Source organism: Streptomyces avidinii (assembly GCF_014650695.1).
Lineage (GTDB): Bacteria > Actinomycetota > Actinomycetes > Streptomycetales > Streptomycetaceae > Streptomyces > Streptomyces avidinii.
In genome coordinates, this window is record NZ_BMVL01000005.1 from 1 (window position 1) to 57,671 (window position 57,671).

The window sequence follows — 57,671 nt, forward strand, 5'->3', positions numbered from 1 at the left end:
CGACAACGCCCGCGTCCTGCGCTACATCGCCAAGCTGACCATCAACCCGGCGATCGCCCACGGCCTCGCCCACGAGATCGGCTCCATCGAGGTCGGCAAACTCGCCGACATCGTGCTCTGGCGCCCGCAGTTCTTCGGCGCAAAGCCCCAGCTCGTGCTGAAGTCCGGCTTCCCCGCCTACGGAGTCACCGGCGACCCCAACGCCGCCACCGACACCTGCGAACCCCTGGTCCTCGGACCCCTCTTCGGTGCCCACGGCGCGGCGCCCGCCGACCTCTCGGTCGCTTTCGTCAGTCGCGCCGCCGCCGAGTCGGGCTCCTCCGGCGGCATGGCCACCCGGCGCCGCCGCGTCGCCGTACGCGGCACGCGTGGCATCGGCCCGAGGGACATGGTCGGCAACGCCCGTCTGGGCGATGTCGACGTGAACGCCCGGACCGGGCTCGTGACGCTCGACGGCGCCCCCCTGCGCTCCGAGCCGGCCCAACGGGTCTCCCTCAACCGCCTCTACTTCCTCTAGGCGCTTCCTCCAGTCCTTGTCTCTCCGTTCCTCGCTTCAGGCCCCTGCTCTTGACTGAATTTTCAGTCGAGTGGAAGATTCCACCCACGCAAGAAATGAGACACCTGATGACCGAATTCCGTATGCCCGCCGAGTGGTCGCAGCACGACGGCTGCCTGATGGCCTGGCCCACCCGCGAAGACCTGTGGGGCAGCGTGCTCGCCGAGGTGAAGGAGGAGTACGCGAACGTCGCCCGCGCCATCGCCGCGTTCGAGCCGGTGACGATGGTGGCCCCGCCCGGCTTCGGCCAGGACGCCCGCGCGCTGTGCGGCAACGGCGACACCGACGGGGACGGCGACAGCGACGGGGACGGCGACAGGGACGGGGGTCAGGGCGGCGTCACCGTCATCGAGTTGCCGCTCGACGACTCCTGGTTCCGCGACTCCGCCCCGCTCTTCGTGCTCGACGGCGACGGCAACCGCGCAGGTGTCGACTTCAGGTTCAACGCCTGGGGCCGCAAGCACCACCCGTTCGACTCCGACGACCGGATCAGCGGCCTGCTGCTGGAGCACCTCGGGGTCGACCGCATCCCCTCCGGGATGATCCTCGAAGGCGGGGCGATCACCGTGGACGGCGAGGGCACGCTGATCACCACCGAGCAGTGCCTCCTGCACCCCAACCGCAACCCCGGCATGAACCGCGACCGGATCGAGGCCGAGCTCATGTCGCGGCTCGGGGTCACCAAGGTGGTGTGGCTCCCGTACGGCGGCCTGCTCGACACCGAGACCGACGGTCACGTCGACGGCGTCTGCGCCTTCGCCGCCCCGGGCACGGTCGTCATCTCGCTGCCCTCCGACCCGGACCACCCCGACTACGCCCGTATGCGCGCCAACCGTGCGGTGCTGGAGGCCACCACCGACGCCCGCGGCCGCCGCCTGGAGATCATCGAGGTGCCGCAGACGGCCTTCGCCGACATCGCCGACGGCGAGATCGAGGTGTCCTACCTGAACTACTACGTCGCCAACGGCGGCGTGGTCGTCCCGGTGGCCGGAGTGCCGCAGGACGAGGAAGCCCTCGCCGTGATCGCCACGGCCTACCCGGGCCGCAAGGTCGTCGGGGTCCGGGCGCTCGCCATCGCCTTCGGCGGCGGCGGCGTCCACTGCATCACCCAGCAGGTTCCCGCCGTGCGGACCGCCGGCTGACCCCACCTTCCGACCCGGGAAACCGGCCGCTCCCGGCGGACCGCTCCGGCGGCCCGCCCGCTCCTCCCCCCGCAACCCTCACGGAATAGAGAGCGCGACGATGACCACCTCCCTGCCCCGCACCGGCAGACGCCTCCGCGGCCGGCGCGGCCGGCTCGGCTCCGTTGCCGCGGCCGCGACCGCAGCCCTGACGTCCGTCTCCCTGCTCGCGGCCTGCTCCGGCCCGCCGAAGAACGACGCGGGCGGTGTCACCGACGTCCGGCTGTCGGCCTCCACCCCCGAGGCCCGCGGTGAGATCGACTCGTTCACCTGGGCCGTGTACGCCGAACCGCCCACCCTCGACTACACGGTGGCCTTCGACTACCCGCAGAACACCGTGCTGTCCAACGTGTGCGAGAGCCTGATGCGCTGGACCCCGGGCCTCACCACGGAACCCGGCCTCGCCCAGAAGGCGTCCAACCCGGACCCCACCACCTGGATATACGACCTGCGCCCCGGCGTGCGCTTCCACGACGGCAAGAAGATGACCGCAGACGACGTGGTCTTCAGCCTCGGCCGCCAGATGGACCCCGACAACGCCGCCGCCTGGGCCCAGGTCTTCCAGAACGTCGCCTCGATCACGAAGAGCGGACCGCTCCAGGTCACCGTCAAACTCAACAAGCCCGACTCTCAGTTCCCCCAGTACATGGCCACCGCCGCCGGAGTCGTCGCGTCCAGGGCCGCCGTCGAGGCCGCCGGCAAGGACTACGGCACCACGGGCGGCCTCGGCTGCAGCGGCCCCTTCCGGCTCGGCACCTGGAACAAGGGTCAGTCGATCGAACTGGAGCGCTTCGACGGCTACCGGGGCACCAGGGCCAAGGCGAAGAAGGCCGTCTTCCGCGTCCTGACCGACCCCTCCGCCCGTACGAACGCCCTGCTCAGCGGCGAGGCCGACGGCGGGTACCTGATCCCCACCGAGAGCTACGCCCGCCTGCGGGGCAGCGGCGCCGGCACCCTTTACTTCGGCGAGGGCCTCAGTACCGTCAACGTCAACGTCACCAACATGCAGGGCCCGCTCGGTGACATCCGCGTCCGCCGGGCGCTGTCCCTGGCGCTGGACCGCTCCGGGTTCGTCAAGGCCGGACTCGGCGGGGCGGGAACCGTCACCAACTCCCTCACCACCCGCGCCGCCTGGGCCGCCGCCCCCGAAGGCACCCTGAAAACCGCCTTCGACAGCCTGCCGCCCACCGGCCAGGACATCGAGAAGGCCACGGCCCTGGTCAAGGAGGCCGGCGCCACCGGCAAGACACTGACCGTGGCCACCAGTTCCATAGGCCAGGACGTCTCGCTCCTCGCCACCGCGGTCCAGGCGGCCGGCACCCGGATCGGCCTGGACATCCAGCTGAAGACGATCGCCCCGAACGCCTTCACCGCACTGTTCACCGACCCCCAGGCGCGCGAGGGCATCGACATGTTCCCGCTCACCTACTACGACTCGATCACCGACCCGCTCGACCTGCTGCAGAACTTCAAGACCGGCGCGTACATGAACTTCGCGGGCCACAGCGACCCCGAGTACGACAAGCTGGTCGACCAGGCGAGCGCCGTATACCCGACCGAGCAGCGGATGGAGATCGAGGCGAAGCTCCAGCACCGGGCCTCGGAACAGCTGCTGTGGATCCCGGTCGCCGAGTGGCCCACTGCGCTGTTCCTGAACAAGCGGATCACCGGCGCCCCCACCACCATCTCGTACATGTACTACCCGTGGGCCGCCGATGTGGGGGCCGCGCAGTGAGTTTCGTCAGATTCGCGCTGCGGCGGGTGGCGGAAATGGCCGCCACCCTGCTGACCGCCTCGTTCGTGGTCTTCGCGGCCATGTACCTGGCACCGGGCAACCCGGCGAGCTTCCTGCTCGCCGGCCGCTCGGCCTCCCCGGAGGCCCTCGCCGCGATCAACGCCCAGTACCACCTGGACGACCCCTTCCTCGTACGGTACTTCCGGTGGCTGGGCGACATCCTGCAGGGCGACTTCGGTCGGTCGATCACCTACCGCACCGACGTCTCGCGGCTGCTGGCGGACCGGCTGCCCACCACCTTGACGCTCATCGTGATGTCACTCGTGGTGGTCGTCGCCGTCGGGCTGTTCCTCGGCCGGATCGCCGCCGTCCGCGGCGGGGCCACCGACTCCGCCATCCTCGTCACCACGACCCTCGCCGTCGGAACCCCGTCCTTCGTCGCTGCGGTCCTGCTCCAGGGCCTCTTCGCCGTCAACCTCGGCTGGTTCCCCAGCAGCGGTGCGGGCGACGGTGGCCTCGGCGACCTGCTGTGGCACCTCACGCTCCCCTCGATCGCCCTCGCGCTGTACCTGATCGGCATGCTCGCGCGGGTCACCCGCTCCGCCATGCTCGAAGCCCTCGACAGCGAGCACGTCACCGTCGCCCGCAGCCGGGGCGTGCCCGAACGGCAGGTCATCCGGCGCCATGTCTTCCGCAACTCGCTGAGCACCGTCCTGACCACCGGCGGCCTGATCGTCTCCACCCTGCTGGTGTGCACCATCCTGGTCGAGACGGCCTTCAGTATCGGCGGCATCGGCCAGCTCCTCGAACTGTCCACCACCACCAAGGACTTCCCGACCGTTCAGGCGATCTCCCTGATCATCGTCGCCCTCTTCATGATCGTGAATCTGGTCGTGGACCTGCTGCTGCCCCTGGTCGATCCCAGGCTCACCCTCGGATCGAGGAGCGCCGCCGTATGACCGCCGTCCTGACCCGCCGGCCCGGCCTCTCCCGGATCCGCGCCGCCGGCTCCCCGCTCCACCTCGTCTGCCTGGCCCTCGTCGCCGTCGTCGTGCTCGCAGCCCTGTTCGCACCCTGGCTCGTACCGCACGACCCCAACGCCGTCGACCTCGGCAACGCCCTCGCCGCACCTTCCGCCGCCCACCCCTTCGGCGTGGACGCGGCCGGCCGTGACACCCTCTCCCGGCTGCTGCTCGGCGCCCGCACCTCACTGCTCGGACCGCTCGGGGTCGTCGCCTTCTCCACCGCCGCCGGCATCGCCGTCGGCACGGCGGCGGCCTGGCGGGGCGGCTGGATCGACTCCGTGCTCTCCCGCAGCACCGAACTCGTCTTCGCCTTCCCCGGCATGCTGCTGGCCATCCTGATCATCTCGGTCTACGGAGAGGGGCTGCTCGCCCCGGTCATCGCCCTCGCCGTGGCCTACCTGCCCTACGTCAGCCGCCTCACCCGCTCCCTGGTCCTGGCCGAACGGGCCCGCCCGTACGTCAGCGCCTACCAGGTCCAGGGCCACTCGGCGCTGCAGATCTGCCTGCGCCACATCCTGCCCAACATCGCCCCCGTCGTCCTCGCCCAGTCCACCATCAACTTCGGCTACGCCCTGATGGACCTGGCCGGGTTGTCCTTCCTCGGGCTCGGCGTACCCGCCCTCACCCCCGACTGGGGCCGCATGGTCTTCGACGGACAGACCGCCATCCAGCACGGCTACCCGCTGTCCGCGATCCTGCCCTGCGCCTTCATCGTGCTGACCGTGGTCGCCTTCAACGTGGTCGGCGAACGCTGGGCCGACCGTGTCGCCAGGAGAGACAGATGACCACCACCACGCCACCGACGCCACCGGCGCACACCCTCGACATCCAGGGGCTGCGGATCACCCTGCCCGGTACCGCCCGGCCCGTCCTCGACGGAGTCGACCTCACCGTCTCCACCGGAGAGACCGTCGCCCTCGTCGGCGAGTCCGGTTCCGGCAAGAGCCTCACCTCGCGCAGCGCGCTGCGCCTGCTGCCGCCCGGAGCCGTCGTCGAAGGAACCGTACGGGTCGGTGGTGAGGACGTCCTCGCCATGAACGCCGCGCAGCTGCGCACCGTACGCGCCTCCGCCGCGGCCATGGTCTTCCAGGATCCGCGCGCCAGCGTCAACCCGCTGCGCCGCATCCGGGACTTCCTCACCGAGAGCGCCACACTGACCGGAGCCATGAGCCGGGCGGACGCGACCGTGCGCGCCACCGAACTCCTGCAGGCGGTGGGCCTGGACGCCGCCGTGCTGCGGAAGTACCCGGGCCAGGTCTCCGGCGGCATGCTCCAGCGCGTGGTGATCGCGGCGGCCCTCATGGGAGACCCCGCGCTCCTGTTGGCCGACGAGCCCACCACCGCCCTGGACGTCACCTCCCAGGCCGAGGTCATCGCGCTGCTCGCCGGGCTGCGCGCCCGCTTCGGCACCGGCCTGCTGTTCGTCACGCACGACCTCGACCTGGCGGCGGCCATCAGCGACCGCGTCTACGTGATGTACGCCGGCCGGATCGCCGAGAGCGGGCCCGCCGAGGCCCTCTTCGAACGGCCCCGGCACCCGTACACGGCCGCCCTGCTGGCCTCCACCCCGCGGATGGACGGCCCCCGCGGCCGGCTCGCCGCCATCGACGGTCAGCCGCCGGACCTGCGCCAGGAACTGCACGGCTGCGCCTTCGCCGCCCGCTGCCCGCTCGCCACGGAAGTCTGCGACCAGCAGGTTCCGCTGCCGGTGGCCGCCCCGGACCGGCCCGGGCACCTGGCCGCCTGCCACCACAGCGACCGGCTCGAAGGGAGCACCGTCGATGCCCGATAACGGACCCGGACCTCGCGAGACCGTCCTGGAGGTCACGGGGCTGCGCCGCTCCTACGGAGCCGTGCGCGCCGTCGACGACGTGTCCTTCGTCCTTCCCGAAGGCGGTTCGCTGGGGATCGTGGGGGAGTCCGGCTCCGGCAAGACCACCACCGCGCGGATCATCGTCGGGCTGGAACGCGCCGACGGGGGCAAGGTCCTGGTGGCCGGCCGCAACCGCACCGCGCGAGGCGAGGGCCGCGGGCGCGTCCGGCGGCTGGCCCGCGCCCGTGAGGTCCAGATGGTCTTCCAGGACCCGTACCTCTCCCTCGATCCGCGCACCGGCGTCGAGGCGGCCCTGCGCGAGACGCTGCGCCTGCACTTCCCGGGCCGCGACCACGCCAGGCGGACAAGGGAGTTGCTCGACCAGGTGGGGCTCGGCACCCGGGCCGCCGACGCCCTGCCGCGTCAGCTGTCCGGCGGCCAGCGCCAGCGCGTCGCCATCGCCCGGGCCCTGGCGGTCGAGCCGTCCGTCCTCGTCCTCGACGAGGCGGTCGCCGCGCTCGACGTCTCCGTACAGGCGCAGATCCTCAACCTGCTCGCGGACATCAGGGAGCAGACCGGCATCGCGTACCTCTTCATCACCCACGACCTGGGTGTCGTACGGTGCGTGACCGACGAGATCGTCGTGATGCGGCACGGCCGGATCGTCGAGGCGGGTGCCACGCCCGAGGTGCTGGCCGCGCCCCGGCACCCGTACACGCGGCTGCTGCTGGAGTCGGTGCCGCGCCCGGGGTGGGACCCGGAGGCGATCGCCGCGGCCCGCAGGGCGCTGTAGCGGGGCCGGCGGGATCGGGACGCGGAGCCGGATCGGGACCTGGAGCGGATCAGGCCCCGGCGGCGAGGGTACGGATCAAGGTGCGCAGGACCGGCTCCGTACCGCCGTCGGCGCCGAGGGAGTCCATGGCCGCCAGGCCGTCGACGGCGGCGGCCACGGCCAGCCCCAGCGGGCGCGGATCGAAGTCCCCGCCGCGTTCGTCGGCCAGGACCTGGAAGAGGGCGACGAAGCACGCGCGCCAGCGCCGGTATTCGATCTCCAGGCTCTCCCGGACCCGTGCGTCGTTCAACGCCTGCCAGTGCAGGGCGGAATGGAGGTGGGCGAGTTCGGCGCCCTCGGGCCGGCCGAGCAGCTCGACGACCCGCTCGGCGCGCTCGGCGAACGAGCCGGGACCGGACACCGCCGCCTCCAGCGGCGTGATCCACTCGGGGCGGATGTCCGCGATGACCGCGAGGACGAGATCGGTCCGGTCCTGGAAGTGGTAGTGGCACATCCCGTGCGAAACGCCGGACAGCGCCGCGACGTTGCGGGTGGTGAAGCCCTCGCCCATCTCGCCCGCGAGCAGGGTCCGCGCGGCGGCGATCAGCCGTGCCCGGGTCTGCTCGCCCTTCGCCGAGGTCCGTGGCCGGCCGGCCCGTGCGGAGGGAGCGGGCCGGTCTCCGGAGTCCTTCGCGACAGCTGCCATGGCGTCACTCTAACCAGCCTTTCGCACGCGACCTGGGGCTTTGCGTGATCCACCGGAATCACCTCGTCCGAACTATTGACCGAGCGCTTGGCCAGTTTTAGCTTTCCGGTCAACCCCGCTGTCCCTGCGGGGAGTTGAGCCATCGGAGGAAACCCCACATGAACGATCACGCAGTGAATCGGCCCGCAGGCGAGGGCATGGGCAGACGCAGGTTCCTGGCAGCGGCGGGACTCACCGCCGCCGCGGCCGCACTGGCGGCGGCCGAAGGGCGGGCCGGCGCCGCGGCGGCGATCCGCCCGGCGACGGCCGGCGCCTTCCGCGTGCCGATCGAGGACGTCCGGCACACCCGTACCTGGATGGCCTGGCCGGACAGCACCTCCATCTGGGGCAACACGCTCAGCGGCGTCCAGCAGGACATCGCGCTCATCGCACGGACCATCGCCAAGTACGAGCCGGTCCACATCTGTGCCAACTCCGGCAGCGCCGCCAAGGCCCGCTCGATGTGCGGCTCCACCGTCACCGTCATCAGCACCATCCCCGTCGACGACTGCTGGATGCGCGACACGGGACCCGTCTTCCGCACCAACGGATCCGGCGGTCTGGACGCCGTCGGTCTCAACTTCAACGGCTGGGGCAAGAAGCAGGCCCACTCCCGGGACAACCTGGTCGCCGGACGGATCGCCTCCTACGTCGGCGTGCCGTTCACCGCCGCCGCCCTGGTGGGCGAGGGCGGCGCGATCGAGCAGGACGGCGCCGGCACCCTGATGGCCACCCGCAGCAGCCTGGTCAACAAGAACCGCAACCCCAACAAGACGCAGGCGCAGATCGAGTCCGCGATGCTCGCCGCGTACGGCGCCTCCAAGGTCATCTGGTTCGACGGGGTGAAGGGCCAGGACATCACCGACGACCACGTCGACGCGACCTCGCGCTTCCTCGCCCCCGGCCGGGCCGCCGTCCAGATGCCCCTGGCCTCGGACAGCGACGTGTACGCCAAGGACGCGCGCCAGCAGTACCAGATCCTGTCGGCGTCCACCGCTGCCGACGGCACGCGCATGACGGTCGACCAGATCCAGGGCCCCGACTACAACAGGATCCGCTCCTCCAACCCGGACTTCCTCGCCTCCTACGCCAACTACTACCTGTGCAACGGCGCCGTCATCACCGCCCACTTCGGCGACACCCGGGCCGACACCGCGGCGAAGGCCACCCTGGCCCGGCTCTACCCGGGCCGGACCGTCGAGCAGCTCAACATCGACCGGCTCGGCACCGGCGGCGGCGGGATCCACTGCGTCACCCAGCAGCAGCCCGTCCCGTAACCCCGCACCTTCGGCCACACCCGCACCGCACCAGGACCACGGGGCCGTTCCGGAGTGATCCGGAGCGGCCCTCCGCCCGTTCCGGCGCCACGGCGATCGGGCGGGACGATCGGGGACGACATACCGCCGTTCGGGAAAATCCTTGGACCGGGCGGACGCCGTCGCGGGACACTTCGGTTCCTGCAAACCTCCCGCCACACGACAGCACAGGGTTGTAATGGGAACGCCTGGATCGGCCGAAGGTTCACCGGGCACGGGCTCGGTACTCCTCGCACTTCGCTACTACGGACGGGAGTTGGTCCGCCTTCGCCGGCTGACCGCACCCGCGATGCTGCTCCCGGCACTGGGCAACATCGGCATCAACTACATCGCGCCGCTGATCGTCGCCAAGCTCGTCGGCCGCATCTCCGGCGGCGGCAGCACCACCGTCGACGCCATGCTGCCCTACGTCCTCGGCTTCGCCGGGGTCCTGCTGCTCGCGGAAGCACTGTGGCGCGTCGGGCTGCACTGCCTCAACCGCCTCGACGCCCGCGGCATCGAGCACCTCTACGTGGTCGGCATGGACGAACTGTTCGCCAAGGACGCGGCGTTCTTCCACGACAACTTCGCCGGGTCACTGACCAAACGCGTACTGAGCTTCGCCTCCCGCTTCGAGGAGTTCGTCGACACCCTGACCTTCTCGGTCATGGGCAGTTTCGTACCGCTGCTGTTCGCCTCCGTCGTGCTGTGGCAGTACGACCCGCTGCTCGTGGCCGGGCTGCTGGTCCTGATCGCGGTGACCGCGCTGGGTGTGGCGCCGCTGATCCGGCGCCGCCAGACCCTCGTGGCCCAGCGCGAGGAGGCGATCGCCCGGGTGTCGGGCCACGTCGCGGACAGCCTGATGAACATGGACACGGTCCGGGCGTTCGCCGCCGAGGAACGCGAGGCCGCCGAACACCGGTCGCGCGTCGCCGAGTCGCGCCGGCTCACCCTGCGCTCCTGGGACTACGGCAACCTGCGCATCGACACGGTCGTCGCGCCGATGTCCGTACTGACCAATGCGCTGGGCCTGCTCCTCGCCGTCACGCTGGGCGGGGGAGAGCACGGGGTGGAGGCGGTCATCGTGGCCTTCACCTACTACGCCAGCGCCACGCGGATCATGTTCGAGTTCAACCAGATCTACCGCCGTCTGGAGAGCTCGATGACGGAGGCCGGGCAGTTCACCGAACTGCTGCTGACGCCGCCCACCGTGCTCGACCCGGCCTCGCCCGAACCGCTGCGGCCCGGAGCCTCGGACGTCCGCTTCGAGCAGGTCACCTTCGCCCACGGCGGCGGGAAGCCGCTCTTCGACGGACTCGACCTCGACGTGCCCGGCGGGACGAAGATCGGCCTGGTCGGCCGGTCCGGTGGCGGCAAGACGACGCTCACCCGGCTGCTGATGCGGATGACGGACGTCGAAGCCGGCCGGATCCTGATCGGCGGCCAGGACATCAGCCGACTGCGCCAGGCCGACCTGCGCAGCCTGATCGCCTACGTCCCGCAGGACCCGGCGATGTTCCACCGCACCCTGCGGGAGAACATCGCCTTCGCCCGCCCGGACGCCACCGAGGCCGAGATCCGCCGGGCGGCCGAGGCGGCGCACGTCACGGAGTTCACCGACGCCCTGCCGGACGGCTTCGACACCATGGTCGGCGAACGCGGCGTCAAGCTGTCCGGCGGACAGCGCCAACGCGTCGCGCTCGCCCGGGCGATCCTGCGCGACGCGCCGATCCTGCTGCTCGACGAGGCGACCAGCGCCCTGGACTCCGAGAGCGAGATCCTGGTCCAGGAGGCGCTGTGGCGGCTCATGGAGGGACGGACGGCCCTCGTGGTGGCGCACCGGCTGAGTACGGTCGCGAACATGGACCGGCTCGTCGTCCTCGACCGCGGACGCATCGTCGAGCACGGCACGCACCAGGAGCTGCTCGCCTCGGACGGCGCGTACGCGAAGCTGTGGCAGCACCAGTCGGGCGGCTTCCTCGACGACACCGCCGCACGCTCCGACGTCGGCTGAAAACGCGGACCCGGCCGGCCGCGCCCTCCGGTGGGGCGCGGCGGGGACGGGATCACGGGGCGAGGGTGAATCCGTCGACCAGCTCGACGAATTCGTCCTCCTTCTCGAAGAACGCGACGTGTCCGGCGTCGATCTCGGCGTACCGGCTGTTCCCGATCGCCGCGTACAGGGCGCGGCTGTTCTCCACGGGGACGGTGATGTCCTGGGCGTGACCGATGACGAGCGTCTCGGCCTGGATCCGCGGCAGCAGGTCGCGGATGTCGATGCGGGTGTCGAGGTCCACGTGGCGCAGGGTGCCGGGGGTGGGCGGCATGTTGGGGATCAGGAGTTCCACCTGCTCGCGGCCGATCGCGTTGAGGAATCCGCGGCTGAAGCCGGTCATGGCGACGGCGCGGCCGAAGGCGGCCGGGTCGGAGGTGCCGAGCTGCTTCCACAGGGTGAACAGGTTGCGCAGGTACTCGTCGCTCTCGGTGTGGGCCCAGCCGGCGACGAGGATCAGGCGGCGTACGAGGTCGGGGCGCAGGGCGGCGACGGCCGCGGAGACCGGCGCGCCCATCGAGAAGCCCAGCAGGTCCACCGGGCCGGCGTCCGCGTCCTCGATGACGGCGATGACCTGCGCGGCCAGGCCCTCCACCGTCAGCGGGGCCCCGTCGTCCGTGGTGCGCTCGGTGCCCGAGAGGTCCGGGGTGATCACGGTGTGGCCGGCGGTGAAACGTGGGAGCAGCCCGCCCCAGTTGACGGCAGAACCACCGGATCCGGTGCCGTGGACCAGGACGAGCGCGGGGCCCGAGCCGGTGCGGTCGTAGTGGACCCGGGCGGCGGCGACCTGCACGGTGGCAGTGGCAGTGGCAGTGGCAGTGGCAGTGGCAGTGGCAGTGGCAGTGGCGGTGGCGGTGGCGGGCATGGCGGATGTTCCTTCTGGGGCTGGGTGGGCGCCGGGGGCGTTCGCTCCGGCTCCGCCCACACTGCCGCCGGCGGGCCGTGGGCGGGAGAGACCGCCCGAACCTAGGACCGGGGATCCCGGGCTGCGGCGCGGCCCTGTCCGGCAGAATGATCAATATGACGATCGACCGCCGGGAACTCGCCGACTTCCTCCGCCGCTCACGCGACCGCGTGCGTCCCTCGGACGTGGGGCTCACCGCCGGATCCCGGCGGCGCACGCCGGGGCTGCGGCGCGAGGAGGTCGCCCAGCTCGCGGGCATGTCGGCCGACTACTACATGCGGCTGGAGCAGGCCCGCGGCCCCCAGCCGTCACCGCAGATGCTGTCCGCCCTCGCCCGCGCCCTGCGGCTCAGCGACGACGAACGCGACCACCTCCACCTGCTCGCCGGACACCGCCCGCCCGCGGGCCGGGTCGGCGGTGACCGGGTCGGCGCCGGCCTGCTGCACCTGTTGGACCAACTGCCCGGCACCGCCGCCCAGGTACTCGGCGACCTCGGCGACGTCCTGGCCCAGAACGACCTGGCGCGGTCCCTGCTCGGCGGCGTGTGCACCGTCTCCGAGCACGGCCGCAACGTGATCTGGCGCTGGTTCGCCGACCCGGCCGCGCGGGAGGCGTACCCGGCCGACGAGCACGACCACTACAGCCGGCTGCACGTCGCGGACCTGCGGGCGGCCGTCGCCCGCAGGGGCGCCGCCGATCCGGCGGCCAGCCGTCTGGTGGACCGCCTGCGGCAGGGCAGTGAGGAGTTCGCCGCCCTGTGGGAGCTGCACGAGGTCGCCGTACGCCGCCGCAGCCGGATGCGGGTCGTCCACCCGCTCGTGGGTCCCGTCGACCTCGACTGCCAGGTGCTCCTCGCCCAGGAGGAGGACCAGCGCCTCGTCCTGTTCACCCCGCCGCCCGGCTCGGACACGGCCGACCGCCTCGCCCTGCTCCGGGTCGTCGGCACCGAACGGTTCGGCTCGGGGGTGAGGTGACCGGATGTCCACGCCGCCCCTGATCCTTCTGCTGTCCGGAAGCCTGCGGACCGGTTCCTCCAACGAGTCCGTGCTGCGCACCGCGCAGGCCGTGGCGCCCGCCCACGTGCGCACCGTGCTCCACGCGGGCCCGGCCGCGCTGCCGCACTTCAACCCCGACGACGACACCGACCCCCTCCCGGCCCCGGTGGCGGAGCTGCGCGCGGCGATCGGCGCGGCGGCCGCGGTCCTGATCTGCACCCCGGAGTACGCGGGCACCCTGCCGGGCTCGTTCAAGAACCTGCTGGACTGGACGGTGGGCGGTACCGAGATCTGCGACAAGCCCGTGGCCTGGGTCAACGCGGCCGCCGCCGGCCGGGGCCGGGGCGCGGAGGCCACGTTGAGGACGGTACTGGGCTACACCGGCGCGGACATCGTGGAGTCGGCCTGTGTGAACGTCCCGGTGGACCGGGGGACGGTCGGACCGGACGGGGTGATCACCGACGAAGGGGTGCGCGAAGAGCTCCGCGCGGTGCTCGCACGGCTGCTGGCACCCCGCTGAGGGGCTCTTCCCGAGAGCGGCGCCCACCCTTCAGGACTGGATGTGCATAGTTTGTCCCGATATGAGCATGCATGCTGAAAGTCCCGTCGGTCCCGGGCGGCGCCGGCTGCTCCGGGTGGTACTGACCGGCACGGCGGCCCTGGGGGCCGGCCTGGTGGCCGGCTCCCCCCGCACCCCGGACGCCCCCGTCACCGGAGGCCCCGGAAGGGTCCGGCCCGCCACCCCCCGGACCGCGCTGGTGGAACTGGAGGCGGGGAACGCGCGCTGGCGGACCCTGCACGAGCGGCACCCCGACGAGACGCGGATCGTGCGGCAGACGCTGGTCGGCGGCCAGCACCCCTTCGCCGTCGTCCTCGGCTGCGTCGACTCGCGCGTGCCCCCGGAGCTGGTCTTCGACCAGGGCCTCGGTGACCTGCTGACCGTACGGTCGGCGGGCGAGGTGCTGGACGAGGCCGTGCTCGGGAGCATCGCGTACGGCGTCCTCGAACTGGGCATCCCGCTGGTCGTCGTCCTCGGGCACCAGTCGTGCGGGGCGGTCGGCGCGGCCGTCCGGGCCGCCGGGGGAGGGGCCCCGCTGCCGGGCCACATGCAGTACCTGGTCGATCAGATCCACCCGGCGATCGACCGCACGCTGCGCGGTGCCGCGCGGATCGACGCCGCGATCACCGCGAACGTACGGCTGGTGCGGGCGAGGCTGGCCGCGGAACCGGAGCTCGCGGCCAAGGTCGCGGCCGGGGACCTGGCCATCGTCGGAGCCCGGTACGAGCTCACCAGCCAGCAGGTGCGCCGGATCCACTGAACCGCCGCGGCCCGCACGGTCCGGCAGGGTGCGAATGCCCGTTCGTCAGCGGCGTGCGGCGCCCGCCGCACGTCCGGGTGATTGTTCCCCTCACGGGTGGCTTTGGGCGATCAAGGCGCTTTCGGGCCGCGAGAGTTGATCCATGATCATTGAACCCGCTTCCGCACCCGACCCCGCGTCCGGCACCTCGGACGAGCCGGCCCCGGCCGCCGCCCGCCGCCCCTCCCGCCGTACCGTCATCGCCGGGGCGGCCGCCGTCGCGGGAGCCGGGGCCCTGTCGGTCGCCGCGGCGTCCGCCGGGACCCCGCAGGCGCCGTCCGGCTCCGCGCGCCCCGACTGGGAGACCTGCCTCACCATCGCCCGGGCCGTCCTCGTACGGGACGAGGACGACGAGTCCCTGGTGCCCCGTTACTCCGACATCCTCCTGAAGCACGGGCTGCCCCGCTCCCGTACCCGCAAGAAGGTCCTGATCGTCGGCGCCGGACCCGCCGGACTCACCGCCGCCCACCTGCTGCGCGAGGCCGGACACCAGGTCACCGTCATCGAGGCCAACGGCAACCGGGTGGGCGGCCGGATCAAGACCTTCCGGGCCGGCGGCCACGAGAAGTCCGCGGCCCCCTTCGCCGACCCCAAGCAGTACGCCGAGGCCGGCGCGATGCGCATTCCCGACAGCCACCCCCTGGTCACCGGGCTGATCGACAGCCTGGGCCTGAAGCGCCGGCGCTTCCACCTGGTCGACGTCGACGGGTCCGGCCGCCCCGCCTACCGCACGTGGATCTTCGTCAACGGCATCCGGATCCGCCGCGCCGACTACGCGCGCAGCCCGCAGGCCCTCAACAAGTCCTTCGGGGTCCCGGCGGCCTACGAGGGCGTGCCGGCCGCGCAGATCGTCCGCAACGCCTTCGCGCCCGTACGCAAGGAGATCGAGGGCAAGAAGGACAAGCAGCTCGTCGAGGGCTGGGCGCGCGTCATCCAGCGCTACGGCCACATGTCGATGTACCGCTATCTGACCGAGGAGGCGAAGCTCGACGAGCGGACGATCGACCTGATCGGAACCGTCGAGAACCTCACCTCGCGACTGCACCTCGCCTTCGTCCACAGCTTCATCGGGGCCTCGCTGATCAGCCCGGACACCGCCTTCTTCGAACTGCCCGGCGGCACCGCCACCCTGGCCGACGCCCTCTACGCCCGTGTCGAGGACCTCGTACGGCTCGACCGCCGGGCCACGCGGATCACCCACGGAGAGGGCCGGGTCAGCGTCGAGACCGTCTCCGAGGGGCGCGGCGGCAGCGCCGTGCGGCGCGAGACGTTCACCGGCGACACCGCGATCATCACCGTGCCCTTCTCCGGGCTGCGCCACATCCCGGTCGCGCCCGCGCTGTCGTACGGCAAGCGGCGTGCGATCACCGAGCTGCACTACGACGCGGCCACCAAGGTCCTGCTGGAATTCAGCCGCCGCTGGTGGGAGTTCGACGAGGCCGACTGGAAGCGCGAGCTGGAGGCGGTGCAGCCGGGCCTCTACCGCAAGTACCAGCTCGGGCAGACCCCGGCGGACGGCACACTGCTGGGCGCGCACTCGTCCGTGTCCGACCGCGGCATCTCCAGCGGGCAGCGGGCGCACTACGCGGCCTGCCGGGCGGTCACCCGCGACCAGCCCGAGGCGGCCCACGTCATCGGCGGCGGCTCGGCCACCGACAACCCCAACCGCTTCATGTTCCAGCCCTCCTACCCCGTCGAGGGCAGCGCGGGCGGGGTCGTGCTCGCCTCCTACAGCTGGTCGGACGACGCCCTGAAGTGGGACTCCCTGGACGACGAGGAGCGCTACCCCCGCGCCCTCGCCGGGGTGCAGGAGGTGTTCGGGCAGCGGATCGAGGTGTTCTACACGGGTGTGGGGCGCACCCAGTCCTGGATGCGCGACCCGTACGCCTACGGCGAGGCCTCCGTGCTGCTGCCCGGCCAGCACACCGAGCTCTTCCCCCACGTCCGCAAGGCGGAGGGGAACCTGCACTTCGCCGGGTGCCACACCTCCATCAAGCCGGCGTGGATCGAAGGAGCCCTGGAATCCGCCGTCCGGACCGCCCTCGAGGTCCACTCGACGCTCTGAACGACCGGAAACCGGAGACCGGCGACCGACAGCCAACGGTCGACGCCTCAGCTCTCGGCGAGCACGATCAGCCAGTCGTGCTCGCCGAAGCGGACCCGCTGCCGCTTGTCCGGATTGAGTCGCACACCGTACGCGGGGCCCGCGGCGGCCTCGGCGCGCAGCCGGTAGCCGACCGCGCACTCGCGGCGGCGGCGCGCCGACTCGACGAGGGTGGCGAAGGCCACCTCGCGGTCGGTGCGCACATAGTCCGCGGCCGGCTTGAGGTGGAGCTCGTTCCCCTCCGCCCGGAACAACTCCTCGAAGACGTCCGCGAGATGGCGGTTCTCCGAGATCTGGGTCATGAGCAGACTGATCAGCCGGCCGCTGACGATGAAGTCGGCGCCCTCCCGGGCCGGGGCGAGCAGCCGGTTGCCGTCGTCGGACATCTCGGTGGTGAGCGACAGCTCCCGCCCCGCCGCCTCCCCGATCGCCCGCAGGTGCAGCAGGGTGACCAGCGTCCGGTCGTCCGTCTCCGTTCCGGTCTCCGGCGCAAGGGTGGGGTCGATCGCCCGGGCGGACGGCAGAGGGGCCGGGGAGACGGTTTCGTGGCCCGTCTCACCGATGACGATCACACTGTCGTACGAGGGCACGTCCAGCTTGGCCAGCAGCCGGGGATCGGTGATGTCCCCGCTGCGGAAGTCCACTTCGAGGCGGCTGCGCGCGCCCGAGATGCCGGAGGTGCAGCGCATCGTCGTCTCGTCGCCGAGCGAGACCACGTCGAGCGTGGTCCCGGGGCCCACGAACTGGTCGAGCTGCTCCACGATGAGCGGAGCGCGGCGGTTCCAGCCGAGGAGGAGCAGCCGTGCGGCCACGGGCTCCGCGGGGCGGGCCGTGACGATCGCGTCCTCCTCGACCCAGGAGGACGCGTCCTCCTGCACTGCCGTGTCGTCGTCCCGGGAGACGAGGACGATCCGGTCGTCCGCGCCGATCGGCGTACCGGGGTCCGGGTTGAGCGCGACCTCGCCGGCCGGGTGCAGCAGGCCCACCACCGAGGACGTGGTGAACGCCAGCAGGGCCTCGCCGAAGGTGCGTCCGGCAAGGCCCCGGGCCGGGGCGGTGTAGAACTCGTCGCCGGCGAAGTCGAGCAGGTCCTGGTAGACGAGCGACAGACCGGGCTCGCGGGCGGTCTGCACGAGGAGCCGGGCGATGATGTCGTCGACGCACAGGACGTGCCCGCCGGGCCCGGCGGCCAGCCGGGCGGTGTCGTGGTTGCGGGTGTCCCGGACGGCGGCGACGACCACCGCCGCACCGGGCTCGGGGACCGCCGCGTCGAGGGCGAGCAGGGTCTTCACCACGTGGGCGTCGCCGGTGTCCCCCTCCGGGGGCAGCACGAGCACGGCCTTCGCGGTCCGCGGACTCACCCGGGCGAGCTCCGTGGGGTCGGTGGTGCGGCCGTTGCGGCAGATGATCCGTGTCGTGCCGGTGTCTTCGACGGAGGTGGCGATCTCCTCCTCCATCTCCACCTTGTCCTTCGGCGCAAGGACGGCGACCGCCGACCGGCGCTGGTTGGAGTTGGCCGCCACCAGCTCCCCGACCACCGGGAAGATCTGGTCGGACCAGCCCAGCACGACGGTGTGCCCGGACTCCAGCACGGTGGAGTGGCCGCGGCGGAGCAGCATGATGCGCCGGTTGATGCCGGTGGTGATCAGACTGACCAGCGTGGACACGAACAGCAGGGCGACCAGGGCGAGCGCGACGGAGGCCAGGACGTAGAGGGGCGAGCCGACCGCACCGCCGATCTTGAGCGTCTGCCCGACGCTGACCCACACGGCGGTGAGCCGGCCGGCCAGGGTCGGCGGGGCGCCCCGGTCGGCCCAGACGAGCACCGTGCTCGCCGGGACCACGACGGTGAGGCAGGCCAGGGCGAACCAGCCGATGAGCGCGGTGGTCCCGCCCGCCACCAGATTGTCGAACCGGTAGCGAAGGCGCAGCCGTAGGGACGTGGTCTGCCGCTGCGCCATGAGAACTCCTCCACCTTCTCGGTGCTAACCCGCGGGCGCCCGCTCGGTTACGGGTGAACCGCGCTCGGCGTCGGTCGGGAGCCCAGGGCCGCGATGACCTCGTCCGTCGTGCTGACCTTGCCGATGCGCGGGAAGATCTTCCCGAAGGTGTGGGCGTGGGAGTCGGCGTCGATGTCGGCGGTGGCGTCCTCCGGGAAGACCAGGTCGTAGCTGAGCTCCCACGCCGTGCGGGCCGTGGACTCGACGCCGACGCTGGTGGAGATCCCACCCAGCACGATGCGGTGGATGCCGCGGCGGCGCAGCTGGAGGTCGAGCTCGGTACCGGTGAAGGCGCCCCAGTGGCGCTTGGTGACGACCACGTCCCCGAGGGCGGCGAGCTCGGCGGGGATCTCCGAGAAGGCGGCGGGCGGCGCGGCGGCCGGGCCCGGACGGTCCACGTTCGCGGTGGGCAGGTCGCCGCCGTCCGGGGACCACGCGACCTTGACCAGGACCACGGGCAGCCGGTGGGCGCGGAACGCCTCGGCGAGCGCGATCCCCTGCTCCAGGATCCCGGCGGAGGGTTTCGCGGTGGGCAGGCCGAGGATGCCCTTCTGGAGGTCGATGAGCACGAGGGCGGTGTCCTCGCCGAGGACGAGGCGGTTCGGTTCGTCGGTCATGGGTTCTCTCCTCGGAAGACGGTGGGGCGTGCGTGTCTCGGCGCCCCGCATAAGATGGGAACGTGAGTACGAATATTGCGGGATCCCGGCCCGCGCCGACGACTGCTCTGACCGGCGCCGAGCTGCTGCGCTGGTACTGGACGCTGGTCGAACTGACGACGCTCGCCCGGAAGATGGGCCTCCCGGTCGGAGGTGGGAAGGCCGCCTTGACCGTGCGGCTCGCCGCCGCCCTCGACGGACTCCCGGCCCCCGCCGCACCGGCCGGTCCTGCCCGCCCCCGCGCCGGGCGGCAGCTGGCCGCCCCCGTGACCGGAGCGAGCGTGATCCCGCCGGGCCAGCGCTGCAGCCAGGTGCTGCGCGAGTACTTCGTACGGGAGATCGGACCCGGCTTCCATTTCGACGCCTTCATGCGCGACTACGTCGCCCGGCACGCGGGCCACACCCTCGCCGAGGCCGTCGCCCACTGGCACGCCACCCGCGCGGAGGCGGCCGAACCCCGTGAGGTGGGTGCGCAGTTCGAGTTCAACCGGTTCCTGCGCGCCTGGCACGCCCGGCACCCGGACGGCGCCCGCTCCGAGGCCCTGGCCGCCTGGCGGGCGCACCGGGCCCGCCCCCGGGACTGAGCCCGGGACCGAGCCCGGACACACCCCGCCACGTCACGCGCGCTCGTAGCGCAGCAGCACGATGCCGTTGCCGAAGGCGTGGGTGTCCGTCAGCCGTCCCGGTGCCGGTCGATGTCCCGGTCCGGTCCCTCGATGAACCCGTCGAGCGACACCCCTGCCATCAGCACGATCTTCCGCATGGCAGCCCACCGTACGCCCCGGGGGCGCCCCGCGGCGGGAGCGGCACGGAGCGCGGAGATACTGGCCGGTGTGAAGACCGAAGACGCGAAGGCCGAAGACGCGAACACCGTGCTGTTCCACACCGACGGCCGGACCGGGGTGATCACCCTCAACCGCCCCCGGGCCATCAACGCCCTCACCCATCCCATGGTGCTCCGCATCGATGCGGCCCTCGCCGCCTGGGCGGCCGATCCGGCCGTCGACCAGGTCCTGATCCGCGGCGCCGGTGAGCGCGGCCTGTGCGCGGGCGGGGACATCCGGGCCATCCACGACGACGCCAAGGCCGGGGGGACGGCCTCCGCGGACTTCTGGCGCGACGAGTACCGGCTCAACGCCCGCATCGCCCGCTACCCCAAGCCGTACGTGGCCCTCATGGACGGCATCACCATGGGCGGCGGCGTCGGCGTCTCCGCCCACGGCTCGGTCCGCATCGTCACCGAACGCTCCCGCGTCGCGATGCCCGAGACCGGCATCGGCTTCGTCCCCGACGTCGGCGGCACCCACCTGCTCGGCCGCGCGCCCGGCGGACTCGGCACCCATCTCGCCCTCACCGGCGCGGCCGTCGGCGCCGCCGACGCGCTGCTGTGCGGGCTCGCCGACCACTTCGTACCGGCCGACCGGCTCCCCGAGCTGACCGCCGCACTCGCCGACGCCCCCGCCCACGAGGTGCTGCCGCGCCATGCCGCCGCCCCCGCGCCCGGTGAACTCGCCGACCGGCGCGGCTGGATCGACCACTGCTACGCGGCCGACACCGTCGAGGAGATCGTGGAACGGCTCCTCGGCCAGGGCGAAGCCGCCGCGAAGGAGGCCGCCGAGGCGATCCTCGCCAAGTCGCCGACCGCCCTCAAGGTCACCCTCGCGGCGCTGCGCCGGGCGGCCGCCCTCGGCACGCTGGAGCAGGTGCTGGGCCAGGAGTTCCGGGTCTCCTGCAACGCTCTGACGTCGCCCGACCTCGTGGAGGGCATCCGGGCGCAGGTCGTCGACAAGGACCGTGACCCGCACTGGTCCCCGGCGACCCTGGCCGAGGTGAGCGGCGCGGACGTGGAGCGGTTCTTCGCCCCGCTCGGGGAGGGCCGCGAACTGCGGCTCCCCTGACCGGCGTCCCGGCGTCCCGGCGTCCCGGCGCCCCGGCGCCCCGGAGAGCCCGGGACGCCGCCGAGCGGCCCGGCCCCGCGCTACGCGCCGACGTACTCCCGCAGGTGGCGGGCGGTGAGCGTGTCCGCCCCGGCCACCAGCTGCGTCGGCGTGCCCTCGAAGACGACCTCGCCGCCGGAGTGGCCGCCGCCGGGGCCGATGTCGACGATCCAGTCGGCGTGTGCCATCACCGCCTGGTGGTGCTCGATGACGATCACCGAGTTCCCGTCGTCGACGAGCCGGTCCAGCAGGGCCAGCAGCTTGTCCACGTCGGCCATGTGCAGGCCGGTCGTGGGCTCGTCCAGGATGTAGGTCGAGGACTTCTCGGCCATGCTGATGGCGAGCTTGAGCCGCTGCCGCTCACCGCCCGACAGGGTGTTGAGCGGCTGCCCGAGCCGCAGGTACGACAGGCCCACGTCGGCCAGGCGCCCGAGGACCGCTCGCGCCTGGCCGGTGGGGAAGAACGCGTGCGCCTCCGTGACCGGCATGTCGAGCACCTCGCTGATGTTCTTGCCGCGCAGCCGGTACGTCAGTACCTCGGGCGTGAAGCGCCTGCCCTCGCACTCCTCGCAGACCGAGGCCACCGCGGCCATCATGGCCAGGTCCGTGTAGACCAGTCCGAGGCCGTTGCACTTCGGGCAGGCGCCCTCCGAATTGGCGCTGAACAGCGCCGCCTTGACCCCGCTGGCCTTGGCGAAGGCCGTCCGGATCGGCCCCAGCAGCCCGGTGTAGGTGGCCGGATTGGAGCGCCGCGAGCCGCGGATCGGCGACTGGTCGGCGACCACCACCCCGTCCCGCCCGGCCAGGTACCCGTGGACCAGTGAGCTCTTGCCGGAGCCGGCGACCCCGGTCACCACCGTGAGCACCCCCAGCGGTACCTCCACGCCGACGTCCTTCAGGTTGTGCAGGTCGGCGCCCTTGACCGACAGGTGGCCGCGCGGGGAGCGCACCGACTCCTTCAGCCGGGCCCGGTGTTCGAGGTGGCGTCCGGTGAGGGTGCCGGACGTGCGCAGTCCGGCCACGTCCCCGGTGTAGCAGAGCCGTCCGCCGGCCGTCCCCGCGCCCGGGCCGAGGTCGACGACGTGGTCCGCGATCGCGATGACCTCGGGCTTGTGCTCGACGACGAGCACCGTGTTGCCCTTGTCGCGCAGCCGCAGCAGGAGGTCGTTCATGCGCCGGATGTCGTGCGGGTGCAGGCCGGTGGTCGGCTCGTCGAAGACGTACGTGACGTCCGTGAGGGAGGACCCGAGGTGGCGCACCATCTTGACCCGCTGGGCCTCGCCGCCCGAGAGGGTGCCGGAGGGGCGGTCCAGACTGAGGTAGCCCAGGCCGATCTCCACGAGGGAGTCGAGCAGGTCCCGCAGGTTGGCGAGCAGCGGGGCGACGGCCGGGTCGTCGATCCGGCGGACGAAGGCGGCCAGGTCGCTGATCTGCATCGCCGAGCACTCGGCGATGTTCATCCCCTCGATGCGCGAGGACAGCGCCGCCGCGGAGAGGCGGGTGCCGCCGCAGGCGGGGCAGTCGGCGAAGACCACGGCCCGGTCGACGAAGGCCCGTATGTGGGCCTGCATCGACTCGCGGTCCTTGGCCAGGTAGGTCCGCTGGATCTTCGTGACCAGGCCCTCGTAGGTGAAGTTGTTGGAGCCGACCTTCACCTTCACCTGGCTCATGTGCAGGAAGTCGGCCCACTCCCGCTCGGAGAAGTCCTTGAGCTTCGTGTCGGGGGAGTAGAAGCCGGAGTTGGCCATGATCTGCCAGTACCAGGTGTCCACGGCGAAGCCGGGGACGGTGATCGCGCCCTCGTTGAGGGAGAGTTCGCGGTCCACCAGCTGGTCCACGTCGATGTCGGAGACCTGGCCGAGGCCCTCGCAGTTCGGGCACATGCCGTCCGGGGCGTTGAAGCTGAAAGCGGTGGAGGCGCCGACGTGCGGGACGCCGAGGCGGGAGAAGATGATCCGCAGCATCGTGGAGGCGTCGGTGGCGGTGCCGACCGTGGAGCGGGAGTTCGCGCCCATCCGCTCCTGGTCGACCACGATGGCGGCGCTCAGGTTGTGCAGCCCGTCCACGTCGGGCCGGCCCAGGCTCGGCATGAAGGACTGGACGAAGGCGGTGTACGTCTCGTTGATCATCCGCTGCGACTCGGCGGCGATGGTGCCGAAGACGAGGGAGGACTTGCCGGAGCCGGACACGCCCGTGAAGACGGTGAGCCGGCGCTTGGGGATGTCGAGGGAGATGTCCGTGAGGTTGTTCTCCCGCGCTCCGCGGACCTGGATGACCTGATGACTGTCGGCGGCGATCTGCACGGAACTCCTCGCGGTGGCGGTGTCGCGGTGTCAGTGTTTCGAGCTTACTTTATACGCTGTACTCTGTACGACGTAGTGAATTATTGGGCTGCGCGGAGGGACCGGACATGGTGAAGGACCGCAGCGGCGCGGGCGACCCCGCCCGCACGCTGGAGCTGCTGTGGCGGGGGGCCGGACAGCCCGCCGCCCGGCCCGGGCGGCGCGGCCCGCGGCAGGGCCTCAGCGTGGACGCCGTGGTCCGGGCGGCGACCGAGCTCGCCGACGAGGCCGGACTGGCCGCGCTCACCATGCGCGCCCTGGCCCAGCGCCTGGGCGTGACCCCGATGACCCTGTACACCTACGTCCCCGGCAAGGCGGAACTGCTCGACCTCATGCTGGACGAGGCGTACGGGCGCATGGAACGCCCGACGCCCGGCGCGGGGGAGCCGTGGCGGACCAGGGTCGCCCGCGTGGCCGAGGACAACAGGGACCTGCTCACCCGCCACCCCTGGATCGCGGACCTGCCGGTCACCCGCCCGCCGCTGGGCCCCGGAGTGATCGGGAAGTACGAGTACGAACTGGCCGCCTTCGAGGGCATCGGCCTCACCGACATCGAGATGGACGCGGCCCTGACCCACCTCCTCGGCTTCGTCCATGCGAACGCCCTGGCCGCCGCCGACGACGCCGCGCACAACAGCCACCAGAGCCAGGACGAGTGGTGGGCCGTCAGCGCCCCGCTGCTGGAGCAGGCCCTGGACCCCGAGCGCTACCCGCTGGCCGGCCGGGTCGGCAGCGCCGTCGGCGGCTACCACCCGCAGGCGCTCTGGGCCTTCGGCCTCCAGTGCGTCCTGGACGGCCTGGCCCACCTGATCGACTCCCGCCCGGCAGGGTAATCCGCTGTCCAGGCCCCTGCCGGCCGGGGCAGTATGGCCCGCATGACCTGCGATCGCGTCCTGCTCCTCGCCCCCCGCCCCTCCGACACGGCGCGCCGCCTGACCGGGGCGGCCACCGGGCGCGGGCTGCGTGCGACGACGGCCGAGGACTGGAGCGTCCCGGAGGACGTCCGGGGCGCCGGACCGACCCACCTCTACGGAGGTCCGCTGCTCGCCGACAAGGTGGCGGGCGAGCTGGACGTCGTCGCGCTGGAGCCGCCCGCCGACTGGCTCGCGCGACTGCCCCTCGCCCTGACCGGGCGCCGGGTCGAGGCGGTCACCCTGGCCGAGGCACGGCGGCTGCGCCGGCCGGCCTTCGTCAAACCGCCGACCGACAAGTTCTTCCCGGCCCGGATCTACCCGGACGGCTCGCGGCTGCCCGGCCCGGACGCCTTCGACGACGACCTGCCGGTGCTGGTCAGCGACATCGTCCGGTTCACCCGCGAGTACCGGCTGTTCGTCCTGGACGGAGCCGTGCACGACGGCAGCCGTTACGCGGTCGGGCCCCGGCTCGACCCGGCGCCGCTCGACCTGGACCCGTACGCGGCGGAGGTCCGCGCCTTCGCCGCCGACCTGCTGGCGGCGGCCGACGGGTCACTGCCCTCGGCCGCGGTGGTCGACGTGGGCCTGCCGGACGAGGGCGGCTGGGGGGTCGTCGAGGCCAACCCGGCCTGGTGCAGCGGTGGTTACGCATGCGACCCCGAGCGGGTCCTGGACGTGGTGCTCCGGGCCGCCGGGCCCAGGAGCGAGAGCGCCCCGGCGGATCTGCCGTTCGCCCGGACCGCTCAGCGGTAGCCGGTGGTGTCCGCGGGGCGGCCCGGGTCCTGGACCTCTACCATGTAGCGCCAGCAGTCGGGGCGGCTGCCGTCCAGGTCCGTGAAGCCGTACACCTGCGCCAGCTGCCCGCTGGAGAGGGACGTACCGTTCCAGCGGGCCACCTCCGGGTCCGCGGCGAGCGCCGCGACCGCGCGGCCCACGTACGAAGGGGTCTCCGAGATGCCGAAGTGCGGGACCTTCGTCAGCGCGTCCCGCCAGTTCTCCTCCGTCACACCGAAGTTGTCCAGCATCATCTCCGAACGCAGCCAGCCCGGGGTCAGCGCCACCGCCGTCGCCCCGCGCGGTCCCAGCTCGTGGCCCAGAGCGAACGCCATGCGCAGGACCGAGGACTTGGCGATGTCGTAGAAGAAGGACACCCGGTAGTTGGCCGCGTTGTACTCGGCGGTGCCGTCCGTCATCTCCACCACCAGCCCGCCCGGTTCGCGCAGCAGCAACGGCACCGCGAAATGGCTGGTGACGGCGTGGGTCTCCACCGCCAGCCGCAGCAGCCGCAAGCCCTTGTCGAGGTCGTGCTCCCAGACCGTGCTGTCCCACTCGAAGAGCAGCTCCCCGCCCCAGACGTCGTTGACCAGGACGTCCAGCCGGCCCTGCTCGCCGTCGATCCGCCCGACCAGTGCCTCGACCTCCGCCGGCACCAGATGGTCGGCGACAACCGGGACGCCCCGGCCGCCCGCCGCCGTGACCAGCTCCGCGGTCTCCTCGATCGTCTCGGGCCGGTCGTACTCCGAGCGCCTGCCCCGGGTGCTGCGCCCCGACACGTACACGGTCGCGCCCTGCGCGCCCAGCTGGACCGCGATGCCCCGGCCCGCGCCGCGCGTCGCCCCGGCCACGAGGGCCACCCTGCCCTCGAGAGTTCGCTGTGTTTCCGGCATGCCCCGACCCTACGACGCCCGGTCCGCCCGGGCCCCGCCGAACACGGCGACCACCGTCACGGAGAGCAGCAGCCCGGCCGCCGCCAGGCTCAGCGCGGGGCCCGGCCCCCACAGCGTCCAGGCCGCCCCGAACATCACGGACCCCGCGAACCGGGCCAGCGCCTGCGCGGTCTGGAGCACCGCGAGCCCGGTCGTGCGCAGCTCGGCGGGCAGCAGCGGCCCGGCGGCGGCCATCAGCACCCCGTCGGTGGCGGCGTAGAACAGGCCGAGCAGCGCGAGCACGCCGGCGACCAGCAGCGCCCCGCCCGGAACGGTGACCGGGGCCAGGCACAGCAGACAGGCCCCGAGCAGCAGGAGGTGCCCGCCGAGGAAGACCCGGCCGCGCCCCAGCCGGTCGGCGAGCCGCCCCACGGGCAGCGCGGCCAGCAGGAACACGGCGGCCGTACCGACGGGCAGCAGCGGGAAGTACGCGGCCGACAGGTCGAGCCGGCGTTGGAGCAGCAGGTAGAGGAAGGCGTCCCCGACGGTGAACAGGCCGAGCACCGCGGCGGTCAGGCAGAGCCGCCGCAGACCGGGCAGCCGCAGCAGGGTGCGTACGGGCGGCAGTGGCGGACGGGTGGGTGCCGGAGGGGGAGCGGGAGCCTCGCGGACGAAGAGCGCGAGCAGCACCACCCCCAGGACGGCAACGCAGCAGCTGACCGTGAACACGGCCTCGTACCCGTCCACCGCCACCCACAGGATCCCGAACGCGGCCAGCGGCCCCAGCAGGGCGCCCGCCGTGTCCAGCGCGCGGTGCACCCCGAAGGCGCGGCCCTGCTCCCCGGGCGGCACCGACAGCGAGATCAACGCATCGCGCGGGGCGGTCCGCAGGCCCTTGCCCGTCCGGTCGGCGGCGAGCACCGCCGCCACCGACCAGGGGGTGGCGGCGACGAGCAGGGCCGCCTTGCAGACGGCGGACAGCGCGTAGCCGGTGCCCGCGACGAGCTTGCGGCGCCGGGTGCGGTCGGCGATCCGGCCGCCCGCGAGGCGGAGCACCGCGGTGGCGCCCTGGTGCAGACCGTCCAGGGCGCCGAAGGCCAGCGGGGACATGCCGAGTCCGGCCATCAGGTACAACGGCAGGACGGCGGTGACCATCTCCGCGGAGACGTCCGTGACCAGGCTGACCAACCCGAGCGCGAACACCGTGCCGGGGACGGCCCGCAGGGGGCCCTTCGGGACCGGGGTGTCCCCGGCGATGTCCGAGGCCCGGGTGGTCGACAGGTACACGGATGCCTCCGGGGCCGGGTCTAGAACCAGTTGACGGTGAGCGGGAACGCGGCGGTGACGGTGGTGCCCGTGGAGTCGGTGGCGGTCGCGGTGACCTGGACGGTCCCGCTGCCCCAGGGCTTGCCGCCGATCCGCCCCGAACCGGCGTCCACGCTCAGGCCCCAGGGCAGGCCGGTGGCGGCGTAGCGGACCGGAGGTCTGCCACCGGTGGCAGTGAGCTGGATGGTGCAGGACTGGTTGAACCTGCACGTCTGCGGGCCCGGGCTCGTCAGTTGCAGACCGCCCGCGGTCGGAGTCGGAGTCGGTGTGGGAGTCGGGGTCGGTGTCGGTGTGGGAGTTGGGGTCGGTGTGGGGGTCGGGGTGGGTGTCGGGTTCGAGGAGGTGTCGAACACCTCGGTGATCGGCTGGACGTTGGCCGCGTTGCCCGCGTGCGTCGCCGTGCCGAAAAGGTCCTCGAAGGTCCTCAGCAGATGGTGGTGGTTGAAGGCCGTGGCGTACCTGCCCGTCTTGACCTTCGCGCCGTGGAAGACGGTGGCGATCTGGTTGGAGCCCAGGTAGTTGTCCTCGTCCCAGGTCAGGACCAGCAGACTGTTGTTGGCCTTCGCCCACTGCGCGTAGGCGTCGATGTTGTTGCGCGTCCAGGTGTCTCCCGTGCCGACGGAGCACGAGTGCATGTCGTTGCACTGGTTGGGGACCACGAAGGAGAGGTTCGGCAGCGCCGCGAAGTTGTTCTGCGGGAACTGCGCCCAGGTCTTGCCGGTGTTCAGCGGCACGTTCCTGAAGGCGAACCACGGGTTGTGCTTCTGCGCGTACTGGCCGTTCGTGCAGGCCGTGGACCCCTCGCTCGGCAGGTCCTCGTTGTACGTCGCGAAGCTCCTGCCGGCCGCGATCAGCTCCTGACCGAGGTTGGGCGCCGTCATCGACTGCGGGGTGTAGCAGCCGTCGCCCGTGATCCCCTGCGTGGCACCGGAGAACAGGTTGAAGTAGTTCGGCTGGCTGGGGTGGGTCAGCGCCTTCATCCCGGTCAGGCTCGCGCCGCCGTTCGCCAGCTGGTTGATGTACGGGGCGTTCGCGCTGCCGATGATCTCCCCGTACTGCTTGTTCTCGTACACGACGACCACCACGTGGTCGTACGTCGGCAGCGCGACGGCCGCCGCCGCGGGAGCGGGCTCCGCGGCCTCGGAGTTGGCCACGGTGAAGGCGCCCAGTAGGCCGAGTGCGCCGAGCCCGGCCACGAGCGCGGGCCACAGGGCCCCGCGTCTCGCGCGCGCCGCCGCTGAGGGTGGTGGTGGGGTGGGCATGGGTGATCTCCTCCTGGGTGAAGTGTCGGGACGCCCGGGGCCGGCCCCCGGACGGGGTCATTCCTCGCGCCGCGCCGCACCGGCCACGGCGATGTTCAGGAACCGCGGTGCGGGCCGACCCCGGTCGCGGAAGTCCTCCGCCACCGCCGCTCGCACCGCCGCCAGCCGCCCCTCGGGCAGCAGCACCAGCACGCTCCGACCCGGCCGCTGCCCGGGCGGCCAGGCACTCAGCGCCCCGGCCCGGCGCGCGCAGGCCACTGCGCGCGCCAACTCCCGGGGCCGGTCCGCGGCCTCGCCGCGCACGGCGACCAGCACCAGCCGCGCGCCCGAGCCCGCCGGGTCGAAGGCCACGTACCGCTGCCGCCGCCGGGCCTCCGCGCTCAGCAGCAGCGCCCGCCCCGACCGCGCGAACAGCACGGCCCGCCGCAGACCGTCGTCCCCGTCCGGCAGCGCTGCGGCCAGCAGCCGGGCCAGCTGCTCGCGGTCCGGCGGCTCACCCGCCCCCGTGTGCACGTCGGCCACGGCCAGCGCCACCGCGCACTCGGCGGGCTCCGCCGTGGCCAGCCCGGCGGCCCCCGTGAGCGAGCCCTGGACGTGCAGGTCCGTCCCGCCGAGGCCGTACCCCTCCCGGGCCAGAGCCCGCAGCACGGCGTACGGCCGGACGGCCCAGGCGGGGGCGGCCGGCGGCGACCCCGACAGGGTCAGCGGCAGATCGCAGCCGTCCGCGGGATGGCCGAGGGAGCTGAGCCGCACCAGGCCGTCGGTGCGCGGGGCGGCCGCGGCGGCCGTGGGCCAGCCGGCGGCCGCGACCAGCCCGGGGGAGCCCAGGTGGAAGGCGTACGGGGCGCTCCACACGGCGGCCGGGGGCCGCCCGTGCGCCGCCTCCAGGGCGTAGGCGACGAGCCGGTACAGCGGATCGGCCGTCGCCCGCCGCGCCAGGTCGCCGCCGGCGCGGTCGGCGGTCACGGTGGCACCGGCCGTGGCGGCGGGCCCCCGGGGCGGTACAGCGGCGGCGGATGCTCCCGCCGCGTCCCGGCGGGCTGCCGCGGAAGGCGCCGGCTCCCCCGTGGGCGGTCCGACGGCGCCGGCCGTGCCCGTCACGGGACGTCCTTGCGGGCCAGCATCCGGTAGGCATTGCCGCCGTCCGTGCGCCGGGCCACCGCCGTGCGCACCGTGTCGAGCGCCGCCGCGGCGGCGAAGCACGGCAGCGAGGCCACCCGTACGGCATGACCGAGGAGCCGTGCGCGCGGCGTGGGCCCCGGGCCCCACGGCCGGTCCGGATCCGGGGCCAGCCGCGTCGCCGCGAGGGCCACCGCGCCGAAGAAGTCATTGCCCTGGTGGGCCGGACCGTGCTCCTCGGCGACGACGGTCAACCCCCGGTCCGCCAGCGCCTCGCGCAGGTTGGCGGCCGGCATCAGGTGCTGGTGCTGGGGCTGGAACCAGGGCAGCCAGACCGGGCCGAGGAGCCGGGCCATACGTGATTCCGGATCGGGCAGCTCGATGGCCAGGAACCCGCCGGGCGTGAGCACGGTGGCCGCCGCGTCCAGTTCGGCGAGCGGCTCCCGGGTGTGCTCCAGGTAGTGGTACATGCTGACCACCTCGTACTGGCCGGCCAGTTTGGAGGCGAACTCCGGGAACTGGCCCAGGTATCCGGTCTCCACCCAGCCGCGGCGCTCGGCCTCGCGCACCCCCTCGCCCATGTCGAGCCCGTCGAACCGGGTCTGCGGCCAGACGTCGCGCGCCGCGTTGCAGAAGTGGCCGTGCCCGGTGCCGACGTCCAGCCAGGACGCCGGATCGGCATGCGGGAGGAGCATCTCGGCGCGCCCCCGGTAGGCGGCGCCCAGCCTGCCGAAGACGGTGCCCGCACCCTCGCCGCCGCGCCCGTCGTAGAAGTCGCGGTAGTAGAAATCCAGCCCTTCCGGGGTCAGCCGGGGGTTCTGGAAGACGTGGCCGCAGTCCCCGCACTGCTCCAGCGTGAAACGGCCGGGCTTGCCCTGGAGCAGGTCGGGCACCCGGACCCGCACCGTGAGCCGGTCGGATCCGCACCACGGGCAGCCCTCGCGGCGCGGTTCCAGGAAGCGCCCGACCCCCGCCGCCAGGTCCTGCCGGTAGGCGGCTGCCCGCGCGGCCTCCGGCGCGCCGTCCGCCGCCGGGTCCGGCCCGGCGTCCCGGCCGGCCGCCGCGGCCGTACGCAGCCCCGCGCCGAGGGAGCGGACCGGCCGGGCCGCCGTGGCGCGGCCCAGACCGGCGGGGCGCAGCGGGGAGCCCGGTCCGCCGAGGGCCAGGTACGGCTGGAGCCAGTACAGTCCGGCCGCCGCGGCGCCCCACCGGCCCTGGCGTACGGCGACCCCGGCGAGCAGGGCCAGCCCGCCGAGCTGCACGGCGGCCAGCGCCCCCGGAGGCAGCCCCTGGGCCCGTAGCTCGGCGGCCCGCGCCGGCCCGCCGGGTTCCCCGGCCCCACCGCAACTCAGGCCGGGGGCGATGGCCAGGCCCGTGGCATCGGCGGCGTACTCCTTCAACCGCCGGGTCAGCGCGAGCAGTTCCGCCGTGTCCGGCCGCGGACCGGCCGGATCCACCCCGGCCCGGGACAGCACCTCCTCGGTGACGAGCACGGCGAACCCGGCCCCGCGCCCCGCTGCGAGCCGGTCCTGCCGGTACCGGGCCGGGTCGACCAGGCGCAGCAGCGAGAGGGCCCGCTCCGCGGGCAGGTCCGCGGGCAGCAGGTCCAGCACCCGCAGCCCCTCGGCCTCGGCGTGCGCGCGGGCGGCGAGGAAGGTGGGCGCATCCGGTTCGACCCCCCGGGCGGTGAGCAGCCGCCACCCGGCGGCGCGCGGGGCCCCGGCCGCCGCCGCGGGCGGGGTCACCGGCAGCACCGGGATCGCCCGCAGCCGGCGCCTGGCGCGCACGGTGCCCGCGCCGAGGGCGGCCAGTAGGACGGCGGAGGTCCAGGGGACCCGCTGGAACGGGGTTGGCGTCATCGCAGTTTCTCCAACCGGTCGGCCGCGGCGGCGGCTCCGCCCGCCGCGGCGAATGAGGCCTGGATCCGCCGGGCGGCCCGGCGCGGGCCGGGATCGTCCAGCACGGCCGTGAGCGCGTCGCGCAGTTCCTCGGCCCGGGTCCTGCCGAACCGCACCCGGACGCCCGCTCCGGCCTCGACGACCTGCCGGGCCACGATCGGCTGGTCGTCCCGGATCGGGGCGACGACCAGCGGCAGCCCGTGCGCGAGGGCCTCGCACACGGTGTTGTGGCCCGCGTGGCAGACCACCGCGTCCAGGTGGGGCAGCAGCTCCAGCTGGGGGACGCTCTCCTGGAGCAGGACGTGCTCCGGCGCCTCCCCGATCAGGGCGGAGGGTGCCGCGAGGACGAACTGGACCTCCTCGGCGAGTCGTTCGGCGGCGCCCAGCACGGCGCCGTAGAAGCGGGCCCCGGCCGCCTGGTTGAGGGTGCCCAGGGACACCAGCACCCGCCGCCGCCCGGGATCCAGCCGCTGCCACGGGAACCCGGGCGTGACCGGACGCGCCCCGAAGGCCGGGCCCACGAAAGCGTGGTGGGGCGGGAAATCCGCGCCGGCTCCCACGAGTTCGGGCGTGGAGAAGACCAGCACCAGCCGCTCCGAGAACCGCGGGTCCCAGTCCGCCCGGCCGTCCGGTCCACCCCGCGCCGCGCCGAACTCCGCCAGCAGGCCCGAGATCTGCCCGGCCACCCACTCCCCGACCTTCGGGAAGTCCGCGAAGGGCCGGGTCAGCTCGGCCGAGGTACTGGCCGAGGTCACCCACGGCACGCCGAGCCGCCGGGCCACCAGAGGTCCCGCCAGGGCTTGCTGGTCGGCGACCAGCACGTCCGGCCCGAAGGTATGCACGGCCCGGGTCACCCCCGGCACCATCGCCCGGGCCAGCGGCACCAGCGCCTCCTCCCACAGGAACCGCAGCGCACCGACCCCGCGCAGATCGCGCCAGCGGTCGTGCAGCTCCGCGTACCCGCCGCCGAGCTCTTCCCCGGCGGGCAGGATCCGGGCCTGCGGCGGCAGCAGCCGGGCCAGCGCCGAGGCCGGTCCCGTCCAGGCGGTCTCATGTCCCCGGGCGGCCAGTTCGGCACCGACGGCCACGGTCGGATTGATGTGCCCCGCCAGCGGCGGCACGGCGAACAGCACCTTCACGGGACCAGAGCTCCCACCCGCGCCCGCGCGGCCGTGGCGTCGAGGTGGGCGAGCACGCTCTCCCGCAGGACCCCGCTGCTCTCCTTCAGGACGTCGTGCCCCAGGCCCGGCAGGATCCGCAGCGCCCCGTGCGGCGCGTGCCGCGCCAACTCCCGCCCGCCCGGCAGCAGCTCGGAGTGCTCGCCGCAGACGATCAGGACCGGGCAGCGCAGCCGGGCGTAGTCCGCGGCGGCGAAGGTGCGGCTCGCCGCGATGTCGTCGATGAGCGTGGTGCGGTTGAGCAGGGCGTCGGCGATGGCCGTCAGGTTGGCGGCCTTGCGCAGCCGCAGGGTGAGCAGCTCGGTGGGGACCGTGCTGTCCTCCAGGCTGAGCGCGGCGGCCGACAGGGTGTCCACCATGTTCTCCACCCAGGCCCCGCTGAGCGGCGGTTCCAGGAGGGTGAGCCCGCTGACGAGGTCGGGCCGGGCCAGCGCCGCGTGCAGGGCGAGGGTCCCGCCGTAGCTGTTGCCGACCAGGTGGACCGGGCGCTGCCCGAGGTCCAGCGCGCCGAGCAGGGCGAAGAGGTCCCGTACGGCGCTGCGGGTGTCGTAGCCGGACCCCGGGCGCTCGGTGCGGCCGTGGCCGCGCAGGTCGTAGAGGACGGCCTCGTGGCCGGACCGGGCCACCGGCACGGCCAGGGGGCAGTAGAAGGAGGAGAGGTTGTCGACGACCAGCCCGTGCAGGAACACCACGACGGGCCGGTCGGGGGCGTCGGCGCCGGCGGTGGCCGGGAGCCGCTGGACGTGGAAGCGCAGGGAGCCCGCGCGGACGAAGGCCACGGCGCTCAGCCGGCCGACGCGGCAGGGGTCCCCGCCGCCGTCCGGGCCAGGGAGGTGTGGGTGATCCGCCCGATGTGGGTGACGAGTTCACCCACCGACATGGCCAGGATGGCCTCCATGTCCTTCTCGGCCAGGAATCCCATCAGGTCGACCTCGGCGCCGTAGCGGTGGTGGAGCAGTTCGGCGAGGGCGACGAACTCGATGCTCTCCAGGGCGAGGTCCTCGTTGAACGTCGTCTTCATCGTGACCTCCTCCGCGAGCAGGTACTCGTCGCCGACGATCTCCACGAGCATGCCGGTGATCTCGGCGAGGATCTCAGTTGCCATGACGGGCCTCCGTGAGGGGGAAGGGGACGGGGCAGGGGGCGGACGCCGCGAGGTGAGCGGTCCAGGCGACGACGTGGTCGGGCGCCGTATCGGCGGCGAGCGTGCCGCCGGTGAGCGCACGGTCGGCAGGGCTGCTGTCGGTGAGCTGCGCGGTGCGGACCGGGTACGTGCCGCCCTCGGGGGAAGTCACCAGCAGTGCACCGGAATCCGCGTCCCCGGCCACCCGCCAGTCCCGCGGCCGCCCGCCGAGCCCGCCCCCGGCGGCCTTGGCCGCGGCCTCCTTGGCGCACCACAGGGCGGTGAGCGCTGCGGGCAGGCCGGTGCCCCCGTGGGCGGCCAGCCGTTCGGCGAGGCGCAGTTCGGCCGGAGCGAGGGCGATCCGGATCAGCGCGTCCGGATCGCCGGTCACCCGTTCCACATCGATCCCGACCGGTCGGGCCGGGTGGGCGAGAGCCACCGCGATCCGCTCCTTGTGCGATATCGACAGCCGGAACCCGCGCGTCGACGGGGACTCGGCCAGCGGCCGCCCGGCCGGATCGTTGCCGATCGGCACCTCCACGGGGAACACCGGTCCTGCCCCGCCGTCCCACAGCAGCTGCCGCAGCGCGTCCTTGGCCGCGATCCGGCCCAGCAGCCACGGCGCCCGGGCGCGCGGCGCGAGCCGCTCGTAGGCAGCCCGTTCGGCGGCGCCGAGGTAGCGGCGCATCACCAGCTCCTGCGAGGCGGGATCGTTCCAGCGGCGCCGGGCCAGGCACCAGCCCTCGGGCCGCGGTTCGCCGATGCCGCACACCTCCGGGGTGAACTTCATCGGCCAGACCCGCTCGTCGGCACCGAACCGGCGGTACGTCCACCCCTCGATCCGGGCCCACACCCCACCACCCGGCCCGCGCAGCTCGATGTCGCCCCGCACGGTCACGTCCTGCACCGCGCGGATCCGGGCCGTCGCGGTCACCAGCTCCCGCGGCGCGGGCGGGGGCCCGTAGAAGCGGATGCGGTCCACGGTGGCCGGGAACACCAGCCGGTCCACGGGGAGGCGCAGCTGCATCCAGTGCCCGAAGAGCTGCCCGGCGGCGTCGAGCAGTGCGCCCGGGTCGGGCAGCACCCGCAGGACCCCGTGGATGCCGTCCGCGCCGACCGACCGCACCTCGTGCACCCCGGCGAAGCGCGGGCCGTGGAACATCCACCGGTCCCGGTAGAGGGCCGCCGCACTGACCGGGGCGGGACCGGGCTCGTGCAGGGGGGTGTCGTCGGGCGCGGGCGGCGTCCCGTACCGCTCGCCGAGCAGTACGACCACCGAGGCGTACTCCCCGAGCCCGACCCGCAGCCGGCCGGGGCCGTCACCGCGGACGGTGATCTCGACGTCGACGGCCGGCTCGACGGCGAGCCACCGCAGGGCCCGTACGTCCTCGTAGCCGATGACGGCGAGGCCGGGCGGGGCCTGCCGCCGGGCGGCATCGGCGGCCAGCTCCAGCATGGTGGTCATGGGCACGACGGGGAACCGGTCGGAGTCCTCCGGCCAGCCGTCGGGCTGGAGGTACACGCAGTGGTCCCGTACGTAGGGGAGTGCGGCCAGCGACAGCCGCAGGGTGTGGTTCGCCCGGGCGGGGGCCGGCGCTTCGGGTGCTCCTGGTGCCTCCGGGGTTCGCGGGACCTCCGTCGACCAGGCCTCGGCGACGGCCCTGGCGGCCGATTCCGTGTCGGCCAGCACCGCGTCCAGGGCGGACAGCAGCACCGGCCGGGCGCCGCCGGGTGCCGGTGCCGTCGGCGTCGGGGCCGGGGCCGGGGCCGAGGTCGGGGCCGAGGTCGGCGGGGCCAGGAGGCCGGCCAGGGCCGCCCGGGCCGGCTCGCCGAGCCGGACCAGCGGGGACCCGAGGTCCAGCCGCATGCCACGCCCGCGGGAGGGCGCCGGGCGCGGTGCGGACGCCGGTGCCGGCTCCTGCGCCCCGACCGCCTCGGCCTCGGAATTGGCCTCGGCCTCGGAATCGGCCTCGGAATCGGCCCTCGCCTCGGCCAGCAGGTCCCACCGCGGCGCGTACCCCTCGGCCCAGAGCGCGGCGCAGGTGCGGCCGAGGGCCGCCAGGCCCGGCAGGCGCGGGGAGGAGGTCGACACCGAGAGGTGGGGACGCTCGCGCAGGCTGTCCTCGACGAAGCCCGGCAGGCTGCCCGGGCCCAGCGTGACGAAGCTGCGCACGCCCTCGTCCTCGTACAGCCGCAGCGTCAGCTCGCGGAAGCGGACCGGCTCCAGCAGGTGCCGGACGACCAAGCCCCGTACCTCCCTCGGCGCGGCCGGGAACGGCGCACATGTCGTGGCCGACCACACCGGGAGGGAACCGGGCCGCAGCGGCAGCCGGTCGAAGGCGGCGCGGACCTGCCCGAGGTACGGCTCCCACATCGGGGTGTGGAAGCCCGAGCGGAACGGCAGCTCCTGACCGAGCACCCCGTCGGCACGCAACCGCGCCACGACGGCGGCCACCTGCTCCGGATCGCCGCAGATCACCGACTGGTGCGGGCAGTTGTCGTGACTGACCACCACCCGCTCCAGGCCGTGCAGTGCGGCCTGCGCCCGCGGCGCGCCGCAACCCAGCGCCGCGTACACGAGGTCCGGGACCCGGAGGTCACCCGGTTGCAGTGAACCGAGGAAGGTGTCGGCCGCCTCCTGCGGGTACATGCCCGCGGCCACCATCGCCGCCCACTCACCCAGGCTGTGGCCGACCAGCACATCGGCCTCGATGCCCAGTTCGGGCAGGGCGCGGGCGAAGAAACGGCCCGTCGCGATCGCGTCGAGAGCCCGCTCCACGAGCGAGGTGCCGCGGGTGAGCCGGGGCGCCGTCAGCGCGAGCCGGTCGGCCACGTCGTCCACCACGGGCGCGAACTCCGGCTCCAGGCCCGGGAAGAGGAACGCCATCCGGCCGCCTAGCGGCTCCGGGGTGAACCACACGTCCCCGCGGCCCCGCCACGGCCGGCCGCGCGCCACCGCCTTCGCGGCCAGTGCGAGCCGCTGGGGTGTCGGCCCGACCACCGCGACCCGGCAGGGCCCGTCGCCCCCCGACACCGGGGCGGCGGCCGCCAGCCGCGTCGCGAGCTGCGCCGGAGTGTCCGCACCGATCAGGAGTACGTCGCCCCCCGCGGCGGGACCCACCGGCGCGGCCGCATCCCCCAGCGGCAGGAAACGACGCACCGGAGCCACCCGGCCGCCGCCGGGGACCGGAGCGGGTGCCGCAGTGGGGACCGGATTCGGGGCCGGTGCGGGAGTCGCGGTGCGGGCCGGGCTCGGGATCCTCGGAGCCTCCTCCAGCACCACATGCGCGTTGATCCCGCCGAAGCCGAAGGCATTGACCCCGGCCCGGCGCGGCTGCGGCCCGCGCTCCCACGGCTCCGCCGCGCCCACCGGCCGCATCCGGGTCCGGGCCAGGTCCGGGTGCGGCTCCTCGAGATGCAGCGTCGGTGGCAGCACGCCCTCGTGCACCGCGAGCGCCGCCTTGATCAGCCCGGCCATGCCCGAGGCCTGCATGGTGTGCCCGAGCATCGACTTCACCGAGCCGAAGCCGATCCCGTCTCCGCTCCCCGGCCCGGACGGTCCGAACACCTGCGCCAGAGTGTCCAGTTCGGCTGCGTCCCCCACCGGGGTGCCCGTCCCGTGCGCCTCCAGCAGGCCGAGCGCCCCCGGCGCCCGCGGATCCAGTCCGGCCTCCCGCCAGGCCCGCTCCAGCGCCTGTACCTGGCCCGCCACCAGCGGGCTCATCAGGCTTGCCGCGCGGCCGTCGCCGGCCACGCCCGTGCCGCGGATCACCGCGTACACGCGGTCGCCGTCGCGCTGCGCGTCCGCCAGCCGTTTCAGCAGCACCACCCCGGTGCCCTCCGACAGCAGGGTCCCGTCCGCCCTGCGGTCGAAGGGCCGGATCCGTTCGCTCGGGCTGAGCGCCCGCAGCTGCGTGAACACGCTCCACAGCGTCGCGATGTGACAGTGGTGGACCGCGCCCGCGACGACCGCGTCGCAGCGCCCGGCGGCCAGCAGCCCCACCGCCTGGTCCACCGCCAGCAGGGAGGAGGCGCAGGCCGCGTCCAGGGTGTAGGCCGGGCCGCGGAAGTCCAGCCGGTTCGCGGTCCGGGCCGCCGTGAAGCTGGGCACCAGCCCGATCGACGCGTCCGGCCGCTCCGGACCCAGCGCGTCCTGGAAGGCGGAGCGCACCTGCGCGATCCGCCGCTCGCTCAGCTCCGGCGCCAGCTCCCGCAGCGTCTGCGCCAACTGGTGTGCAGTACGCACCCGTTGGTCGAGCCGTGCGGTCGCCACCCCCATGAACCCGCCGCGCCCCAGGACCACACCGATCCGCGACCGGTCGGCGGGCAGCCGGGCCTCGCCGCCCGCGTCGGCGATCGCCTCGGCCGTCGCGTGCAGGGCCAGCATCTGATCCGGCTCGGCCCCCTCCACGGCGGCCGGCATGATCCCGAACCGGGTGGGGTCGAAGGCGGCGAGCCCGTCGATGAAGCCTCCGCGCCGGCAGTAGAACCGGTCGGCCGCCACCGGGCCGGGCGCGCCCTGCGGGTCGTAGTACACCTCCGGGTCCCAACGCCCCGGCGGGACCTCGCCGATGGAGTCCGTACCGGCGAGGAGGTTGCGCCGGTACGCGGCCAGATCGGCGGCCCCGGGGAACACCGCGCCCATCCCGACGATCGCGGCATCGGTCGGTCGGGGGCCGCTCCGCTGTGCGTCACGCATCGCCCCGGCCACCCTCCGCCATCAGGACCACCTGGACGTCACTTCCGTGCGTCAGTTCGTCGAGGAACGCGGCGGTCCCCGCGTCCGGCGCGATGAGAGGGATCCCGCGCCGGGCGTAGGCGCGCTCCAGTTCGGGGGTGACCATCCCGCCCGCCTGCGCCGCCCAGGGGCCCCAGTCGACGGACAGCACCCGTCCCGGGAAGGACTCGGCCCAGGCGTGCGCGAGACCGTCGAGGGCGTCGTTGGCCGCGGCGTAGTCGCACTGCCCCCGGTTGCCGTACACCCCGGCGACGCTGCCGAACAGCGCCAGGAACCGGGGTGCGGGCCAGGGCCCGTGCTCGGCGGCGGCCGCGGCCAGGTGCCGGGCCCCGGCGACCTTGGTGGTGAACACCGCGCCGAAGTCCGCCGGTTGCTTGTCCCGCAGCAGCCCGTCCCGCAGCACTCCGGCGCCGTGCACGATGCCGTCGAGGCGGCCGTGGCGCTCGCGTACGCCGGACACGACGGTCCGTACGGCCCGCTCGTCGGTGACGTCCGCGCAGTGGTAGCGGACGGAGGCGGCCGTCGCGGCGAGCGCGGCGAGGGTGGCCCTGACCTCGCGCTCGGTGAGGATCCGCGAGGCCGCGGCCTCGATCTCCGCAGGCGTACGCAGCCCCCCGGCGATCAGCGCGGCGCGCAACGCGACCCGGTCCTGGGCCTGACCGAACTCATCGACTCCGGTGGCCGGTTCGGGCGTGCGCCCGATCAGTTCCACGTGGCATCCGGTCGAGCGGGCCAGGGCGAGGGCGGTGCGCGCGGTGATGCCGCGGGCGCCGCCCGTGAGCAGGACCACCGCGTTGCGGTCCAGCAGCGGGGGGCCGTCAGGGGCGCCGCCGGTGCTCGACAGGGGGGCGGGTACGGGGAGGCGGGCCACGCGGGTGCCCTCCCCGGTGTAGCCGACGGAGGCGATGGGTCCGGTCTCGTGGCTCCCGGTTCGGATGCTGCCGCTGCCGCTGCCGCTGCCGCCGTCGCTCAGTTCCGCGACCAGCTGTGCCGCGATGCGCTCCGGGTCCTCCTTGGGGTGGACGCCCACGGCCCGGAGCAGCACATCGGGGAATTCGAGGGCCGCGCTGCGGGCGAAGCCGTGCAGACCGGCGCCGGAGGTGCCGGGCCCGGTGACGAGCAGCAGCCGCGGGGTTCCCGTCATCAGGGCCTGCCGCAGCCCCGGGAAGGCTTCGGGCAGTACGGGGCCGGCGGTGGTCCGCAGCGCGGAGAGGTCGACGAGGCCGTCGAAGCCCGGCTCGGCCGCGGGGAGGAACGCCGGCTCGGCGCCGAGGGACTCCAGGGCTGACGCGAGGGCGGGTGCGATGCCCTGGCCGTCCTCGACGAGCCCGATCCGCAGGCCGCGCAGGGTCTCGGGGGCGGCGTCGGCCGCCGGTACGGGCACGAGGTCCACCCGGAGGCGGCTCACCGGGGGCGCCACGGCGCCAGGATCGGGGACGGGGACGGGGACGGGGACAGGGACGGGTGCGGTTCCGTTGCCGGGCACAGAGGATACGGAGCGCGCGGGCGCGGGCGCGGCGGGCGCGGCGGGCGATCGGGAGGTGACCCAGTCGACGATGCCGCGCAGGGTCTTGATCCGGGAGAGTTCCTCGACGGCGGACTCGGTGGTTCCGCCCGGGTTTTGGGGGAGGCCGATCCGGTCGGCGAGGGCGCCGATGATCTCCACCCGCTTGATGGAGTCGATGGAGAGGTCCGCCTCCAGGTCCAGCTCGGGGTCGAGCATGTCGCGGGGGTAGCCGGTGCGGGTGTGGACGATCTCCAGGACGAGGTCCATGACCTCCTCGGCGGTGCGGGGGCCGGGCGGGGGTGCGGGGGCGGGGCCGGTGGGGGCGGTTCCGACGGGGCCGGGCGCGCGCCGGGACGTCTCCTCGGACGCCGAACGTGGCGAGGGGTCAGAGGGTGCGGCGGCAGTGCGTTCGGCGCCCTGCGGGGATCGCCCCGACACACTCCCGACCCCGTCGGAACCGCGGCCCGCTCCGGTGGCCCGGCCCAGGGGGCCCGCCGGCGCGGCGCCCAGGTAGCCGAGCAGGACGTCCCGTTGGGCCTCGACCAGTTCCCGGGTGCTGCGCAGGTATTCCAGGACCGTCTCCTCCCGGCGGTCCCTCGGCCTTTCCGTCGTGGGTTCGGAGCCGGTCGCCGCTACCGGCGCCGCGGCCCTCACCCGCTGCGCCGGGCGCAGGCCCCCCGGGACGGGTGCGCCGTCCGCGGTGCGGACCAGGTGGCCGTCCACGAGCCAGCCCGGGCGCCGCGGGGCGCGCTCCGGGAGGCGGGAGGTCCGGCCGCGGAAGAGGGCCTGCGGCGCCACCGGCACGCCCGCCGCCATCAGTTCGGCCACCGCCGTGACCAGCCTGACCAGGCCGTGCTCGCCCGGAACGTCCAGCGGGACCGCCGTGTGCGGTCGGTCGTGCAGGATCCGGCCGACCAGGCCGGACAGGACCCGGCCGGGGCCCGTCTCCACGAACGTCCGGACACCGGCCGCGTACATGGCCTCCACCTGCTCGACGAACCGGACCGGCTCCGCGACCTGGCGCGCCACAAGGCTTCGGACCTCGTCCGCCGCGTCCGGATACCGGTCGGCCGTCGTGTTCGACCAGACGGGGGTGTGGGGCGTTGCCATCCGGGTCGTCGCCAGTTCGGCACCGAGGGATGCCGCCGCCCCTGCCACCACCTCGCTGTGGAAGGCGCAGGCCACGGGCAGGGGTTCGGCCGTGAGGCCCGCCTCGCGCAGGGCCGTCACCGCCGCGGACACGGCCTGCGTCGGGCCCGAGATCACGCACTGCCGGGGGGCGTTGTGGTTCGCCACCACGCAGCCGGTGCGGGCGGCGATCTCCCCCACCTCCTCCGGCGCGGCCGACACCGCGGCCATCGACCCCGGATCGGCGCCCGCGGCCGTCACGATCGCATCGGCCCGGCGGGCGCTCAGCCGCAGCAGGCTCTCCGTGTCGTAGGCCCCCGCCGCCCACAGTGCGGTGAGCTCCCCGTACGAGTGCCCGGCCACGGAGTCCGGCCGTACGCCGAGCTCGCCGAGCAGCAGATGCGCCGCCGCCCCGGCGAGTCCGAGGGCCGGCTGCGCCACCCGGGTGTCGGTGACCGCCGCCCGCTGGGCCGTGCGTCCCCGGGCGGTGAACGCCGCAGGCGGGAACATCGTGGACACCACCCGGTGCGGAGCCGAGTCCAGCAGGGCGCGCAGGGCGGGGAACGCCGTGAAGAGGTCGACGAGCATGCCCGGGCGCTGGCTGCCCTGTCCGGGGAAGAGGAACGCCACCCGGCCCGGCTCCACCGCTTCCTCCCGTACGTGCACCCCCGCGCCCGGGGTGAAGGTGCGGGCCCGCTCCAGCCGGGCCGCCAGCTCGTCGTGATCGGCCGCCACCACCGCCACCCTCACCGCGCCGGTCCCGGTGGCGGCGGTCTCCGCCGCGAGGTCCCGCAGCGCCCAGGGGCGGCCGGCCGCGTCGTTCTCCTCCAGCCGTGCCGCCAGCCGGGCCATCGCCCGGCCCGCCGCCCGCCGGTCCTCGCCGCGGAAGCAGAACAGCTCCGCCGGCCACTCCTCCAGCCCGTGCCGGGGCTCCGCCGAGCCGCCGTAACCGGCCAGCACCGCGTGGTAGTTGGTGCCGCCGAAGCCGAAGGCGCTCACCCCGGCGATCCGCCGCTCCGCGGGCACCGCCCAGGGCCGGGCCTCGCGGTCGAAGGAGAACGGGCTGCTCTGCGCCCGCCAGGCCGGGTTGGGTGTGTCGATGTGCAGGGTCGGCGGCCGCACACCCGTGTGGACGGCCCGGGCGGCCTTGATCAGCCCGGCCAGGCCTGCCGCGCACTTGGTGTGCCCGAGCTGTGATTTCACGGAGCCCAGCGCGCAGGCACCGGGCGCTGCCCCGGACGCGGTGAACAGCTCGCTCAGGACGGAGAGTTCGGTGCTGTCGCCGACGACGGTTCCGGTCCCGTGCGCCTCGATCAGGCCCACCTCGCCGGCCGTGATGCCGGCCCGCGCGTAGGCCCGCTCCAGTGCCCGCCGCTGCCCTTCCGGCCGGGGCGCGGTCAGGCCCAGGGACCGGCCGTCGCTGGCGGCTCCCACCGCCTTGATCACGGCGTACACGCGGTCTCCGTCGCGCTCCGCGTCGGCGAGCCGCTTCAGGACGAGCGCGCCCACGCCCTCGCCGAGCGCGATCCCGTCGGCGGCGGCGTCGAAGGGCCGGCAGCGGCCGCCCGGTGACAGGGCCCGGACGGAGGCGAACATCAGGTAGTCGTTGATGCCGTTGTGCACATCGGCGCCGCCGCACAGCACCATGTCGCTGTCATGGTCGCGCAGTTGGCGGCAGGCGAGGTCCAGTGCGGCGAGCGAGGAGGCGCAGGCGGCGTCGACCGTGCAGTTCGCGCCACCGAGGTCGAGGCGGTTGGCGACCCGCCCGGCGATGACGTTGGCGAGGATCCCGGGGAAGGAGTCCTCGGTGAGCCGGGGCAGTTGCTCGTCCAGCTCGGCCGGGAGGTCGCCCAGGTAGGCGGGGTGCAGGGCGCGCAGCCCGTACGCGCCGGCGAGTTCCGTACCGGCCTCCGCGCCGAAGACCACCGAGGTCCGGGAGCGGTCGAAGGCGCGGTCCTTGCCGTAGCCCGCGTCCCCGAGGGCACGTGCCGAGATCTCCAGGGCCAGCAGTTGCACCGGCTCGATCCCGGCGAGCGAGGCGGGCGGGATGCCGTGCGCGAGGGCGTCGAAGGGCACCGGGCCGAGGAAGCCGCCCCAGCGGGACGGGGTGCGCTCGCCGGCCCGGGCCGGGTCGGCGTCGTAGTAGAGCGCCGGGTCCCAGCGCTCGGCCGGCACCTCCGTGACGGCGTCCGTCCCGGCGAGGACCATGGCCCAGTAGGCGGCGAGGTCCGGGGCGCCCGGGTAGGCGCAGGCCATCCCGACGATCGCGATGTCGAGCGGGTCGGCAGCCTGCGGCTCCCGCTCCGCGGACGGCCCGGTGCCGGCGAGTTCGCGGGCCCGCCGCTCCAGCAGCGCGGTGGCCCCGTCGGTGACCTGCGCGTGCAGCGCCGCGATCGTGGTGGTTCCCGTGCGCAGGGTGGCGGCCTGCCCCAGCATGAACAGCCCTTCGGAATGCTGCTGTTCCCCGGTCACGGGCTCCGTCCCGTTCCCGTCGGGGCTTCTGCGCAGGCCCTTGCTGGCGATCCGCAGCCGCCCCAGATTCAGCCGCTCCAGCTCCTCCCACATCGTGCGCGGCTCGATCCCGCTCTCCGCGAGCCGGTGCCGGGTCGCCTCGAAGGTCTCGGCGTACGGGGTGGGCGCGCACCGGGTGGCGTGACCGGGCGCGGTGCGCAGCAGGACGGTGTCCGCGCACTCCACCGCCGCCCGCTGGAAGCCCGGCCGGATCGCGCCCGCCGCGACGGCCTCCTCGGTGAACAGATACGCGGTGCCCATCAGCACCCGGACACGGGAGCCCCGGGCGGCCAGTGGGGCCGCGGCCGCCACCGCCATCGCGGCGGACCGCTCGTCGTGGATCCCGCCCGCGAACAGCACGTCCAGGGCCTCCGGTTCGGGGCAGGTCAGCAGCCGCTCGATCTGCTCCTCCCACAGCGGGAAGGAGGCGCGCGGCCCGACGTGTCCGCCGCACTCCAGCCCCTCGAAGACGAACCGCCGCGCACCCTCGGCGAGGTAGCGCTCCAGCAGGCCGGGGGAGGGCACGTGCAGGTGGGTCCGGATCCCGGCCGCCTCCAGCGGGGCCGCCTGCGCAGGGGTGCCGCCGGCGATGATCGCGTAGGGCGGACGGGCCTCCGTCACCGCCGCCAGTTGCTCCTGGCGCAGGTCTGGCGGGGCGAAGCCGAGCAGGCCCACGCCCCAGGGGAGGTCTCCGAGCCGCTCGGCCGTCTCCGCCAGCAGCCGGCGTACGTCCGGGCCGTCCATCACCGCGAGCGCGAGGTACGGGATGCCGCCCGCGGCGGCCACCGCAGCGGCGAAGGGCGCCTGGTCGCTCACCCGCGTCATCGGGCCCTGCGCGACGGGGAGCGGCCGCCCGAGGGGCCGGACCCGTACGGCAGCCTCCAGGTGCCCGGCGACGGCCGCCCGTACGGCCTGCAGGACGCCGCCCGTGGTCCGGTACCGCGCGGCCAGTCGGGCCGCCGAGGCTCCGTCCTGCCCGACGGGCAGCAGCTGCGTCCGCAGGTCCCGGGCGCCGAGCAGGGTGTGCGCGGGCCCTTCGGGCGGGGTCAGGTCGGGCCGGGCGAACACCCGGTGCCCGTCGGCCAGCCGGGTCTCGGAGCCGTCCATCGCCCGCAGTGCGGCCGCGACTTCCTCCGGCAGCCCGGCCTCTCCCTCGGCGGTCAGGGCCAGTTGCACGTCGAGCAGGACCCCGGCGGCGCCGCCCGCGACGGCCGCTGCCGCCGTGTGCGGCCCGATCCCTCCGCAGGCCCGTACGGGCACGCGGATTCCGGTGTCGCCGAGGAGCTGCTGGAGCAGGACGAAGGTGGTGGCCGAGCCCACCCGGCCGCCCGCCTCGTGGCCCTTGGCGACGAGCGCGTCCGACCCGGCGGCCACGGCGGTCCCGGCCTCGGCCGCACTGGTGACCTCGGCCCACACTCGGGGCAGCCCGGCCGCCGCGGCCCAGGCGGCCACCCGCTCGGGGGTGTGCGCGTCGGGGTGGGCGAGCAGCACGGTGTCCACCGCGGCGGGGAGTTCCGCGGGGCCGATCGGGCAGCCGACGGGCACCCGCACCCCGTACCGGGCACCGCTGCCGAGCCGTCGGCCCAGCTCCGCGAAGGCGCGCCGGGCAGCACCGGGGTCCCGGCCGAGGTCGAGCAGTCCGAGGGCCCCGGCGCGTTCGGCGGCGGTCACGACGGCCGGGTGGGGTTCCTCGAAGGGGCTGACCGCGACGACCAGGTCACGGGTGACGGCGGGCTGCGGGTGGGGGGTCACGGGCGCTCCTCTTCCAATGTTGTGTGACATTGCGGAGTGCAGGGCGAAAGGACGGGCGAGCGGTGAGCAGGCGAACCGACGAGCCGACGAGCCGTGCAACGGCGGTGCGGGCAGGGCGGAGGACGGGGGAGTGCGGTGGTCACGCGCACCGGCCGGAGGCACCCACCGTGGGTACGGCGGGCTTGAACCGTGGTCAAACACCCGCAATGCCGCGTTGCATCGTGCGGTGGCCGCCGTGCACTGTCAACAGCCATGCGGAATACGGTGCTTCGCACCAGCGGCGTACACGTGCCACCCGGAGTCCCACCCGGGCGGGCCCACGACACCCCCCGGCCGAGCCGGTGGCCTGCAGGGTTTTCCAACGGGTCGGGCCCGCCCCACTGCGCGGGCCGGCGTACCGCGCCCTCGTGCGCATGCCGCACCGGCATGCGCAGTCGCCGACCGGGCATGTCCGTCGCCCGGGACCCGGTCAGTTGTTCACCCGACGGGCCCTTACAGGTACAGCCTCACGCGGTTACCGTCCGGTCATGACCCCCACCCTCGCCCAGCTCCGCTACCTCGTCGCCGTCGCCGACTGCCGGTCCATCACCGGGGCCGCAGCCTCGGTCTTCGTCGCCCAGTCCGCGTTGTCCAGAGCGGTTCAGGCCATGGAGCGCGATCTCGGCGTCGAACTCCTGGCCCGCCGGGGAAGGGGGGTGGACCTCACGCCGGAGGGGGCCCGGGTCGTCCGACTGGCCCGTACCGTGCTCAACGCGGTGGAGGCCATCGACGACATCGGGACTCCGCACGGCGGGGACACCCGGGCCGTTCTGACCCTCGCCACCACACCCACCCTCGCCCTTGACCTGGCCACCGACCTCATCGCGGCCTTCACGGCAAGGCATCCGACCGTCGACGTCCGGCTCCAGCAGCACGGCAGCAGGGAGGCGCTGGCCGAGGAGGTGAACCAGGGACGATCGGAGCTGGCCCTGGTCGACCTGCCCGTGGACAAGGAGCTGTCCACCCACTTCATCCAGGAGCGCGAGGTGGTGCTCATCTCGCCCCCCGGCTCCCGGCTGCCCCACCCGATGCCCCTGCGCATGCTCGACGGGCTGCCGATGGTGCTGCCCACTCCGGGGACCGGCCGGCGTACCGAGATGGAGGCGATGTTCAGCTGCCTCGGGGTGCGGCCCGTCCCCACCCTGGAGGTCGACGAACGCCTCGCCTGGGTGACGGGCGTGACGGACGGCCGCGGCTCCCTCATCTGGTACCGGGACGTGGTGTCGAGAGCCTTCGGGAGCCGGGCCGAGATCCGCTCCTTCACTCCGCCGCTGCTGCGCCCGGTGGGCATAGCCCACGCCCGGCGGCCGCTCAGTCGGGCGGCCCGTGCGTTCATCGCGCAGGCCGGGCACAAGGCGCCGGTCCGGGAGCCGGTGCGCTGACCGGCCGACCGGACATGCCCGCGCGGCATTGAACGATGCTCGAACGGGAGGGGAATGCCCCTGGCACGCCAACTGATGTCCCATCACATTGGGGGCATGTCCCACCTCCTGACACCCCCACGGGCCGCCGCCCTCGCGACCGCGGCCCTCGCGACGATCCTGCCCGCACTCGCCTGGATGGCCGGCACCTCCGCCGCCTCCGCCGCCTTCACCCTCCCTGGTGCCTCCGCCGTCCCGTCGGCCGCCGCCGGAGCCCTGGCGCCGGAGAAGAAGTGCACCCTGCCCGGCGGGCTCGCCGAGCTCAGCGGTCTCGCCATGAGCCGCAAGCACCCCGGGGTCTTCTACGCCGTCAACGACAGCGGCAACACCAATCAGGTCTTCGCCGTCGACTGCAACGGTGCCACCGGCCGGCTCCTGGCCACGCTCACCGTTTCGGGCGTGGGCAACACCGACTGGGAGGGCCTGGCGCTCGGCACGGACGCGGCCGGCGGCCCGGCGATCCTGGTCGGCGACATGGGGGACAACTTCAGCGGGCGCGCGGAGATCACCGTGCACCGGTTCGCCGAGCCCGACCGGCTCACCGATGCCGTGGTCACACCCGTGACCCATCGCTTCTCCTACGCCGACGGCAGGCACGACGCCGAGTCCTTGCTCGCCGACCCCGTGACCGGCCGCCTCTACGTCGCCAGCAAGCTCGTCGGGGCGGCCGGCCGGCTGTACCAGGCCCCGCTGCCCCCGGTGACCGGGCAGGTCAACACCCTCACCGCGGTCCGGTCCGGCCCCGTGTTCGCCACCGACGGCGCGTTCTCGCCGTCGGGTGCCTCGTACGCCCTGCGCAGCGGCGGGCCGCTGGGCGCCAACACCGCCTCCATATACGGCGCTTCCGGCCTCAAGCTTGCGGATGTCGCCCTCCCGGCCCAGTCGCAGGGGGAGACGGTGACGTACGCCGACTGCGCGAACCTGCTCGTCGGATCGGAGAACGACCCGCAGATCTGGCGCGTCCCGCTGCCACCGGAGGCCGCTCCGGGCTGCGACGCCACCCCGACGCCCACCCCGACTCCTACTCCGACGCCCACCCCGACTCCGACGCCCACTCCGACCCCCACGCCCGGCGGCCTGCAGTTCTCCGACCCCGGCCCACAGACGTGCAGGTTCAACCAGTCCTGCACCATCCAGCTCACCACCACCGGCGGCAAGCCCCCCGTCCGGTACGCCGCCACCGGCCTGCCCTGGGGCCTGACCCTCGACAGCGCGTCCGGACGGATCAGCGGAAAGCCCTGGGGCAGCGGCGCGTTCCCGGTCACCGCCACCGCGGGCGATGCCACCGGGGCCACCGCCGGCGCCACCTTCACCCTGACCCTCAACTGGTTCTGAGACGGGACGGGGACGGGCTTGTCCAACCCGCCTCCGAGGCCGCACTGTTGACCGAGTTTCGTCGTCATCAGATCAGGAGAACCGGCTTGTCCTCCCTCATCCCACCCGTCCCGCAGGGCTCGGGCACGCCGCACGTGATCGACCCCGTCGGCGGCTGTCCGCACGCACTCAACGCCAGGCTGCGCGCCGAGCACGGCCCGGTGGCCGAGGTCGTGCTCCCGGGCGGGGTTCCCGGGGCGGTCGTCCTGGGGCACGACGCGCTGCGGGAGTTCCTCGCCCACCCCGATGTGGCCAAGGGCGCGCGCCACTTCCCGGCCCTGCACGACGGCACCATCCCGGCCGACTGGCCGCTGCGCGTCTTCGCCAACGCCCTGGGCATGCACACCGCCGACGGCGCGGACCACCGCCGGCTGCGCGCGCTGGTCGGCAAGGCCTTCACGATCCGCCAGGTGGAGCGGCTGCGGCCGCGCATCGAGGAGCTCACCGCCGAACTCCTCGACGACCTCGGCCGGGCCGCCGCCGGATCCCCCGACTCGGTCGCCGACCTGTACGCGCACTTCGCCCTCCCGCTCCCGATGAACGTGATCTGCGAGCTCCTCGGCGTGGACCCCGAGCACCGGGACCGGCTGCACGACCTGACCAACACGGTGGTCATCGCCACCGACATCACCCCGGCCGAGAAGATGGCCGCCCTCCAGGAACTCATGGCCCTGACCGCCACGATCGCGGCCGCCCGCGCCGAGCACCCCGGCGAGGACCTCACCAGCGCCCTGATAGCCGCCCGAGAGGACGACGGGGACCGGCTCACCCAGGCCGAACTCATCGGCACCATGCGGTTGATGCTCGTCGCGGGCCACGAGACCACCCTCAACCTCGTCGTCAACGCCGTCCGGGCCCTGTGCGCCCACCGCGACCAGCTCGCCCTGGTCCTGGACGCCAAGGCCACCTGGTCGGACGTGGTGGACGAGACCCTGCGCTGGGACACCCCCGTCAGCTGGTTCCCCTTCCGCTACCCCACCCGCGACCTGACCGTCGGCGGGACCCTCATCCCGCAGGGCACCCCGGTACTCGCCGGCTACAGCGCGGCGGGCCGCGACGAGGCCTTCCACGGTCCGGACGCCGACCGCTTCGACATCACCCGCCCCACCGCCGCCCGCAGCCTCTCCCTGGGCCACGGCGCCCACTACTGCACCGGAGCCCCGCTCGCCCGGCTGGAGGCCACGATCGCCCTGGAGCGGCTCTTCACCCGCTTCCCCGACCTCGACCTCGCGGTACCGGAGGCCGACCTCCCGTACCAGCGCAGCTTCATCAGCAACAACGTCCGGTCACTGCCGGTCCGCCCCGGCCGGCAGGCCACCGCCTAGCGCCCGGACCCGTACGTTCACCGTGTGCCAGCCCGTCGCCCCGTCCGGCACGGTTCCGGTGCGGGCGCCCGTCTGCACGGCGCCCGTGCCGTCCGTCGCGCGGACCTCCAGGGTGTGCGGCCCGGGGGTGGCCTCCCAGGGCCACACCCACTGGCGCCAGGTGTCGACGCCGTCGGAGGTCCCGAGCCGCGCCTCCTGCCAGGCGGCGCCGTCCACCCGTACCTCGACCCGCTCGATCCCCCGGTGCTGGGCCCACGCCACCCCGGCGACCGCCACCCGGCCCGGTGACAGGTCGGCGTACGGACGGGGGGTGTCGATGCGGGCCTGCGTCTTGACCTGGGCCTGCTGCGCCCAGGACCGGCGCACCCAGTAGGCGTCGTAGGCGGCGAAGGTGGTCAGCCGCAGCTCGGTGAGCCACTTGCAGGCGGAGACGTACCCGTACAGGCCCGGTACCACCATCCGCACGGGGAAGCCGTGGGCGAAGGGGAGCGGTCGGCCGTTCATACCGACGGCCAGCAGCGCCGCCCGGCCGTCCATCACGGCCTCCACCGGCGTTCCGATGGTCATGCCGTCCACCGAGCGCGCCACCAGCTGGTCGGCCGGACCGCCCCGGGACGGAGGCCGCACCCCGGCCTCGCGGAGCAGGTCCCCGAGGCGGACGCCGAGCCAGCGGGCGTTGCCCGCGTACGGGCCGCCGACCTCGTTGGACACACAGGTGAGGGTGATGTCGTGCTCGACCACCGGCCGGTCGAGCAGCTCCCGCAGATCGAGGCTCAGGGGCCGCGTCACCCCCTCCCCGTGGATGCGCAGCCGCCAGGTGTCCGCGTCCACGCGCGGGACGACCAGCGCGGTGTCCACCCGGTAGAAGTCCTGGTTCGGGGTGAGGAAGGGGCCGAGTCCGGGCACCCGCAGGTCCGCCCCGGCCGGCACCGGCGGCGCGGGCACGGTGGGGCGGGGGAGCACGAAGCGGGCGCGGGAGGCGGTGGCGTCGGCCGAGCCGTGCGCGCCGAGGCGCCGCGCCGCGAGTCCGACCCCGGCCGACGCGGCCAGGACGGCGACCACCAGCCGGCCGAAGCCGCGCCGGTCCATCGCCGCGGGACCGCCCTGCGAGGTGCCGGCCGGGCGGGACCGCTGCCCGGCCGTGACCAGCAGGTACAACGCTCCGGCCGAGACCGCCGCGCCCACCAGCGAGGGCAACGCGTCCCGCCAGGAGGCCTCCGGCCGGCTGAGCGCGGCCAGCGCCCCCACCAGCCCGAAACCGCCCGTGACGGCGATCGCGGCCGGAAGGTGGCGGACGGCGAGCAGCCCGGTGCCGACGGCGAACACGGCCAGGGCGGCGAGGATGCCGAGGCCCAGCACCAGCTTGTCGGAGGTGCCGAACAGCCGGATGGCCCATTCCCGGACGGCCACGGGCGTCAGGTCGACGACGGCCCCGCCGACGGCCGTGACGGGCGAGGCCTCGGGCCGGCCGGCCGCCGCGGCCAGCTGCGCGAACGCCAGCCCGGCGACGGCGGCGAGGATCCCGCTGACGGCGCCCATCACGCGCCGCGGCCGCGCGGAACGGCTCGGGTCTGCCTCCACACCGCAAGTGTGCCGCGCCCGGGCGCTCCCGCGGCGGCGCCGTGCCGCGCCGCAGGAGTGCCGCCGTGCCCGACCGTGCCGGGCAGCGCCGGCGCCTTGCGCCCAGGGTGAAAGGACCACGCCCGCAGTGAACGGACCGAGGCTGCGGTGGGGGACGGGGCAACGATGACGGCATGTTGCCCCGTCACTCCCCGAAAGCGCCGATACCGTGCCCCTGAAACCCGCCCGGACCTTCAGCACCTCGCCCTACCGCCCCGTGATCACCCACTCGACGCTGCGTCGTCTGTTACCGGGGTTCACCGTCTCGTCCCTCGGCGACGGCATGGCCGTCGTCGCCGTGAGCTGGCTGGCGATCGAGATCGCACCGGCGGCGGAACGCGGCATGTGGGTCGCACTGGCGGCCGCTGCCTACACGCTCTCGGGCGCCGTGGGCGCGGTCCTCCTCGGACGGCTCCTGCGACACCGTTCCCCGGCCCGGCTGGTCGTCTGCGACGCCCTGCTCCGCGCCACCGCCCTCGGCGCGATCCCCGTGTGCCACGCCTTCGGCATGCTGAGCATCGAGCTCTACGTGGTGCTGCTCGCCACCTCCTCCGTCCTCCACTCGTGGGGCCAGGCCGGCGTCTACACCCTGCTGGCCCGGCTGCTGCCGGAGCGCGACCACCTGGCCGGCAACGCCGTCCTGTCCGGCATCGGCTCGCTGGCCACCGTCTTCGGCCCGCCGCTCGCCGGCGCCCTGATCCTGCGGGGCGGCGCCGCGACCGTGATCGCCGTGGACGCGGCGACCTTCCTCGTCCTGGCGGCCACCTTCCTCTTCGGCGTGCCGCACGACGACGCGCCCGCACCCGGGGAGAGCGGTTCCCGCGCCGCAGGCTTCGCCGTCATCCGGCGCACCCCGGCCCTGCTGGGCCTGCTCGCCCTGAGCTTCGCCTTCTTCTGCCTCTTCGGTCCCGTGTACGTGGCGCTGCCGCTGTACGTGTCGGACGGGCTGGGCGCCCCCGCCGGTCTGCTGGCCGCCTTCTACACCGCCTTCGGTGTCGGCGCCGTCCTGGGCTCGGCCCTGACCGGATACCTGGGCCGGCTGCCGATGCGGGCGGCCACGACCGGCATCGTCGTCGCCTTCGGTGTCCTCATGCTGCCGGTGGGGCTGGGAGCGCCGACGGCCGTCGCCGTCGCCGGGTTCGCCGCCGCCGGGCTGCTCTGGCCGCCGTACGCCGCGCTGTCGACCGCCCTCTTCCAGCGTTCGGCCCCGCGGGACCTGCTGCCGCAGACCCTGGCCGCGAGCTCCGCGGTCCGCGTGCTCGCCGTGCCGCTCGGTACCGCGCTGGGCGGCCCGCTGGTGGCCGGGCTCGGAGCCCGGGAGACCCTGCTGGTCTCGGCCGCCTCGATCGCCGTCCTCGGTCTGGCGGCCGCCGGGGCCGCACGGGCGTGGACGCGGCGGAGGCCTTGACGCGCCGCCGCGGACCCGACCGGACACCGGTCGGGCCCGCGGAGCGGATCAGCGGGTGGCGGCTGCCGACGGCAGGGCCGCCGCGACCTCGGCAGCCAGCCGGTACGGGTCACCGCTCGGCCGGTTCGGATGGCGGGTGGTGCGCTCCGCCCACTCCGCCTCGAAGGCGTGCCAGTCGATATCCCGCGGCGCCGCCCCGCGCACCAGCGCCTCGTCCAGCGAAGCGAAGTACCGCGCCCACCGGGGGGCGTACAACTCCGAGATCAGGCCGCTCCATTCGCGGTTCGCGTAGTCGTGCAGGAAACCGCCCTCGCTGGTGCTGCGGCGGCCCCACACGCTCAGGAGCGAGCGTGCGTCGTACTCGTACCGGTCCTGCTCGGCCCGGTCGGCGCCCCAGGAGCGGGCCCCGGAGAGCCGGCTGCCGAGGAGGAAGGACGGGTCGGATCCGGTGACCGCGTCCAACTTCCGCATCCCGTCCTGCCATTCGGCCGTCAGGGCGCGGAAGCGGGTCAGGTCCTTGGCCTCGTAGGCCGCCTTGATCTTCGGCAGCAGCACCCTCGAATGGTTGGCGAGGGCCTGCCGGGCGGTGTCCACCAGGTCGAAGCGGTAGGCGCTGGAGCCGCGCAGTGCCGGATCCACCTTCAGCAGGTGGTCCAGGGCCCTGCGTACCGAACCGGACGGATAGCGCATGGACTTCGGGCTCCAGTACGCCGCCCCGGCCGCGGTCAGGCTCGGCCGGGCGGTGAACAGGCTGTCCTGCGACTCCGACCACAGGCCGGAGGAGGTGCTGTACGGCCCCTTGCGGAGCTCCTCCCAGGCCGCGGCGGCCGCGGCGTCGGGCCGGCCGTAGCGGCGGGCCGCGAAGCCGGCGAACCAGGTGCGCTGGTCGATCGGCCCGCGCTCCCAGGCCAGGTCGGTGAAGAGGTCGAAGGCGGCCGGGTTGGTGCCCGTGGCCTCCGGCAGGTAGGCGATCCCGGCGAGCGCGCTGTTCGCCTTGTCCCGCCAGGGGCCGAACCGCTCGATCCACACGGAGCTGTTCGCGCCGACCGTGGTGTGCCCGCCGAAGTTGTAGATGGTGCCCATCGCGTACGGTGCTCCGCCCCAACGGGTCTCGCGGTCCAGCCGGTTGTACCGGTCGGAGAGCCCGTCCAGGATCAGCAGCCTGGACGTGTCCACCCCCGCCAGCAGTTCGGCGGTGGGGTCGTCCTGCCAGCCCAGCACCGCCCACAGCGCTCCGGGGTGCGCCGCGTGCAGCGCGCCCTGGATGGCACCCGCGGCCGCGCCGACGTCGACGGAGCCGGTCTTCCCGCCCTCGTGCAGCGGGCTCATCCGGTACATCGTGCTGTCCCCGAACACCGCGCGCTGCTCGGCGTAGTACGCGGCGGCCAGCTTCGCGAAGACGGGCGAGGCGGGGTCCAGCCAGTCCGGGCGGTCGAATCCCGCCCAGTCGCCCTGCGCCACCGTGGCCGCCCCCGGGTTGCGCGCGGCGAAACCGGGCGGCACGGTACCGAAGTAGCCGGGCAGCACCGCGGTCATGCCGAGCCCGCTCAGCTGTTCGGCGATCCGCCCGCCCAGCTCGGCGCGCTCGCGCATCAGGCGTTCGGTGACCGGGCCGCCGAAACCGCTCAGGTTCTGCAGCAGCCACCAGCTCTGGTGGCCGGGGCCGGGGATCCACTGCCGCAGCTCCTCGGCGGAGTAGCCGAACCCCTGGAGCGCCCGGTAGTACGGGTACTCGGCGCCCACCTGAACGAACACCTCGTTGATGCCGTGCAGGGCGAGGAGGTCGATCTGCCGCTGGTGCTCCTCGAAGGTGCGGTACGGGCCGGAGTACCCGTCGTCGGTGTCGTTCAGCGCGTACCGGTGGGGCACTTGCGCGCTGCGGGTGACCGGCGCGGGGACCGCGGGCAGCCGGGCGGGCAGCATGCCGAGGCTGTCCCCGGGCCAGCCGATGTCGACGCCGGCGACGTGCTGGAGGTACCAGCCGACCCCGGTGAGCAGGGTGGCGCCGGTGCTGCCGCGCACGGTGATCGCGCCGGCGGTCCCGGACACGGCGAAGGTGTCGGCGCCGGCGCCGGTGTCGGGCACCAGGGTGAACTGCCGCCAGTGGCGCGGGAGGAGCCGCTCCAGGGCGGCCCGGGCGGGCGCGACGTCGAAGGTACGGGCCCGGCCGGGGCTCCCGGGCCCCCCGGGCGCGAGGGCCCGTACGGCGGGGCGCGTGTCCGTCGTGACGTCGGTACGTGGGGGAGACCCGGCGCCCGGGGCGGTGGCCCCGGGCGCGGGCCCCGCGCAGATCAGCGCCAGCAGCGCCGCGGGGAGGGCGGCGAGGGCCAGCGGGCGCGGCGTGATCGGCCTGCGCCCGCTGCGTGGCATCGGGTTCCTCATCCGTCGGGACCCGGCCGTCAGACCGGCAGGGCCCAGGTCTGGTCGACCCGGTGGTCGCCGCAGTCGGTCAGCCGCAGGCGCTCGGCCGGGGCGGCGGCCGCGGGAGCCGTCAGGCACATTCCGCTGACCTCCTCCACGAGGGCCCCGTCACGGCGGTGCGACCAGCTCTGGCCGGGCTGCTCCTGCGGACGGTTCGAGCAGTCGGCCAGCTCCACGACGCGGTCCTCGCCGACCGACAGACACTCGCCGGCCAGCCGCAGGCGTGCGTCCTTGCCCACGGTCCAGCGCTGGTCCGGGGCACCGGTGCAGGCGGCCATCACCACGGCGCCGACGCCGGTGGTGTTGGCGCCGTCGGCGCACCGGGCGCCGTCTCCGACGATCTGCCCGGTCGGCACGGCCTCGGCGCAGCCGTGCGGGGTGAGCCGCCAGACGCCGGTGTCGTGCCCGGCCACCTTCCCGGTCAGTGCTCCGGAGACCTCGCGGCGCGTTCCGCTCCACAAGTCCTCGGCGTCGGCGCCGACGGTGCAGTCGGTCAGGCCGATCTCATCGAGCGGCACGTTGATGTCCCGGGCGGTGGCGGAGCGGTTGAGCACGGCCACCGCACGGTCGCCGTTCGCCAGCGGCCGCACCAGGATCTCGAAGGTGGCGTTGGAGGAGACCACGGCGCCCTGACGGCCCATCGGGTCCTGGTCCAGCCGGATCATCCGGGTGTTGCCGAGCGCGGTGAGGCCCGCGGGGGTCAGCTTCGAGACGTCGGAGGACAGGATGAACGGGGAGGCCATCATGGCCCACAGGGCGACCTGGCTGCGGCTCTCGGCGGCGGTGAGCCCGGGCGCGCCCGCGATCAGGAAGTCGGGGTCGTTCCAGTTGCCGGGCCCCGCGTACCGGCCGAGCCAGCGGTTGTAGCCGTAGTTGCCCAGGACCGCGCTCCACCGCGAGGTCGCGGGAGCGGCCGGGTTGTAGACCTTGATGTCCTTGCCCTCCCGCCACAACTGGCCGGTCTCGCCGACCCAGCCGAGCACCCTGTGCCAGTCGGAGCCGCCCCATTCACCCTGCTGGAAGTAGGCGGGAGCGGAGGCCGACAGGACCATGTCCCGGCCGCTCTCCCGCAGGGCCTTCGCCACGGCGTTGTAGGCGTCGCGGTAGGCCTGCTCCTTGGTCATGCCCTCCGGGATCCACAGGTTGCAGCCGTCCATCTTGACGTAGTCCACCTCCCAGGAGGCGAACTGCCGTGCGTCCTGGGCGTAGTGGTTCTCGCCGCCGCCCTGGGGGGCGCCGCTTCCCGGGTACTTCTCGCAGGTGAGGGAGCCGGCGTCCTGGTAGATGCCGAACTTGAGGCCCTTGGCGTGCAGGTACTCGCCGAGCCAGGCCATGCCGTGCGGGAACTTCGCCGTGTCGACGACCAGAGCGCCCTGCGCGTCGCGGCTCCTGGTCATCCAGCAGTCGTCGACGGTCACCGTGTCGTAGCCCTTGGCGGCAAGCCCGGTGGACACGAGCGCATCGGCGTTGGCGACCACCTTCGCCTCGTCGATGTCGCACATGTAGTGCGCCCAGTTGTTCCAGCCCATGGGAGGGGTGAGCGCCAGCGGGGTGTCCGAGGTCGCCCGGGGCTCGGCCGCCACGGGGGCGGGGGAGAGCGCGAGGGCGAACAGGGCGGCCGCGGTCAGGCAGGGGAGCGTTGCGCGCAGGCGAGGCGGCACGGGGTCTCCTTGACGTGGGGACAGTCGTGCGCCAAGTGCAGCGAGGCGATTACCCAGTGTCAACAGAAGTCGCTGATTGTCGGCCGATGACCAGCAATATGGCTGCAATTACTGTCACACGAAAGTGCAGATACGTCGTATGTTACGGTGTATCTATGCCGCGAAGATCAGCTGCCCTGGACCGTGCGACCCCCGAGGTCATCGCCGTCGCCGCCCTGCGGATCCTCGACGAGCAGGGTCCCGCCCACCTCAGCTTCCGCAGCCTCGCCGAGCGGCTCGACGTCTCCCACGCGACCGTCCAGCGCCGCTGCACCGACCTCGCCGGACTGCTCGACCTGTGCACCGAGCACCTCGCGGCGCAGCTCCCGGAGATCCCCGCCGCCGCCGACTGGGCGCAGGCCACCGAACAGCGGTTCCGTGCCCTGTACCGGCTGCTCACCGCCCACCCCGGACTGCTGGTGCTGCGCGGCGGCCGGCCCTGGCTCGGGCGGCAGCTGCTGGCCCGGCTCGTCGAGCCCGCCCTCGCCGACAGCGTGGCCGCGGGGATGACCGCCGCCGAGGCGATGACCGTCTACCGGCGCATGTACCTGCTCACCCTCGGCAGTGCGGCCTTCGTGGACCACCGGGATCCGGCCGGGGCCACCGCCGCCTCGCGGGCGGCCCTGGCCGCACTGGATCCCGAGGAGTTCCCGGTGCTCTCCGGCGGACTGCCCGAGGTACTGCCCGCCCTGACGGACCACGAGGTGTACTACGTCGCCCTGCGCCAGCTGATCGAGGCCGCCCGGCCCACCCGGCCCGCTCGTACCGACCCGCCCGCCCGGCCCACCAC

At 74.0% G+C, this 57,671-nt stretch carries 40 protein-coding genes (1 of these 40 running past the window's edge); 22 read left to right on the plus strand and 18 right to left on the minus strand.

Going from position 1 to position 57,671, the window contains the following annotated elements; translation table 11 throughout:
• The 7 genes from IE257_RS13870 to IE257_RS13900 form a co-directional block, all read left to right on the plus strand.
• The coding region (locus IE257_RS13870; protein WP_189968374.1) for an amidohydrolase family protein at positions 1-517 on the plus strand (517 nt) is incomplete at its 5' end.
• A 107-nt stretch (positions 518-624) separates the two neighbouring features.
• Complete coding sequence (locus tag IE257_RS13875; protein ID WP_189968377.1) at positions 625-1,698, plus strand: agmatine deiminase family protein; 1,074 nt, start codon at positions 625-627, stop codon at positions 1,696-1,698.
• Positions 1,699-1,798: 100 nt separating this feature from the next.
• The gene (locus tag IE257_RS13880) at positions 1,799-3,472 is read left to right on the plus strand and encodes an ABC transporter substrate-binding protein (protein ID WP_189968379.1); all 1,674 of its coding nucleotides are present in this window, start codon (positions 1,799-1,801) and stop codon (positions 3,470-3,472) included.
• Positions 3,469-4,431, plus strand: coding sequence for an ABC transporter permease (locus IE257_RS13885; protein ID WP_189968380.1), 963 nt, complete (start codon positions 3,469-3,471; stop codon positions 4,429-4,431). The genes IE257_RS13880 and IE257_RS13885 overlap by 4 nt, the downstream gene beginning before the upstream one ends.
• Positions 4,428-5,282: an ABC transporter permease gene (locus IE257_RS13890; protein WP_189968382.1), complete on the plus strand. Its 855-nt coding sequence runs from the start codon at positions 4,428-4,430 to the stop codon at positions 5,280-5,282. Before IE257_RS13885 ends, IE257_RS13890 begins: the two co-directional genes overlap by 4 nt.
• Positions 5,279-6,289 (plus strand): ABC transporter ATP-binding protein, encoded by a 1,011-nt coding sequence (locus tag IE257_RS13895; protein WP_189968384.1) that lies wholly within the window; start codon positions 5,279-5,281, stop codon positions 6,287-6,289. Before IE257_RS13890 ends, IE257_RS13895 begins: the two co-directional genes overlap by 4 nt.
• Positions 6,279-7,103, plus strand: coding sequence for an ABC transporter ATP-binding protein (locus tag IE257_RS13900; protein ID WP_189968386.1), 825 nt, complete (start codon positions 6,279-6,281; stop codon positions 7,101-7,103). The genes IE257_RS13895 and IE257_RS13900 overlap by 11 nt, the downstream gene beginning before the upstream one ends.
• A gap of 49 nt (positions 7,104-7,152) precedes the next feature.
• Here IE257_RS13900 and IE257_RS13905 read toward each other — a convergent pair whose 3' ends face one another.
• Entirely contained in the window at positions 7,153-7,788 is a 636-nt protein-coding gene (locus tag IE257_RS13905) for a TetR/AcrR family transcriptional regulator (RefSeq protein WP_189968388.1), read from the minus strand.
• 158 nt (positions 7,789-7,946) lie between these two features.
• Between IE257_RS13905 and IE257_RS13910 the strand changes: the two genes are divergently transcribed.
• Entirely contained in the window at positions 7,947-9,104 is a 1,158-nt protein-coding gene (locus tag IE257_RS13910) for an agmatine deiminase family protein (RefSeq protein WP_189968390.1), read from the plus strand.
• Between the two features lie 217 nt (positions 9,105-9,321).
• On the plus strand, positions 9,322-11,136 hold the full coding sequence (locus IE257_RS13915; protein ID WP_189968392.1) for an ABC transporter ATP-binding protein: 1,815 nt from the start codon (positions 9,322-9,324) through the stop codon (positions 11,134-11,136).
• Between the two features lie 52 nt (positions 11,137-11,188).
• Here IE257_RS13915 and IE257_RS13920 read toward each other — a convergent pair whose 3' ends face one another.
• Complete coding sequence (locus IE257_RS13920) at positions 11,189-12,040, minus strand: alpha/beta fold hydrolase (protein WP_189968394.1); 852 nt, start codon at positions 12,038-12,040, stop codon at positions 11,189-11,191.
• A gap of 155 nt (positions 12,041-12,195) precedes the next feature.
• Between IE257_RS13920 and IE257_RS13925 the strand changes: the two genes are divergently transcribed.
• The 4 genes from IE257_RS13925 (at position 12,196) to lgoX (ending at position 16,497) form a co-directional block, all read left to right on the plus strand.
• Entirely contained in the window at positions 12,196-13,053 is an 858-nt protein-coding gene (locus IE257_RS13925; RefSeq protein ID WP_189968396.1) for a helix-turn-helix transcriptional regulator, read from the plus strand.
• A gap of 4 nt (positions 13,054-13,057) precedes the next feature.
• The gene (locus tag IE257_RS13930; protein WP_189968398.1) at positions 13,058-13,594 is read left to right on the plus strand and encodes an NADPH-dependent FMN reductase; all 537 of its coding nucleotides are present in this window, start codon (positions 13,058-13,060) and stop codon (positions 13,592-13,594) included.
• A gap of 67 nt (positions 13,595-13,661) precedes the next feature.
• Positions 13,662-14,393, plus strand: a complete 732-nt coding sequence (locus tag IE257_RS13935) for a carbonic anhydrase (RefSeq protein ID WP_189968399.1) — start codon at positions 13,662-13,664, stop codon at positions 14,391-14,393.
• Positions 14,394-14,535: 142 nt separating this feature from the next.
• Positions 14,536-16,497 carry an L-glutamate oxidase LgoX gene (gene lgoX, locus IE257_RS13940; RefSeq protein ID WP_189968401.1) on the plus strand — a complete coding sequence of 654 codons (1,962 nt, stop codon included), beginning with the start codon at positions 14,536-14,538 and terminating at the stop codon, positions 16,495-16,497.
• 47 nt (positions 16,498-16,544) lie between these two features.
• Here the strand turns inward: lgoX and IE257_RS13945 are convergent, their stop codons facing one another.
• On the minus strand, positions 16,545-18,497 hold the full coding sequence (locus IE257_RS13945) for a CASTOR/POLLUX-related putative ion channel (RefSeq protein ID WP_189968403.1): 1,953 nt from the start codon (positions 18,495-18,497) through the stop codon (positions 16,545-16,547).
• A gap of 47 nt (positions 18,498-18,544) precedes the next feature.
• The gene (locus IE257_RS13950; RefSeq protein ID WP_189968405.1) at positions 18,545-19,153 is read right to left on the minus strand and encodes an isochorismatase family protein; all 609 of its coding nucleotides are present in this window, start codon (positions 19,151-19,153) and stop codon (positions 18,545-18,547) included.
• A gap of 62 nt (positions 19,154-19,215) precedes the next feature.
• On the opposite strand from IE257_RS13950, the gene IE257_RS13955 reads away from it, so the two are divergent.
• On the plus strand, positions 19,216-19,776 hold the full coding sequence (locus IE257_RS13955) for a DUF6434 domain-containing protein (RefSeq protein WP_189968407.1): 561 nt from the start codon (positions 19,216-19,218) through the stop codon (positions 19,774-19,776).
• A gap of 249 nt (positions 19,777-20,025) precedes the next feature.
• Positions 20,026-21,090 carry an enoyl-CoA hydratase/isomerase family protein gene (locus IE257_RS13965; protein ID WP_229920347.1) on the plus strand — a complete coding sequence of 355 codons (1,065 nt, stop codon included), beginning with the start codon at positions 20,026-20,028 and terminating at the stop codon, positions 21,088-21,090.
• A gap of 80 nt (positions 21,091-21,170) precedes the next feature.
• Here IE257_RS13965 and IE257_RS13970 read toward each other — a convergent pair whose 3' ends face one another.
• Positions 21,171-23,432, minus strand: coding sequence for an ATP-binding cassette domain-containing protein (locus IE257_RS13970; RefSeq protein ID WP_189968411.1), 2,262 nt, complete (start codon positions 23,430-23,432; stop codon positions 21,171-21,173).
• Positions 23,433-23,539: 107 nt separating this feature from the next.
• Here IE257_RS13970 and IE257_RS13975 point away from each other — a divergent pair, with 107 nt between their 5' ends.
• Positions 23,540-24,304: a TetR/AcrR family transcriptional regulator gene (locus tag IE257_RS13975; RefSeq protein ID WP_189968413.1), complete on the plus strand. Its 765-nt coding sequence runs from the start codon at positions 23,540-23,542 to the stop codon at positions 24,302-24,304.
• Positions 24,305-24,346: 42 nt separating this feature from the next.
• Positions 24,347-25,138 (plus strand): ATP-grasp domain-containing protein, encoded by a 792-nt coding sequence (locus tag IE257_RS13980; protein ID WP_189968415.1) that lies wholly within the window; start codon positions 24,347-24,349, stop codon positions 25,136-25,138.
• Here the strand turns inward: IE257_RS13980 and IE257_RS13985 are convergent.
• Genes IE257_RS13985 through IE257_RS14030 form a run of 10 tightly spaced genes read right to left on the minus strand, consistent with a single transcriptional unit; the run spans position 25,129 to position 45,573 of the window.
• The gene (locus IE257_RS13985) at positions 25,129-26,052 is read right to left on the minus strand and encodes an SDR family oxidoreductase (RefSeq protein ID WP_189968417.1); all 924 of its coding nucleotides are present in this window, start codon (positions 26,050-26,052) and stop codon (positions 25,129-25,131) included. The genes IE257_RS13980 and IE257_RS13985 overlap by 10 nt on opposite strands.
• A 9-nt stretch (positions 26,053-26,061) precedes the next feature.
• A complete protein-coding gene (locus IE257_RS13990) occupies positions 26,062-27,318 on the minus strand; it encodes an MFS transporter (RefSeq protein WP_189968419.1) in 1,257 nt (418 codons plus the stop codon).
• A gap of 20 nt (positions 27,319-27,338) precedes the next feature.
• Entirely contained in the window at positions 27,339-28,619 is a 1,281-nt protein-coding gene (locus IE257_RS13995) for an alkaline phosphatase family protein (RefSeq protein WP_189968421.1), read from the minus strand.
• Between the two features lie 57 nt (positions 28,620-28,676).
• Positions 28,677-29,720 carry a galactokinase gene (locus IE257_RS14000; RefSeq protein ID WP_229920348.1) on the minus strand — a complete coding sequence of 348 codons (1,044 nt, stop codon included), beginning with the start codon at positions 29,718-29,720 and terminating at the stop codon, positions 28,677-28,679.
• A complete protein-coding gene (locus IE257_RS14005) occupies positions 29,717-31,597 on the minus strand; it encodes a class I SAM-dependent methyltransferase (protein WP_209468346.1) in 1,881 nt (626 codons plus the stop codon). Before IE257_RS14005 ends, IE257_RS14000 begins: the two co-directional genes overlap by 4 nt.
• A complete protein-coding gene (locus IE257_RS14010) occupies positions 31,594-32,769 on the minus strand; it encodes a glycosyltransferase (protein WP_189969169.1) in 1,176 nt (391 codons plus the stop codon). Before IE257_RS14010 ends, IE257_RS14005 begins: the two co-directional genes overlap by 4 nt.
• A 2-nt stretch (positions 32,770-32,771) precedes the next feature.
• The gene (locus IE257_RS14015; RefSeq protein ID WP_189968423.1) at positions 32,772-33,593 is read right to left on the minus strand and encodes an alpha/beta fold hydrolase; all 822 of its coding nucleotides are present in this window, start codon (positions 33,591-33,593) and stop codon (positions 32,772-32,774) included.
• A gap of 5 nt (positions 33,594-33,598) precedes the next feature.
• Positions 33,599-33,919, minus strand: a complete 321-nt coding sequence (locus tag IE257_RS14020; protein WP_189968425.1) for an acyl carrier protein — start codon at positions 33,917-33,919, stop codon at positions 33,599-33,601.
• The gene (locus tag IE257_RS38905) at positions 33,909-38,636 is read right to left on the minus strand and encodes a type I polyketide synthase (protein ID WP_189968427.1); all 4,728 of its coding nucleotides are present in this window, start codon (positions 38,634-38,636) and stop codon (positions 33,909-33,911) included. The genes IE257_RS14020 and IE257_RS38905 overlap by 11 nt, the downstream gene beginning before the upstream one ends.
• The gene (locus tag IE257_RS14030) at positions 38,629-45,573 is read right to left on the minus strand and encodes a type I polyketide synthase (RefSeq protein ID WP_229920349.1); all 6,945 of its coding nucleotides are present in this window, start codon (positions 45,571-45,573) and stop codon (positions 38,629-38,631) included. Before IE257_RS14030 ends, IE257_RS38905 begins: the two co-directional genes overlap by 8 nt.
• Before the next feature lie 527 nt (positions 45,574-46,100).
• Here IE257_RS14030 and IE257_RS14035 point away from each other — a divergent pair.
• The 3 genes from IE257_RS14035 (at position 46,101) to IE257_RS14045 (ending at position 49,732) form a co-directional block, all read left to right on the plus strand.
• The gene (locus IE257_RS14035; protein ID WP_189968431.1) at positions 46,101-46,994 is read left to right on the plus strand and encodes a LysR family transcriptional regulator; all 894 of its coding nucleotides are present in this window, start codon (positions 46,101-46,103) and stop codon (positions 46,992-46,994) included.
• Between the two features lie 96 nt (positions 46,995-47,090).
• Entirely contained in the window at positions 47,091-48,368 is a 1,278-nt protein-coding gene (locus IE257_RS14040; protein ID WP_189968433.1) for an Ig domain-containing protein, read from the plus strand.
• A gap of 86 nt (positions 48,369-48,454) precedes the next feature.
• Positions 48,455-49,732 (plus strand): cytochrome P450 family protein, encoded by a 1,278-nt coding sequence (locus IE257_RS14045; RefSeq protein WP_229920350.1) that lies wholly within the window; start codon positions 48,455-48,457, stop codon positions 49,730-49,732.
• Here the strand turns inward: IE257_RS14045 and IE257_RS14050 are convergent.
• The gene (locus tag IE257_RS14050; protein ID WP_189969173.1) at positions 49,694-51,271 is read right to left on the minus strand and encodes a molybdopterin-dependent oxidoreductase; all 1,578 of its coding nucleotides are present in this window, start codon (positions 51,269-51,271) and stop codon (positions 49,694-49,696) included. The two genes, IE257_RS14045 and IE257_RS14050, sit on opposite strands and share 39 nt — an antisense overlap.
• Before the next feature lie 250 nt (positions 51,272-51,521).
• On the opposite strand from IE257_RS14050, the gene IE257_RS14055 reads away from it, so the two are divergent.
• The gene (locus IE257_RS14055; protein WP_189968435.1) at positions 51,522-52,760 is read left to right on the plus strand and encodes an MFS transporter; all 1,239 of its coding nucleotides are present in this window, start codon (positions 51,522-51,524) and stop codon (positions 52,758-52,760) included.
• 48 nt (positions 52,761-52,808) lie between these two features.
• Here IE257_RS14055 and IE257_RS14060 read toward each other — a convergent pair whose 3' ends face one another.
• Together IE257_RS14060 and IE257_RS14065 are read right to left on the minus strand one after the other, a co-directional pair.
• Positions 52,809-55,130, minus strand: coding sequence for an alpha-N-acetylglucosaminidase (locus IE257_RS14060; protein WP_189968437.1), 2,322 nt, complete (start codon positions 55,128-55,130; stop codon positions 52,809-52,811).
• Positions 55,131-55,159: 29 nt separating this feature from the next.
• Positions 55,160-56,842, minus strand: a complete 1,683-nt coding sequence (locus tag IE257_RS14065; protein ID WP_229920351.1) for a ricin-type beta-trefoil lectin domain protein — start codon at positions 56,840-56,842, stop codon at positions 55,160-55,162.
• 155 nt (positions 56,843-56,997) lie between these two features.
• On the opposite strand from IE257_RS14065, the gene IE257_RS14070 reads away from it, so the two are divergent.
• A protein-coding gene (locus IE257_RS14070; RefSeq protein WP_189968439.1) for a TetR/AcrR family transcriptional regulator crosses the window boundary here: on the plus strand, positions 56,998-57,671 show its 5' portion. Its footprint extends 4 nt past the window's final position; 674 of the gene's 678 nt are visible here — the first part of the coding sequence; its start codon is at positions 56,998-57,000; the stop codon falls past the right edge of the window.

Excerpts from the sequence above, each read along its gene's own strand:
- IE257_RS13915 (WP_189968392.1), top strand. The coding sequence starts at position 9,322 with ATGGGAACGCCTGGATCGGCCGAAGGTTCACCGGGCACGGGCTCGGTA.
- IE257_RS14035 (WP_189968431.1), top strand. The coding sequence starts at position 46,101 with ATGACCCCCACCCTCGCCCAGCTCCGCTACCTCGTCGCCGTCGCCGAC.
- IE257_RS14040 (WP_189968433.1), top strand. The coding sequence starts at position 47,091 with ATGTCCCACCTCCTGACACCCCCACGGGCCGCCGCCCTCGCGACCGCG.
- IE257_RS14050 (WP_189969173.1), bottom strand. The coding sequence starts at position 51,271 with ATGGGCGCCGTCAGCGGGATCCTCGCCGCCGTCGCCGGGCTGGCGTTC.
- IE257_RS13945 (WP_189968403.1), bottom strand. The coding sequence starts at position 18,497 with ATGGCGCAGCGGCAGACCACGTCCCTACGGCTGCGCCTTCGCTACCGG.
- IE257_RS13890 (WP_189968382.1), top strand. The coding sequence starts at position 4,428 with ATGACCGCCGTCCTGACCCGCCGGCCCGGCCTCTCCCGGATCCGCGCC.
- IE257_RS13975 (WP_189968413.1), top strand. The coding sequence starts at position 23,540 with ATGGTGAAGGACCGCAGCGGCGCGGGCGACCCCGCCCGCACGCTGGAG.
- IE257_RS13930 (WP_189968398.1), top strand. The coding sequence starts at position 13,058 with ATGTCCACGCCGCCCCTGATCCTTCTGCTGTCCGGAAGCCTGCGGACC.
- IE257_RS13950 (WP_189968405.1), bottom strand. The coding sequence starts at position 19,153 with ATGACCGACGAACCGAACCGCCTCGTCCTCGGCGAGGACACCGCCCTC.
- lgoX (WP_189968401.1), top strand. The coding sequence starts at position 14,536 with ATGATCATTGAACCCGCTTCCGCACCCGACCCCGCGTCCGGCACCTCG.
- IE257_RS14005 (WP_209468346.1), bottom strand. The coding sequence starts at position 31,597 with ATGACGCCAACCCCGTTCCAGCGGGTCCCCTGGACCTCCGCCGTCCTA.
- IE257_RS13880 (WP_189968379.1), top strand. The coding sequence starts at position 1,799 with ATGACCACCTCCCTGCCCCGCACCGGCAGACGCCTCCGCGGCCGGCGC.
- IE257_RS13905 (WP_189968388.1), bottom strand. The coding sequence starts at position 7,788 with ATGGCAGCTGTCGCGAAGGACTCCGGAGACCGGCCCGCTCCCTCCGCA.
- IE257_RS13900 (WP_189968386.1), top strand. The coding sequence starts at position 6,279 with ATGCCCGATAACGGACCCGGACCTCGCGAGACCGTCCTGGAGGTCACG.
- IE257_RS13985 (WP_189968417.1), bottom strand. The coding sequence starts at position 26,052 with ATGCCGGAAACACAGCGAACTCTCGAGGGCAGGGTGGCCCTCGTGGCC.
- IE257_RS13980 (WP_189968415.1), top strand. The coding sequence starts at position 24,347 with ATGACCTGCGATCGCGTCCTGCTCCTCGCCCCCCGCCCCTCCGACACG.
- IE257_RS14020 (WP_189968425.1), bottom strand. The coding sequence starts at position 33,919 with ATGGCAACTGAGATCCTCGCCGAGATCACCGGCATGCTCGTGGAGATC.
- IE257_RS14060 (WP_189968437.1), bottom strand. The coding sequence starts at position 55,130 with ATGCCACGCAGCGGGCGCAGGCCGATCACGCCGCGCCCGCTGGCCCTC.
- IE257_RS13995 (WP_189968421.1), bottom strand. The coding sequence starts at position 28,619 with ATGCCCACCCCACCACCACCCTCAGCGGCGGCGCGCGCGAGACGCGGG.
- IE257_RS13925 (WP_189968396.1), top strand. The coding sequence starts at position 12,196 with ATGACGATCGACCGCCGGGAACTCGCCGACTTCCTCCGCCGCTCACGC.
- IE257_RS38905 (WP_189968427.1), bottom strand. The coding sequence starts at position 38,636 with ATGCGTGACGCACAGCGGAGCGGCCCCCGACCGACCGATGCCGCGATC.
- IE257_RS13910 (WP_189968390.1), top strand. The coding sequence starts at position 7,947 with ATGAACGATCACGCAGTGAATCGGCCCGCAGGCGAGGGCATGGGCAGA.
- IE257_RS13895 (WP_189968384.1), top strand. The coding sequence starts at position 5,279 with ATGACCACCACCACGCCACCGACGCCACCGGCGCACACCCTCGACATC.
- IE257_RS13875 (WP_189968377.1), top strand. The coding sequence starts at position 625 with ATGACCGAATTCCGTATGCCCGCCGAGTGGTCGCAGCACGACGGCTGC.
- IE257_RS13920 (WP_189968394.1), bottom strand. The coding sequence starts at position 12,040 with ATGCCCGCCACCGCCACCGCCACTGCCACTGCCACTGCCACTGCCACT.
- IE257_RS13935 (WP_189968399.1), top strand. The coding sequence starts at position 13,662 with ATGCATGCTGAAAGTCCCGTCGGTCCCGGGCGGCGCCGGCTGCTCCGG.